We start from the raw sequence: 57671 nt of genomic DNA, 5'->3' as shown, positions 1-57671 counted from the left end.
TCTCCTAATCCCCAGTCAATTTTATCTTCCTCAATCATTTTTCCACGTCCTTCAATTAAACGAGAAACTTTTTTGATTAATTTTTTACCTTCTGGAACTGTAGAAACAGCTTTTGCAATTTCTTTTAATTTTACTTCGTCGTAAGAAGTATTTGCTTGTTCAAAAACTTTTGCATCATCAGCTATTTCAAATCCTTCCCACTCTTCTGGCATGAAAGGGAAAATGTGATTACGCTCAATTTCTTTAGAAGCTTCAAAATTCGTTTCTAATAAAGCTTTAAATTCCGCTTCTTTTTGTTTAACGATTTCTTCACCAATTACACCTTCTTTTAATAATTTATCCTTGTAAATTTCACGAGGATTTGGGTGTTTAGCGATTAAGTTATATAATTTAGGTTGAGTGAATTTTGGTTCATCACCTTCGTTATGTCCATATTTACGGTATCCTAATAAATCGATGAATACATCAGAACCGAATTCTGCACGATAATCTGCTGCAAAACGGAAAGCGTGAACTACCGCTTCTACATCATCAGAATTTACATGCATTACAGGAGACAATGTTACTTTTGCAACATCTGTACAATATGTAGATGTACGCGCATCTAAATAGTTTGTTGTAAACCCAATTTGGTTATTTACCACAACGTGTACTGTTCCACCTGTTTTGTATCCGTCTAATCCTGCCATTTGAACAACCTCGTAAACGATTCCTTGTCCAGCTACAGCAGCATCACCATGAATTAAGATTGGAATAATTTTAGAATAATCATCTTTGTAATCTTCCTCAACTTTTGCACGTGTAATCCCCTCTACAACTGCATCTACAGTCTCTAAGTGAGATGGGTTTGGTGCTAAATTGATTCGGATATCTTTTCCATTCAATGCTTTGATTTGATTTGATGATCCCATGTGATATTTAACATCACCAGCCATTAAATCCGTATCAAAAGCTTTTCCTTCGAATTCTGAAAAGATTTGAGAATATGATTTTCCAAAAATGTTAGCCAAAACATTCAAACGTCCACGGTGAGCCATCCCTACGATAACCTCTTGTACGCCGTGATCTGCAGAACGATTAATCAATGTATCCAAAGCAGGAATCAAAGATTCATTTCCTTCTACCGAGAAACGTTTTTGTCCAACATATTTCGTGTGCATAAAGTTTTCAAAAGCAGTTGCTTCATTCAACTTTTCTAAAACACGTTCTTTCTCCTCCTTAGATAATTTTGGTTGATTCAAGTTTTGGTTTAACCAATTCTGAATCCAATTAATTCTTTGAGGTTCTCTTACATACATATACTCGATTCCGATAGATTCGCAGTACATGTTTTCTAAGTGTCCAATGATTTCACGTAAAGTGATTGGTCCACCGATACCTAAAATTTCACCAGCGTTGAATGTCAAATCTAAATCAGCATCAGATAAACCAAAGTTTTTGATGTCTAAAGTAGGTTCAAAAGTTCTACGCGCTCTAACTGGGTTAGTCTTAGTAAACAAATGTCCACGAGAACGGTAAGCATCAATCAAATTGATTACTTTAAATTCTTTCTGTACGTTGTCTGGAACTTGAGATACTACTGCAGGATTAACTACTGCTTGCGTTGTTTGACTAGCTTTGTTAGGAGCTGTTTGTGTTGCTGGTGCAAATAATGGCTCTCCATCATATGTTGCATTCGCAAAGTCATACCCTTGGAAAAAAGCTTTCCAACTTGGTTCAATACTATCCGGATATTGGACGTATTGATCATATAAGTCGCCTATAAACTCTAAATGAGCGGCATTTAAAAACGAAAAACGATCCATAAATTTTACTCTCTATGAGATTTAGCTACAAAAATAAACTATTTAAGGCTTTAAAAAAAATTACTTTCATCATATTTATCTTATCTCGCCATAAAAATATATTATAATCAAATAATCATTACATTTGATATAAATTTAAGAAAGATTTTACATTTAGATGAGAAATTTTCTAACAAAAAAAATAAACAAACGTTGGATTGGCTTCTTTATAATATTTGTGATTTTCGCTATTACAATATGGTCGAGTAATAAAATTGTACAAGAGCTAAAACGTGAAGAACACAAACGTGTAGAGAATTATGCGCGATCGTTAGAGTTGATAAGCTCATCCGAATTTTTAGATCCGAAAACGCAAGATTTTCTATTCAAATTAATTGAAGACAACAAATCGATCCCTGTTGCACTTGTAGACGAAAAAGGCATTATTGTAGACACCAAAAATATTGATGAATCCATCGTAAAAGATTCGGTTCAATTAAAAAAATATGTCAACAAAATGAAATCGTCGGAACAAACAATTGATGTTGAATTAATCGGAACTAAAAATTATGTTTATTTCAAAAATTCAAAACTTCTCAATCAATTACAATATTATCCACTCATCATTATTTTATTGATTTTACTGTTTTTTGGATTTTCGTACTGGTATTTCAAAACAGTTCGTGACACCGAAAAAAGTTATTTATGGGCTGGAATGGCAAAAGAAACGGCACATCAAATTGGTACACCACTTTCTTCGTTGATGGGTTGGGTCGAATTATTGAAATTGGAAGAAATCGATCAAACTTCAGTCATAGAAATTGAAAAAGATGTGGATCGGTTGAAACATATTGCCGAACGTTTCTCGAAAATTGGTTCAACTTCTGAACTCAAACAAACTGATATTATTTCAACTTCCAAACAAACAGTCGATTATATTTCGCAACGCATTTCGAAAGGAATTGAAGTAAATTTTGCTACCGATGTCGATGAATTTAACATCAATCTTAATTCTTCTTTATATAGTTGGGTTATCGAAAATTTGATGAAAAATGCGGCTGATGCCATGCAAAATAAAGGCGTTTTGGATATCGATATAAAAACGAAAGGTAAATTTGTCGAAATTTCTATTACCGATACAGGATCTGGAATTCCGACCAAATTGCAGAAAAAGATTTTTCAACCCGGCTTTACAACCAAAAAACGCGGTTGGGGATTGGGATTATCATTGGCCAAACGAATTATCGAAGATTATCACAAAGGAAAAATATTTGTTGCCAAATCATCCAAAGAAATCGGAACTGAGTTTAAGATTTTATTGAAAAAATAATCAGAAATATTACACAAAATCTTGATTATATAATGAGGTATACTTTTTGTAACTTTGTTATAACGACAACTGTTTTGTAAAATGAATAATTATGAATGCAACGACTATTGAACATGTGAATTCTAAATTGAAACAACTTCCTGAATCACTTTTGGAAGAAGTTGAGCGTTATATTGATTTTTTAACTTATAAACATAATCAAGAAACTGAATTTGAGTTAACGGAAGAACAAAAGGAAATTTTGGATAATCGACTTAACGAGCCAAAAGAAAATTTTTTGAATGCAAAAGATGTATTGAAAGAATTGCACGGAAAATATGATTTATAAGATTAGAATTTCTTCCGAAGCTGCCCAAGATATTGAACAAGCTATTTCTTATTATTCAAACTTTTCTACATCTGCTGCAAAATCATATTTAGCTGAATTGACAAAAGTTTTGGAAGCTTTGGAAATAAATCCTTTTTATCAAGTGAACTATAGAAATTTGCGTGCAAAACCTTTTAAATCTTTTCCTTATTTGGTTTTATTTGAAACTAATGAAGAAGAAAAAACTGTATTTATTTATGCAGTTTTTAATACACATAGAAATCCTACAAAATATCCAAAATAAAAAATGAGCTGAAAGTAAAACTTCAACTCATTTTTTAAATATCATTTTCTAATATCTAAATTCTAGTATCTCAGTACTAATTACTATTCTTTCACACCAATATAAATCTCAATTTCTGCATCAGCAGGATTTTGAGCTTTTTCGGTGTACAATTCGTAATCATATTTATACGTGCGATTTAGATTTGCATCATCATTCCAAATTTCTGTCCAAGTTTTCCCAACTGCTTCGTGCAATTCTCCTTTGGCAATATATTTTTTGAATGTTTGTGGCTCAAATTCACGACCAACCATACCTTCTGGAATTTCATCTAATGAAGAAACTTCTAAACCAATAATTGTCATATACTTTCCTGTAAAATCACTTTCGTAATCTGTGTAAACAGAATAAATATTAGAACTAATTGCATTTGGAATTTTAGCAATTATATTCTCATCGAAAAATTGATGCCACAATTTTCCTAAATCATCAATCGCTTGACTATCATTATTAGACGTTTGAGTCGTTATTCCTATAATTTTCAACTTATTCATTTTTAAGGTTTTTAAAATCCTAAAATCATTTTCGCAATCGAAAAGTAAATCAACAAACCAAAAATATCATTACTTGTTGTGATAAATGGACCTGTTGCAATCGCAGGATCAACACCATATTTATGCAACATAATTGGAATAAATGTCCCAATCAAACTTGCTAAAATCATCACAATAACTAAAGCTAATACAATGGTTGAGGAAATTTCGTAACTCGTACTCATTAAGAAATGTGTCGCCAATAAAAGCACAAAAGCTAATAATGTACTATTTAATAAAGCCAATAACATTTCTTTTCCTAATCTTTTCCAAATAGAACCCGAAATATTACTATTCGCCAAACCTTGCACAATAATAGCAGAAGATTGCACACCAACATTTCCTGCCATGGCAGCAACCAGCGGCGTAAAAAAGAATAATTGCGGATACAAATTCATCGCATCACTAAAACTTTGCGACACATTAACAGCTACAAAACTACCTACCAAAGCCAATAAAAGCCAGGGCAAACGAGCGCGAGTTAATTTTAAGATATTATCATCAGAATCGACATTTTGAGTAATCCCGGCTGCTAATTGATAATTTTCTTCAGCTTCTTCACGAATCACATCAATCACATCATCCACCGTAATTACACCAACCAAACGCATTAATTCGTCTACTACAGGCACTTCGTACAAATCATATTTTTCGATTACTTTCGCAACCTCCATATCTTTTGTATAGGTCTTTACATATTGAATCTTTTCATTGTAAACATCCGCCACTTTTGTATTCGCAGAAGTCGTCAACAAACGCTTCAAACTCAATGTTCCAAGTAATTTTTCATCTTCATCAACCACATAAATTGAGAAAACCTCTTCTAAATCCTCAGCTTGTTTTCGCATTTGTTTTACTGCTGTGATTACCGACCAGTCTTTGTTGACTTTTATCAACTCTTTTCCCATCAAACCTCCAGCTGTATCTTCGTCGTAGCGTAAAAGATCTACAATTTCGCGGGCGTGTTCTTGATCTTCTAATTGTGCAATTACCTCATCTTTCTTTTCATCAGAAAGTTCATTGATAACGTCAACTGCATCATCGGTATCCATCTCATTGATGACATCTTCGGCAATTTCTTTTGCAGTAAGCGTTTTCAGGAATTTGCGTCGATCATCTTCTTCTAATTCAAGAAGGATATCAGCAGAAATTTCATTATCGAGTAAATCAATTACAAAAGATTGTTCTTTGGTCGAAAGCTCATCAAACAATTCAGCAATATCGGCGGGGTGCAAATCTTGCAACATCTCCTTAACTGCTTTTGCATTTTGCTGATTAATACTTTCGTTTAAATCTTCAATAAAATCTTTTGTAATTTTTACCTCCATAATCTATTTCATTCTTTTCGTTAACTCAATAAAATCTTCGACAGATAATTGCTCTGCGCGCATGTTCAAAAACTCGTGATCGTTTAAATCTTCAGGAATACCCAAAGCCTTCAACGAATTACGAAGCGTTTTTCTTCTTTGTCCAAAACCAGCTTTTACCACTTGAAAAAATCGTTTTTGTTCGACTCCTTCTATTTCTGTTCGGTAGCGTTTCATAATAATAACGCCCGATTTCACTTTTGGTGGTGGTGTAAAAACGTGCTCTGGAACTGTGAACAAATACTCGCAATGATAATAAGCTTGCGCTAATACAGAAAGTATACCATAATCTTTTGTACCTTTTTTTGATGCAATACGTTCGGCAACTTCTTTCTGAAACATTCCACAAACTTCGGGAACAGTGTAACGCTCTTCTAAAGCTTTAAAAATAATTTGCGAAGATATATTATACGGAAAATTTCCTAAAATAGCAATTTGTTCATCAAACTTTGATGAAAAGTCCATTTTCAAGAAATCTTCGGAATGAATTTTAAATCCTGGGTAAAATGGTTGATAATATTCTTTTAAATATTCGACTGATTCTGTATCAATCTCCACAACCTCTATATTTTTCTTTGCTTGTAAAATATATTTTGTCAACACGCCCATTCCTGGACCAATTTCTAAGACACGATCATAACCTTCCCAAGTTAACCCTTCGGCGATGTCTCGTGCAATATTTTCATCATTCAAAAAATGCTGACCTAAATGTTTTTTAGCTTTTACTTTCAAAAATTCTAAATTTTAAGTTTTCTTTAACCAACTTACCGTAGAATATATACGGAATATCTTTCTTGCGAAATAAGTTTTTTTTATCTTAGCCCCAAAATTAACCCAAATGTCAAAAACGAACGATAAATTTGAGAAAAAAAGACTGCGATCTTCTAACATCACTGTTGTGATTAGTATTTCGCTTGTTTTATTTCTATTAGGTATTTTCGGCTTAATTGTCATTAATGCACAAAGTTACGCAGAACATCTAAAAAGAGAGTTAAAAATCGAGGCATATTTTAAAGATGTCGAAGATCCAAAATTAAAAGATAAGGAGCTTGATTTACAGAAATCTTATATCGATTCGTTGAAAGTGAAATATCCTTTTGTTGAAGCTACACAGTATATCAGCAAAGAGGATGCAGCTAAAATTGCGAAAAAAGATTTGGGTACGGATGGTAGTGATTTCTTCGAAGAAAGTATTTTCCCTGCATCAGTTCAAATCACATTGAACCCTGCATTAATACAATCTGTTGAACAAATTGATTCTATTAATAAGGTATTGGCTAAAAATCCTATTGTAGACGAAGTAAAAAGTGACAAAGAAGCGATGGTAACGATTTATCACAGCATCAACAAAATTACTTTCTGGATTATGATTTTTGCTGTTATTTTCTTAGTAATCGTTGTTGTATTAATCAACAACTCTATCCGTCTGAAAATTTACGCAAAACGTTTCAGCATCAAAACGATGCAATTAGTTGGTGCGCGTAGACGTTTTATTGTAAAACCTTTCTTGATAGAAGCCGCAGTTTTAGGTTTCTTAGCAGCATTTATTGCAGCTGTAGGATTAGGTTTCTTATGGTACATTTTAGCAACAAAAGTTGGCTTAGTACTTTGGAATCCAAGCTTCACTCCACTTATTATTATCTTAATTGGAATTGGAGTTGTTATTGCCGTTTTCAGTACATTGTTTGCTGCTTGGCGTTATTTAAGATTAAAAACTGATCAACTTTATTAATGAAATCAAATTCTATCGATACAACAAAAAAATCAGCATCTACAAATGATGCTGGTTTTACTTTTTTATTCGGAAAAAGAAATTACATTTTCATGGCAATTGGTGTTGCACTAATTGGTCTTGGATTTTTATTAATGACAGGACACGATGCCAACACAAGACCAGATGGAACGTGGGATGCAAATTATTGGAACGACGAAATCTATTCTTTTCGTAGAATTAGATTAGCGCCATTTTTAGTTGTCGTTGGTTTCATCGTCGAGATTTATGCCATTTTAATCAATCCGAATAAAGAAAAATAATGAATACTTTACAAGCAATTATAATTGCTATAATAGAAGGTCTTACCGAATATTTACCAATTTCTTCTACAGCACACATGGGATTCACAGCAGCTTTGATGGGAATGCCAGAAAGCGAATTCTTAAAAATGTTTCAAGTTTCGATACAATTTGGAGCAATTTTATCAATCGTAGTTTTATATTGGAAAAAATTCTTTGACTTCAAAAATTTCAATTTCAATTTTTATATCAAATTAGCTTGTGCGGTTGTTCCTGCACTTATTTTAGGAAAACTATTCGATGATAAAATCGAGGCTGTTTTAGGAAATCAAGTTGCTATTTCTGGAATGTTAGTTTTCGGAGGAATCATTTTATTATTTGTAGATAAATGGTTCAAAAATCCTAAAATTAATGATGAAAAAGACATCACATTAAAACAAGCAATTATCATTGGTTTTTGGCAATGTTTGGCGATGATGCCTGGAACTTCTCGTTCTGCCGCTTCTATTATTGGTGGTATGACACAAGGTTTATCGCGTAAAGCAGCTGCAGAATTTTCATTCTTTTTAGCGGTTCCGACAATGTTAGCGGTTACAGTTTATTCTATTTTTGTTAAAACTTGGGGAGAAGATACTGCAACACCAATGAAAGGTTATGAAATGATTTTACAAGATCAAAACCATATTATATTATTCTTAATTGGAAATGTTGTAGCATTTATTGTAGCATTAATCGCAGTGAAAACATTTATCGCAGTTTTAACAAAATATGGTTTCAAATTTTGGGGGTGGTACAGAATAATCATCGGAATTATTTTATTGATTTATTTCTCATATAATTCTCCAACACAAGCAGAAAAAGACAATGCCGCTTCAGTAGAAACTACAATGATTCAGCACAAATAAGATGAATGTAGAAAAAATACAAGAAGGTCACGTTTTTTTGATTGATAAACCACTTGATTGGACATCTTTTGATGTTGTGAACAAGATTCGTTGGAACATCAGAAAAGCATATAATTTAAAGAAAATAAAAGTTGGACACGCTGGGACTTTAGATCCTAAAGCTACTGGACTTTTATTGGTTTGTACAGGGAAATGGACAAAACGCATTGATGAATTTCAGGCGCAAGAAAAGACTTATACTGGTACAATTAAATTAGGTGTTACAACGCCTACCTATGATTTAGAATCGGAAGAAAATGAAACTTTTCCGACAAATCATATCACAGAAGAAATTATTCGCGAAGCAACAAAACAATTTGTTGGAGAAATTGAACAATTTCCGCCAATGCATTCAGCGGTAAAAGTAGATGGAAAACGTTTATATGAATTAGCTCGCGAAGGTCAAGAAATAGAACGTAAAGCACGTAAAATAACGATTCACGATTTTAAAATTACAAAAATAGATTTACCTTTTGTCGATTTTGAAGTGAATTGTAGCAAAGGAACCTACATTCGTTCTTTGGCTTTTGATTTTGGAAAAGCAGTCAATTCTGGTGGATATTTAACAGCACTTCGTCGTACAAAAATTGGCGAATTTGATGTCATCAATGCTGAAAATTTCGCTTTAGAAAAAAGCTATTTTGAAGAAGAAAATACAACAGAAGAAGTATAAAATCAGAAAAGCTTGAACAAATGTTCAAGCTTTTTTTAGTTATAAAGTGATTAATACTTTATTTATTTCATCGCTCACTAATTTTGGCTTTTGCATCACCATAATATGTGTTCCGCCTTCTATTTGTATTGCATCTTTGATATATTCAATCGGAAAAACAATATCTTTTGTACCATGAATATGTGTAATATTTTCTTCATGATAAGCTGTAGAATGTTCCCAGTTTACAATCTTATGAATCGACCAACTTAAATATTCTTTGTTTCGAAACTCAAAAATATCGTCAATATTATCTTTTTCTCGATCAGTATAATATAATTTTCGCATCATCATGTACGAAAATGTCCGATCCGAAGTTAAGAAACTCATCGGAATTATTTTATGTGCATTAATAGAAGCCGAGAATCGAAATAACTTCGGAAGCTCTGCCCTATTCTTCACTGTCGAAATCAGAAATGTATGTTTTGGATTAATAAAACGATTCATTTCCTGCACAATTATTCCACCAAAAGATAATCCCATCAAAAGAAAATCTTCTGTGGGATTTATTTTATCTAATAATCTTTCGGTATAATGAGCCAAAGTTTCATCTTTCTCTGGATCTAACCAAGGAATATAAACTTGCTCAAAATCTTGTTCCAAGCGTAGATTTCGAAAAGCATTTGCGTTTGCGCCTAATCCACTTACTTGATAAATTTTCATACCTTAATTTATAATATATCTTTTTTCTTTGAGTAATCTGTTGGACGAACTCCAATTACTTTTTGGAATGTATTACTAAATGTTGGTAAACTATTGTAACCAACCATTGTCGAAATTTCACTGATTGAATACGTATTATCAATTAACAATTGTAAAGCGCGTAACATTCTTAAAATAGTGAAATATTGAACAAATGTCATATTCAAATCTTTTTGGAATAATCGTGATAATGATCGTTCAGAGAAACCGAATTCGGCTGTAATTTTCTTCATTGTAATCGAAGAATCCATATTATCATCTAAGAATTGAACGATTTTTTTCAGACGTTCATCGTGTGGTAATGGAAGAGCTAATCGTAAACTACTTTTGCTTACTTTAGGTAATATTTCTTTAAAAGCTTGTGCGATTACATATTCGCTTCTGTTTTCTGGAACAATATCTCCTTTCCATTGGTTAGAAAATAATAAAAGCTCTAACAATAATCCATCAGCAGGATAGATTCCTACTTTTTTATAAAACGAATTATCACTTTCATTAATAGGGAAATATAAATTTCTCATAATCACCTCTGGTGTATTTGGGTGTATACTATGTTCCACATGAGGCGGTATCCACATATAGTGTCTTGCAGGTAAATAAAAGGTATCTTTTCCTATTTTTACATAAACTATTCCTCCCTCACAATAAAGAAATTGCGCTTTGTTATGTTTATGTTCTACCACGTATGCTTCCGAAATTTCCTTATGGTAACAGAAAATTGAGGTTGGTAATTTGTCAATTTCGGTTAAGTAATATCGTGTTTCGAACTTATTATCCAAATGTATATTCATAGTTTCTTTAATCTGCGAACTAATATAATAATTTATTTGATATGATGTATAATGTACACAAATAAAAATGTCCGAAATAGATAATTATTTGACTATTTTTAATATTAACTTTTTATTAATTAGTCCAATATTTGTAATTCCCCTCGTTCAGAAGGGAACAATTATTGAATAGTATTAGAAAGAAAAAGTTGCATTATGTTGGAAAGAATAAAATTAACTGACTTACAGTCAAAAGTAATGACAGCAGAGGAGTCTGCCAAATTTTTTGAAGATGGAATGACTGTTGGTTCTAGTGGTTTTACAAGAGGAGGCGATACAAAAGTTGTATTAAAAGCTGTTGCGGAGCGTGCCAAATCTGAAAATTTAAAAATCACTTTAGTAACAGGAGCTTCATTAGGACATGGTACAGACGCGGCTTTAGTAGAAAGTGGAGCATTAAAAAAACGTTTACCATTCCAAGTAGACACTGTAATGCGTAAAAATATAAATGCAGGTAATGTTTTATTTATCGATCAGCATTTAGGTGAAACAGCCGAACATATTTTAGATGGACAATTTAAAATTAATTTAGGTGTTTTAGAAGTTGCTGAAATTTTAGAAGATGGTTCTTTGGTACCTACAACTTCTATTGGTAATAATGCAGAAATTGCTGCAAATGCAGACAAATTAATCATCGAGATTAACACATCTATCCCTACAAATATCAAAGGTATTCACGATATTTATAGTGTAGAAGAATACGGAAAACGTACACCAATTAACATCACTTCTTGTGATACAAAAATTGGAACAGAAACAATAAAAGTAGATCCTTCTAAAATTGTTGGAATTGTTTTTCACGACATTCAAGATGCTCCTGGAGACATTCAACCAGCTGATGAAGCGACTGCTGCAATTGCTCAAAACATTGTAAAATTCTTCGAAAATGAAGTTGAAGAAGGTCGTCTTACAAAATCATTAATGCCATTACAATGTGGTATTGGTAAAGTTGCAAACGCTGTTTTAGGTGGTTTAGAACATTCTGATTTTGAAGATTTAGTAATGTACTCAGAAGTTTTACAAGATTCTACATTTGACTTAATTGATTCTGGAAAAATGAAGTTTGCTTCGGCATCTTCTATGACAGTTTCTCAAGAATGTTATGACCGTGTTATAGGAAACATCGACAATTATAAAGATAAAATTGTTTTACGTCCTCAATCTATTTCTAACTCTGCCGAAGTTATTCGTCGTTTAGGAATTATTGGAATCAATACATCTTTAGAGTGTGATATTTATGGTAACGTAAACTCAACTCATGTTTCTGGTACACACATGATGAATGGTATTGGAGGTTCTGGAGATTTTGCTCGTAATGCATTTATCTCAATCTTTGTTACTGCTTCTATCGCAAAAGGTGGAAATATTTCGTCTATCGTTCCGATGGTTTCTCATCACGATCACACAGAACATGATGTAGATATTATTGTTACAGAGCAAGGTTTAGCCGATTTAAGAGGTTTAGCACCACGCGAAAGAGCTATCGAAATTATCAACAACTGTGTTCATCCAGATTATAAAGGTGAATTATTATCTTATTTCGAAAGAGCTTGTGCAGAAAGAGGTGGTCAAACGCCACATATCTTAGAAGAAGCGTTCTCTTGGCACACAAGATTGAAACAAACAGGTTCTATGAAAAAAGAAGAATTATTAGTTTTGAATCATTAGAATAATAAATAATAAAACTATACTTTTTTTAAAGCATAATTCAGAATTTCTGGATTGTGCTTTTTTTGTGAAATAATGTAACTTTGTTAGAAGTCTAAGAAACATGAAAAAAATACTTTTAATAACACTACCATTGGCAACTTTTTTTGCGTGTCAATCTAATCAAAACGAAAATCAGAATTTAGAACAAATTGATAAAAAATCGGCTCGCGAAGTTGTTTTAACAACAGAAACAAAAGGCGATTCTGTTTTACATATTACCAAACAAAAAATTTGGTCAAACGATTTGATGATTGCAGAAAAAGTAGATACTTTGATTACGCACAAACAATATACACCTACCGATTCTACCAAAATTCCTATTTACGTAACCATTCAATAATCTATCATGAATAAAAAAGAAAAAAGAGCAAGTAAAGTTGTGACTTTAGTGTTAATTTCTTCGGTTCTTAGTTCGTGTATGAATCGTGAAGAAGCGCCTGTTACAAACAATGCGCAAAAGGTATATATGCGTGCAGATTCTACTGCGCCTTACACAGATGTCACGTCAAATTATTCGTCGCATTCTGGTGGTTCACATCACGGCGGAATGGGAAGTTCGTTGCTGTGGTTTATGGCTTTTCGTAGCTTAACTGGTGGCGGAATGGGCTATGCAAGTCAAGGTTTGCATCAACAATCTAATGTTGGAACAAATACTGCAAAAGCACAAGCGTACAAAAGTCAAACTGTTCGTGGTGGATTCGGAAAATCTGCTTCTTCTCGTTCAGTTTCATCTTAAACAAATTTTATGCAATTAAAAAGAATAAAAGCTGACGAAAACTGGCAAGGAAGGTTAGAAAATATCGGCTTTGGTTATCATACAGACGAAAATAAACAAACCTATTGGGTAGAAGATTATTATTATTCGATTTCAGAAAAAGAAGCGGATAAATTTTTTGAAGCGACAAACGAATTATGGGAAATGTGCTTGAATGCTGTCGAACATGTGATTCAAAATAATCGTTTGGACGAATTTAAAATTCCAAAATTTATCCAACCTTATTTGATTGATACATGGGAAAATGATGCGCCAAGTATTTATGGACGTTTTGATTTTGCTTATGATAATGATCAATTAAAAATGTTAGAATTCAATGCTGATACACCAACTTCTTTGTTCGAATGTGGTGTTGTACAATGGCTTTGGATGGAAAATTATTTTGGAGAAACGAAAGATCAATTCAATTCTGTTCATGATAAATTAATTGAAACATGGAAAATGTTAAAACCTTATTTGAAAGGTGAAACATTGCATTTTTCTTGCGTGAGAGAATCGTTAGAAGATTTGACGAATATCGAATATATCAGAGATTGTGCGATACAAGCCGGAATTAATACCAAATTAATTTACGTTGACGAAATCGGTTGGAATAATGTCAATTTTGTTGATTTAGAAGAAAAACCAATTACAGATATTTTCAAGCTTTATCCGTGGGAATGGATGATGAACGAGTTGTTTGCATACAACATCAAAAATGATGAAATCAACGCAAATTGGATAGAACCTGCTTGGAAAATGATTCTTTCGAACAAAGCTATTTTACCAATTTTATGGGAATTGTATCCAGATCATCCATTATTATTAGAAGCTTATACAGATTCACCAAAAGAGATGAAGAATTATGTCAAAAAACCATTGTTATCACGTGAAGGCGCAAATATAGAAGTTGTAAAAAACGGAACTATTTCGGAGCAAACTTCAGGAGAATATGGTGAAGAAGGTTTTATTTATCAAGCTTTGGCTAATTTACATCATGAAGAAACAGGTTATACCATTATCGGAAGTTGGATTATTGGGCAAGAATCGTGTGGAATTACGTTCCGCGAAAGTGACCAATTTATTACAACCGATAAAAGTCGTTTTGTTCCGCATATTATTGAGTAAAATATTTAAAACCAAAAAGTCTAATTCCACTTCGAATTAGACTTTTTTTAGTTTAAACAAAATCAAACAATTACCTTAAAAATTGTAAATAGTTTAAAAATTAATAGGTTTCATCATATTTTATTTATAAATTATAAAAAGATTTTATTAAAATGTTTTATCAATTAAAGGTTTAAGAAATAAAACGTTAGATAAATTTTTACGAATCAAAACCAACTAAATACAAACTAAAAAGTAGAAATATGGATTTTTTAGATGATTTGTTTAACTCTTCAACCCTTCCCACAGAGCGCGTTTCGCGTATGCTCGAAGAAGATTTGTTTTGGCAAATTATAGAAAATTCTTTGCTCAATGCCAATAATTTGCAAGATCAAGAAAAGGCTTTGGAGCAAGAATTAGAAGATCTAACTGCCGAGGATATTATTGGTTTTCAACTTCGATTAGAGTTCTATTCGTATTCGTTACATTCGCCTGAAATATGGTGTGCAGCTTGTATTATGAATGATGATACAGATCCAACACATTTCTATTATTTCAAAAATTGGATTATTTCGCAAGGACAAGAATTGTTTGAAAAGGCAATTTTGAATCCTGATAATTTAGCTGATTATTTTAACGAAGGCTTCAACGAAGATGATTTATATGAATTTGAAGATTTTCATTTAATCGCTGATGATGTTTTCTATGAAAAATTCGAACACAAGATTATTGACTTTGTAAACAAAGAATGTTTTAAATTTTATACAGAAAAATCTCCAAAACCTGAGTTTGATTGGGATGATGAAAATTTAACCAATTTGCAAATCATTTGTCCAAGATTATTCAAAGTTTTTATCGAAGATTATTCTCCAGATGATGACGAAATGGAGGATGATTTTGATGATGAAGACGAGTTTTTATAATGATAATATTTAATACCCATTTTATTCCTTCAAGGGAAGATAGTGCTCTAAGGAAAATTGTCACATTAATTTCAGTAGTTGCCTATTTCTTTTTTATATTAATTGGATATAGCGCATTCAATTATTTTTTAATTTCTGGACATATTATAGTTCAACTTTATTTTATAATTAGTAATAGTAAAGAGTCTTATGAGTTTAATAACAACAAACTTATTTATACTAATTTAGTATATAAGAAAGCGATAGATTTCACAAGCTATAGTATTACAAACGGTGAATATAAAGATTCTTATAAAAAGAAATCTAATGGACAATTAATTCAATTGTATGCTGATAATAAAATAGTTTGTCGTATTAAAGAAGTTCATAATAAATATGTGTTTGATGAGAGATTCTATCTTATTTAAAAACTAATTATCCTGAAATAAAAAAGAATGAAGATTTTGAAATAAGTTTTGTAGAAAAAGAATATATTATAATTACATCATTGATTTTCTCCTCTTTAATAATATTTATTTTATCTTTTAGCATAGAAAATTATCAGCCTGATAAAATACAAGAATACAAAACCATTAAAGGTCATATGGCTTATCAGCCAGAAATAGATTTTAGTGGAAAAAGGAAAAATCGAAAAGAATATTTAATCTTTAAATTAAAAGAATATCCTCAAATAAATTTCAATTTACAATATGAAAATTTCAATAAAATTAATGGATATGAATTTGTTAAAACAAATCATCAAAATAATTTGATTGAATTCGAAATTTTTAAAGAGGATAATGATTACAAAATCAAAAAACTGGCACAACCTTATTTTTATTCTCATTTAAATAATAAGAAAATAATATCAATACAAGCTTTAAAATATCAAAATAAAGAGTTAATACAAATCGATTTTTCAAATAAATTTCAAGGGCGATTTGATTTATTACTAATGTGTTTAGGAGTATTATTGATTGTATTGATTACATATAATATTTATTGCATAACAAGAATTTTAAAATAAAAAAAGGAACTCAAATTTGAGTTCCTTTACTATTTTGATTAAGAATATTCTTATCCTAAAACTTTTGCAACTGTAGCTCCAATATCAGCAGGAGATGCAACAACGTGGATTCCACATTCTTCCATAATTGCCATTTTAGCTTGTGCTGTATCATCAGCTCCACCAACGATAGCTCCAGCGTGTCCCATTGTACGACCTTTTGGTGCAGTTTGTCCTGCAATAAATCCTACAACTGGTTTAGTTCCATTTACTTTAATCCAACGAGCAGCCTCAGCTTCTAATTGTCCACCAATTTCACCAATCATTACGATACACTCAGTTTCTGGGTCATTCATAAATAATTCAACAGCTTCTTTCGTTGTAGTTCCAATAATTGGGTCTCCTCCAATTCCGATTGCTGTAGAAATTCCGTAACCAGCTTTTACAACTTGGTCAGCAGCTTCGTAAGTTAAAGTTCCTGATTTAGAAACGATACCAACTTTACCTTTTTTGAAAATGAAACCTGGCATAATACCAACTTTTGCTTCCTCAGAAGTGATAACACCAGGACAGTTAGGCCCGATTAATGTTACATCTCTTTGATCAACATACGCTTGTACTTTTACCATATCTTCTACTGGAATACCTTCTGTAATACAGATAATTACTTTGATACCTGCTTCTGCAGCTTCCATTACAGCGTCAGCAGCGAATGCTGGTGGAACGAAAATAATAGAAACGTCTGCTCCTGCTTGATCAACAGCATCTTTTACTGTGTTAAAAATTGGTAACCCTAAGTGAGTTTGTCCTCCTTTCCCTGGAGTTACACCACCTACTACTTGTGTTCCATATTCAATCATTTGCTCAGCATGAAAAGTTCCTTCTTTCCCTGTGAAACCTTGAACGATTATTTTTGAATCTTTGTTTACTAATACAGACATTGTGATTTTTAATTTACACAAATATAAAAGGAGTTTTGCATTTTAAAAAATATTCAATGTAAAAAATACACTAAATCTTTATTGGAACAGGACAAAAAAGGATAAGATATTTATCATAAAAAAAGCCGACCAAACGGTCGGCTATAAAATATTTTCTATAGATAATTTTATTTTCTCTTGTAATCGCGAACCATTATCTCTGTGACAGCCATTTTTTTATACAATCCTCGAGCCTCTTCAGCTGGATAACCAAAATATGTTTTTCCTCCTTCCAGAGATTTACTAACTCCTGCTTGTGCTAATAATACCGCTTTTGTACCGATTGTTACACCACTTGTAATCCCAACTTGTCCCCAAATAGAAACTTCGTCTTCTACATTTACACAACCAGCAATTCCAACTTGCGAAGCAATCAAACATTTTTTACCAATAATTGTATCGTGACCAATCTGAATTAAATTATCCATTATTGTTCCTTCACCAATAATTGTAGAAGCAGAAACTCCTCTATCTATCGTACAATTCGCACCAATTTCTACATTATTTTCGATGATAACATTTCCGACAGATTTTAAACGATCAAAACCTGTTTCACGGTTTTTGTAGTAAAATGCATCAGCTCCTAAAACTGTTCCCGAACGAATAATTACATTATCTCCGATAATTGCATAATCATTGATTGAAACATTAGAATGAATCACACAATTTTTTCCAATTTTGACATGATTTCCTATAAATGCGCCTGGCTGAATAATTGTTCCTTCACCTATTTCTGCAGAATCAGAAATTTGTTTTGTAGCAGCTTCAAACGCCATAAAATGTTGTCCAATTTTGACAAAATCACGGAAAGGATCATCAGAAATCAACAAAGCTTTTCCTTCTGGACAATCAACTTCTTTGTTAATCAAAACAATTGTTGCATTCGATTGTAGCGCTTTATCATAATATTTTGGATGATCAACAAAAACAATATCTCCCGCTTCTACACGGTGAATTTCATTGATTCCTTCTACTGGAAAATTTTCGTCTCCAATAAATTTCGCATCGATAATTGATGCTATATCTTTTAATTGATGTGTTTGTGGAAATTTCATCTTTCTCTCCTTTTAAAAAGTCTACAAATATAAAAATAAAAAAGCTGTCAAAAAATGACAGCTTTAATGATTTATGAATTGAATTTCATTATTTTTTCTTGAAAACCATTGTTTTAACATCATTTGCAAACAAAACTAATTTTCCGTCTACAATTTCGTATTTATTTACATTATTAAAACGCTCTCCAAAAGCATCAGAATCTACACCTTGACAAGCCATACGCGTTGTTGCGATGTTTTTTACTGTCAATGAATTGCCTACTGCTACATAAGCTCCTGTCAAATTATTACATCCATCATTACCTGAAACCTTGTTATTTTGGAATGTTAATGTAGGTTTTTGATTTGGGAAACGATCGTCTACTGATTTTGCACTTCTATCTTTACCAATAAATTCTTCTAATTCCCAAGAACCTGCTAAAGTACCAGGACGAACAAAAGTCATGATGACAATATCTCCTTGAATTAATAATAATTTATTATCTGAAATAGAGTATTTTAATTTTCCGTTTAATTTTGAACTGAAATTAGAATCTTCTACATTTTGACAAGCTTTCATCGTAGACATCATATTACCAAATGTAATTTCATTTCCAGAAATTGTAACTCCTCCATTCAAAGTGTTACAACCATCCGAAGCATTTAACATACTATTCGAAATAAAATTAAGGTAAGGAGTTCCCATTGGATAAGCTTCTGCAATAGAACCTGCCTTCATAAAATTGATTTGGCTCAACTCCCATTTTCCTAAAATAGAGTTGTTATTTGTGTTTTCAGTATTACCTATCACGTTATTAACAGTAGAACAAGATGTTAAGAATCCTGTTGCTAAAATTGCTGAAAAAGATATTTTTAAAATTATTGATTTCATAAAATTTAATTTCAAGTTTCAGTCTAATAAACGAATATCATACCAAATCTCAAAAATGTTAAAATACATTTCTACAAAGGTTTTGAAAAGATGAAGCCAAGTAAAGAATTTGTTTTAATTTTGAGAATTAATTTGTTTACATAATTCTCAAAAAATAATTCAATTTGATTTCTCAAAGAACGATAGATATAATTTTCGAAACAGCTCGTGTAGAAGAAGTTGTTGGTGATTTTGTTACCTTAAAACGTGCAGGTTCTAGCTTAAAAGGACTCTCGCCTTTTGGTAATGAAAAGACACCTTCTTTTGTTGTTTCGCCTGCCAAACAAATCTGGAAAGATTTTTCTTCTGGAAGAGGTGGAAATGTTGTGACTTTTTTGATGGAAGTTGAACAATTTACTTATCCAGAAGCGTTGCGATGGCTGGCAAAACGTTATAACATCGAGATTGAAGAAGATGGTGAATATACTTTTGAGCAACAACAAGAAGAAAAAGACCGAGAAAGTTTATATATCTTGACTGATTTTGCGAAGAAATTCTTCACTAATCAATTGCATAATTCGGAAGAAGGAAATTTAATTGGTCTGAGTTATTTCCGTGAACGTGGTTTCACCAAAGAAACTATCGATAAATTTGAACTTGGTTATTCGCCAAAACAATGGGATGCTTTTGCTGAATATGCTTTAAAAAATGGTTATTCGAAAGAATTAATTGAAGAAGCTGGTTTAGCAACTTTCAAAGAAGATAATAAGAAATATGATAAGTTTCGCGAACGTGTTATGTTTCCTATTTATAGTTTTTCTGGTAGAACATTAGGTTTTGGTGGACGAATTTTGCGAAATGATGCCAAAGCTGCTAAATATTTAAACTCTCCCGAAAATAAAATTTATCATAAAAGTAAAACGCTTTACGGATTATTTCAGGCAAAGCAACACATTACAAAAGCCGATCAATGTTTTTTGGTTGAAGGTTATACAGATGTTTTGTCTCTGCATCAAGCTGGAATACAAAATGTGGTGGCGAGTTCTGGAACAGCACTTACAAATGAGCAAATTCGTTTGATAAAACGTTTGACAGAGAACATCATTGTGATGTACGATGGCGATAATGCTGGTATCAAAGCTTCTTTCCGCGGAATTGATATGATTTTGGAACAAGAAATGAATGTCAAAATTCTATTGTTACCAGAGGGCGAAGATCCGGATTCGTTTGCGAAAAAACATTCGACAACAGAAATCGAAGCGTATATAAAAGAAAATGCCTCCGATTTCATTCGTTTTAAGGCAAATGTTTTGTTGGAAGATGCGAAGAATGATCCTATCAAAAAAGCGGAATTAATTAGAGAAATTGTCAAATCGATTTCACTTATTCCGAATATTATCAAGCAGGAGGTTTACATTGCAGAAACTTCTAAAATTATGGAAATTCGAGAAGAAGTTTTGTTCAAAGAATTGGCTCAATTGCAAAATTCTGGCGATAAATCGACTTCTTCGTCTTCTCATATTACCGATAATGCGCGAACTAAAAAACCTGCTATTTCGGTTGTTCCGTCTACAAAAGAAGTCATCAATGTTCAGCAAACTGTAGAAAATGAAATCATTAAGTTGATTATGCAATTTGGTGATTTAGAAGTTGATTTGAAGAACGAGAACAACGAGCTATATAAAACAACAGTTAACCAAGAAATCATTTCTCAATTTGATGAAAACGAGTTAAGTTTGAGTAATCCACTTTATCAATCTATTTTAGAAGAAGTGAAAGTTGGTTTGGGAAATGATGAATTGCGAACAGGAACTTATTTTTCTCGATTAACCAATCCAGAAATTGTACAGCTTGCTTCGGAAATGATGTTAGAAAAACATAGTTTAAGCGAAAACTGGACAGTAAAGCAAGGCATCAACATTAAGAAAAAAGAAGAATTTGTGCACAAAGATTTATTTGATGTTTTACTTCGCTTCAAAATTATTTACATAGATAATGTGATTAAAGAATTGATGCATCAAACAAAAAATCCTGAATTATCAATCGAAGAAACGAGTCAAATTCTTCAACAAATTATGCATTTTACTGGATTAAAAAATATCTTAAATCAACATCTTAATCGCGTCATTTAATTTAACATTTACTGATTAAAATCACAACTCACTGACTAATAAATATTTACATAAAAATTACAAATAGTTCTTAAAAATTTTAATAAGTGACTATATTTTTAACTTATTGTTAACAATTCTTTATAAAGCTACTAAACATAGACATTTAGGTCTCTTTTATTTTCTGAAAATCATTAGAAAAAACTATGCATGTACAAACAAAATCTATTATGCTTATTTTAGATAAAGATTCAGAAAGAACTAAAGAATGACAAAGAATATTTTAACATTATTAGTAATGCTGATGATTATCCCAATGGCTCAAGCTAAAGGAAAATCAAACTTTTCAATAGAAAATCCGTTACCAGTTACTATAACTAAAAATTTGAAACTTAATATAATCAATAAATTTTCAGATTTTAATAAAACAGATAACACTGCGATTTCGGAAATTGTTGAAAAAGCTGGAAAAAAAGTAAGTGGAATTGTATCATGGTATGCTGATAAATTTCACGGTAAAAAAACTTCTAGTGGCGAGTTATATAACAAAAATAACTTAACTGCAGCCCACAAAACTTTACCATTCGGTACAAAAGTCAAAGTAACCAATACAAATAACGGAAAATCTGTTGTTGTAAAAATAAACGATAGAGGACCACATACAAAATCTCGTTTATTGGATTTGAGTAAAGCAGCGTTTACTTCTATAGGTTCTATTAATTCGGGAACATTAAACGTAGAAATGGAAGTTGTAGAGTAAAACAATTTTTAGATATTAAAAAAGAAAAGGATTGAACAATGTTCAATCCTTTTCTTTTTTAATCATTATGATGTTTATGATGCCCTTTCTTTTTATAATAATTCCCATTATTTTTCTTTTGTTGACCTGGTGCATATCGTTTTGCAGATTTATAACCGTGTACTTTTTTGTGTTGACCTGGTGGTAAGCTACGATGGTCATCATATCTTACTTCGTACTTCGGATATTTCTTATACTTCTTTTTGTGTTTATGCTGATGCTCTAATCCATATATAGTTGAGAACCATCACACGATACCAAAAATAAAGCAGCGAGGGCAAAAAACGCAATCAAGTTAATTTTTTTTAATACTATTAGTTTCATAATCATATTCATTATATTCACTTTGGGATAATACAATAACCTTACCAAAAAAGACTTTACAATATTTTAATGAATATACTGATTGGAATAGTATTTGAGAATCAATAATTAAACTATTAAAATTATGAAAGAAAAAATCCAATACCGCTACAAAACAACGAACGAAGCTTTAGACGAACTAAAAGAAAATGGTTTTACTATTGACTATAATATCGAAAAAAATCAATTAAAACAAGCCCCTGAAATCTTTGATATCGTATGCATTTATCGTTACGAAGGAATGTCTGATCCTGATGACGAATCTTCTGTTTATGGTATAATCAATAATCAAAACGGAGACAAAGGTGTTTACGTGGTTGGAAATCTATCAACAGATGACGATGTCGATCATTTCTTGGTTGATTTGGAAATAAAACGTAGAACAATTCAAGAATAAGAATATTACAATTATTAATCAAATAAAAAAGCTCGATGCAAATGCATCGAGCTTTTTAGATTTTATAACATCTTTCTAATTAGAAAGGATATTCATAAATTTTTGATTCGTGGAAGTAAGGGTGACCTTTTGCTTCTAAGTTTAATTTAGAAACTGCATTCATAACTACGAATGTAAATAATCCTCCGATTCCAACTAATGCTCCAATTTCCATTAAACCAAAGTTGTGGAATGGTCCAACAGCTGCTGGCATAATTTGGTTGTAGAAATCCCAGTAGTGTCCAAAGATGATAACGAATCCCATCGCGAAAACGATTTGATAACGACGTTTCATGCTTGAAGAAATTAAAATCAAGAATGGAGCTACTAAGTTAATGATCAACATCCAAAAATATAATGGGTATTGCGCCATACGTTGTTGGAAGTATTGAGCTTCCTCAGGAATATTGGCGTACCATTGTAACATGAATTGACAGAACCATAAGTATGACCACAATAATGAGAAACCAAACATGTATTTTGTTAAATCATGTAAGTGATTATCATTGAATAATGGTAAAGCGTTCTTTCTTTTTAAGTAGATAGAAATAATTGCCATAATAGAAACCGCAGAAACTAAGTATGAAACCATTCCGTACCACATAAATAATGAAGAGAACCAGTGTGGATCTAAAGACATCACGAAATCCCAAGCAAATGCTGCAGAACAAATTGCGAAAATCACTAAGTAAATTACTGATTTTTTGTACAATTGAGCGTACACTTTTAAGTCTCCGTTTGTCTCATCTAATTTACGTGTTGCGTTTTTAATTACTGGTAACATTAAAGATAATACTACTAAGTAAATAACACAACGTACTAACCAGAAGTTAGGGCTTAACCAAAGTTGAGCTTTGTTCGCCATGAAGATATCATACTTCTCGCTATCAGGATTTATTAAATCAGCATCCATCCAGTGGAATAAGTGATTCATATGAAAATAAGATCCTAAAACGATGATAGCTACAAGTACAGAACCAACTGGTAAAAATGACGCGATAGCCTCCATAACACGAGATACTACCATAGACCAACCAGCGTTAGCTACGAATTGAATACATAAGAAAAACAAAGCAGATGCTGCAATACCAAACGATAAATAAGCTGGTACATAGAAAGCAGCCCAAGGTCTGTTTTTCAATAAATTTGTCAAATGCTCCATGTGTCCAGCATGATCTGTATTCATAGATGCATAAGAATCTGAAATGTAGTCACCAAAAAATTGAGTTGGGTGAGCTTCAATCAAACCGTTAATATATTCAGTTGAATTAGCAACATCTTGTTGATGTAAGAAAAATCCTATCCCGTAAAGTACAACACCTATAACAGCTAAGATAAGTGATGCATTTTTTAATCTTGGGGAAAATGTATATTGCATAATAATTAACTTATTTTATTATTTATTAGTTGCTGTTTCAGTTTCTGTTGTAGGTTTTGCTTCAGCAGTTGCTTCTCCGGCTGGAGCAGCGGCAGCTGTCGTAGCACCTTTCAAACTCATTACATATTCAGCAACTCTCCAACGGTCTGCAGGAGTCAATTGAGATGCGTAAGAACCCATCGCATTTTTTCCGTACATAATTACATGATAAACAGAACCTACTGTAACATCTCTTTCGCTATAATTAGGAACACCTGAATAAGCTTTAGATTTTACAATTGAACCTTGTCCATCACCAGCTTCACCGTGACAAACTGCACAATTTTGTCCAAACAATAACTTACCTCTTTCTAAGTCTGCAGCTTTGTTAGCCGCATTCAAAGGAGAAACAGTTACTGCTTTTGCTTGTGCATAACCAGCGTTATTGTTTTTGAAAGTCCATGGTAAAATATCACCATCTGTTCTTGCAACAGCACCTTCTACAGATTCTAATGCAGACATATTATGATTTTTACTTAATACAGGAACTTCAGAGTTTTCTTCGTCATGAGGGTAACCAAAAGTTGCCTTTTCATAAGGATCATATGCCGTAGGATAATACATATCTGGCATATATACGATACTTGCGTGACGTTTTTTATCAGAACAAGAAGTGATAATAATACTTCCTAATCCTATAAGTAATGCTATCTTTTTCATTATGCTTCTTGTACTAAATTGTTAACACTTGGTTCTACGACTACATCACCTTTTACAGTTACTTCTTCAGCACCAGTTTCTACAAATACATTTTTGATTTTCTCAACATCAGCTGTTCTGATTTCGATTAAGAATTTATCATCTGTTGTACGTGGATCTGGGTTTTTAGCTTTAGCACCTGGGTACATTTTGTTACGCACTAAGTATGTTAATGACATAAAGTGCGCTGCACAGAATACTGTCAACTCGAACATAATAGGAACGAAAGCTGGCATATTCTCACCCCAAGAAAAAGATGGTTTCCCTCCAATATCTTGAGCCCAGTCATGGTTCATAATAAACCATGTCATCAAAGATGCTAACGTTGTACCAAATGCACCGTAGAAGAAAGCAAGGTCAGAAATACGAGTTTTCTTTAATCCTAAGGCTTTATCTAAACCGTGTACAGGGAAAGGTGTATATACTTCATCTATCGTAATACCTTGTTTACGAATAGATTTTACTGCTTTTAATAAATCATCATCGTCTCCGTAAAGACCATAAACGATTTTAGTGTTCGTGATGCTCATCTTCAGTATGATGTTTTTTATAGCTTTCGCCTGATGATTTCAAAATAGTTTTTAATTCAGATTGTGAAATAACTGGGAATGTACGTGCGTACAATAAGTATAACACAGAAAAGAATCCCATAGTACCTAAGAAGATACCTACGTCTACCCATGAAGGCATAAACATTGTCCAGCTCGATGGTAAATAGTCACGAGATAAGTTGATAACGATAATATCAAAACGCTCGAACCACATACCGATGTTAACTACGATAGAGATAACGAATGTCCAGAAGAAGTTTCTTCTGATTGGACGAATCCATAATAATCCTGGTACTAAAACGTTACAGATAATTAACGCCCAGAATGCCCACCAATAAGGTCCTGTTGCTGCTCCTGGAGAGAAGTATGTAAAGTCTTCGTAACGAGATCCTGAATACCAAGCGATCCATAACTCTGTTAAGTATGCTACTGCAACCATACCACCTGTTACAACGATTACAATGTTCATGTACTCGATGTGTTTACGTGTGATATAATCTTCGTAGTGTAAAACTTTACGCATTACACTTAATAATGTTTGTACCATCGCGAAACCAGAGAAAATAGCTCCAGCAACGAAATATGGAGGATATACTGTTGAGTGCCATCCTTTGATTACCGACGTTGCGAAGTCAAAAGATACAATCGTGTGTACCGAGAATACTAACGGTGTACATAAACCAGCTAATACCAAAGATAACTCTTCGAAACGTTGCCAGTGTTTTGCTCCACCACCCCATCCGAATGATAAGATTCCGTAGATTTTCTTAGCGAATGGTTTTGTTGCACGGTCACGTACCATAGCGAAGTCAGGAATTAATCCCATCAACCAGAAAACTGTTGATACAGAGAAATACGTAGAAATCGCGAATACGTCCCATAATAATGGTGAGTTAAAGTTAGGCCATAAAGATCCAAATTGGTTAGGAATTGGGAATACCCAGTACATTAACCATGGACGACCCATGTGAATTACAGGGAATAACGCTGCCTGTACAACGGCGAAGATTGTCATGGCTTCCGCAGAACGGTTAACCGACATTCTCCATTTTTGACGGAATAATAATAAAACGGCTGAGATTAACGTACCAGCGTGACCGATACCTACCCACCATACGAAGTTGGTGATATCCCAACCCCAGTTAATCGTTCTATTCAATCCCCATACACCAATACCAGTTCCTACTGTATAAGCAATTGCTCCAACACCAAAGATGAATGCAACCATTGCTATACTGAAACATGTCCACCACAATTTACTTGCTGGCGTCTCAATTGGACGAGCAATGTCTACTGTGATATCGTGGTAGGTTTTATGTCCTAAAATAAGGGGTTCTCTTACCTGTGATTCGTAATGTGACATATTTGTTTACCTTATTAATTCTTTACTAATTTAATTAAGCTTGTTCTTTTCTGTTTCTAACTTTTACTTGATAGATAACGTTTGGTTTTGTACCAATTTCTTCTAATAAAACATAAGAACGTTTATCTTTCGATGCTGCTCTTACTTCAGATTTATCATCATTGATATCACCAAATTTCATCGCACCTGTTCCACAAGCAGCAGCACAAGCAGCAGCAGCCATAAACTCTTCGTCTTTAACTACTCTGTTCTCTTTCTTAGCTTTTAAGATTGCAGCTTGAGTTTGTTGGATACAGAATGAACATTTCTCAATTACTCCTCGTGTACGTACAACAACATCTGGGTTAAGTACCATACGACCTAAATCATTGTTCATGTGGAAGTCGTATTTATCATTGTTCGCCCAGTTAAACCAGTTGAAACGACGTACTTTATAAGGACAGTTATTTGCACAATAACGAGTACCAACACAACGGTTATAAGCCATCATGTTTTGACCTTGACGACCATGAGATGTTGCACCTACTGGACACACAGTCTCACAAGGAGCGTGGTTACAGTGTTGACACATTAATGGTTGGAAAATCACATCTGGATTTTCAGCCTCTGGCTTAATTAAACGTGTATATTGTTGTGGCTCGTTATCTGGATCTAATTCTAACGCTACTTTCTGAGTTAAACGTCCATTAGGATCGTTATAAGTTACATCAGAGTAGTAACGGTCGATTCTTAACCAATACATATCTCTCGACATACGCATTTGCTCTTTACCAACAGTTGGCACGTTGTTTTCTGCTTGACAAGCAATTACACACGCTCCACATCCTGTACAAGAGTTCATATCAATTGTTAAATTGAAGTGAGGCCCTGTAGAACGATCAAAACTAGCCCATAAATCTACTTCACCTACTGGAGAATCTCCTCTCCATGTTGGCATCTTCGCAACTGGATTCCATTCTTGACGATCTGTGTTGATGAAATCTGCTAAAGAAACTTCTCTTGCGATTTCGTAACGTCCCATCAATGTTGGTTGTTGTTGCATGTTAGCAAATTCGTGTTTATCTGAACGAGAAGATTTTTCGATCTTAACGTTAGATGCACCTACATTACCAGTGTATAATGCGAAAGCGTTAACCCCTACATTATTTGCAACTTTACCAGCTTTTGTACGACCGTAACCGAAAGCTAAACCTACAGTTCCGATTGCTTGACCTGGTTGGATGAATACTGGAACATTTTCTAAAACTACTCCATTAACAGTTAAGTTTACATACTCACCGTCAAATTGCATTCTTCCGTTTGTAACGTTGTAGTTATCTTGAATTTTGATTCCTAATTTTTCCGCATCATTTGGATTAACTGTTAAATAGTTATCCCAAGAGTTACGTGTAATTGGATCTGGTAATTCTTGTAACCAAGGATTGTTTGCTTGTGTACCATCTCCTAAACCAGCTTTAGAATAGAATTGAATCTCCCATTCTGTCGCTTTACCAGCAGCTAATTTTGTAGCAGCAGCTGCAGCAACACCAGTGTTAGCAGTAAATGTAGAAGTTTCAGTCGCTTCATTATAACCATTGTATAATGCTTTGTTGAAATCTACACCTAATTTTGGTAAAATAGCTGATTCCCAGTTTTGTTTTACATATAAGTAATATGGAGAAACTTTTTGTCTAGTTGCAGAAACCGCCATCACCATAATTGGATCATTTGGATCTTCTACTTCTGTTACTTTAGTTACTCCTGTCATCCATGCGATTAATGAATCTTGGAATTGACGAGAATCAAATACACGTGGAATTGTTGGTTGTTGTAATGAATAAACACCTGTTAATGGGTTGAAATCATTCCAAGACTCTAAACCGTGAGTAACTGGAGCAATAACGTCCATTACTGATGCAGTTTCGTCTAATTTTTCAACTAAACCAACTTTAAGTCCAATGTTTTTGAAAGCTGCTTCAATTTCTTTTGCATTTTTAGCATTGTAAATTGGATTTGTTTGGAAGTTTAATAAAACTCCAACTTGTCCAGCTTTAGCTTCTGCAACAAATTGATTAAATACAGCGTCGTTAGACTCTTTTAATAAAACAGCTTTATCAGAAACTGCAGCTGATCCTAACAATTGGTTAATTGCGTATGCAATTGCGTATGCTTCTTTCGAACCATCAGCCATAACAACCGCTTTAGAACCTTTTGCTGTTAATTCAGCAGCAATAGCTAATGCTTCTTTAGATGAAGCTGAACCACCTGCTAATTTATTATAAACTTCAGCCAATACTTTTTCAGTATCAGTTGGTTTTAATGGATAACGTGTATCAGCATTTGCTCCTGTTAAAGATAAAACAGATTCTACTTGGATGTGACGCATCATTTTTGCTCCTGGTTTACGAGCAATACCATAATCACCTTCCATTCCACCACCATTATAATCACCTAAGAAATCTGCGTTGAAAGAAACAACTAATTCAGCATTCTTAAGATCGTAGAATGGCAATTCTCTTTTTCCATAAACTTCTTGCGCTGCGTCTAATGCATTCGTAGAAGAAATTGCATCATAAACAACGTGTTGAGTTGTTGGATATTTTGTTGCAAACTCAGCAATCAACTTTTTAGTTGTTGGTGAAGGTAAAGATGAAGTTAAAATAACTACTTTTTTCCCTCCTACTGATGCTAATGCTTTTGTTACACGGGCATCAAGCTCTTTCCAAGATGTTGCTTTGAAGTTTTCACCTGCGTTTGTTAAAGGTGATTTTATTTTATCAGAATCGTATAATGATAATACAGATGCCTGAACACGTGCATTTGTAGAACCATAATATTTTGCGCCTTTGTTTGCATCAATTCTAATAGGACGACCTTCTCTTGTACGTACTAATACGTTCGCGTAATCGTATCCATCAAAAATTGTAGATGCATAATAAGTAGGTACACCAGGCATAATGTTTTCTGGTTTCACTACATAAGGAACAGATTTTACGATTGGAGCTTCACAGGCTGCTAAAGTAACAGCAGCTGTACTGAACCCTAAAATCTTCAAAAAGTCACGTCGTGAAGTTTGACTATTCTCCATGGCGTTATCATTCCCTAAGAAATTATCTACAGGAATTTCTTCTGCAAATTCGTTGGTAGTTAACTTTTCATTTAATGTATTGTCAGTTAACTCCTCAAAACTTTTCCAGTAATTTTTCTTCGAAGCCATTTATACTCCTCTCTTTTTTATATTAATAATGACATTTACCACACTCTAAACCTCCGATAGCATCAACTGTAATCTTAGTTGCGTCACCGTACTGTTTTTTCAGTTTTTCGTGTAGTTCTGCGTAATATTCTTTGTTATACTCGTTGTCCATATCTACCTCAGTAGTTCTGTGACACTCGATACACCATCCCATTGTGAAATCATTCGCCATTTTCACTTCGTTCATTTCATCAACACGTCCGTGACATGCAAAACAAACTTGGTCTCCTGATCCAATGTTCAATTCTTTAGCATTTGGAATAGTTCCATCTTTAATCGCTTTCTTAATCGCTTTCTCTCCAGCTACAACGTGTTGTGCGTGGCTAAAGAATACGAAATCTGGCATATTGTGGATACGTACCCATTCGATTGGTTTTTGTGGACCATCGTATTTGTTCGTTTCTGGATTCCATCCAATCGCTTTATACATTTTTTGGATTTCTCCTGTATAGAAATTCTTAACTGCTTCCTCATCAGCGAATTTACCAGAAGTGATTAATTCTTCTTCGAAGTAATCTCCTTTGTATTCTTTGATTGTTTTGTGACAGTTCATACATACGTTTGGTGAAGGAATTCCAGACACTTTACCGTATTTAGCAGAACTGTGACAGTACTGACAGTCAATCCCCTGAACACCTGCGTGTACTTTGTGAGAGAAATAAATTGGTTGTTCCGGTTCATAACCTTTATCAACACCAATTCCCATTAATCCCCAATAAACATTATACAATGCAAAGAATGCTAATACAGCAATTGCAACTGTTCCAACTTTTTGGTATTTCTGAAAGAATTCAGCAAAAGAAAAAGCTACTCTTTCAGTTTCTGCATTTAATTCCTCTGTAGCTGTCGCTTTAACTAATGCATTAACGCGAACCAAGATCCACAATAATAATACCGCTAAAACAACAAAACCTACTGCAATTACTCCTGAATTAGCTCCACCTCCTTGTGCAGCCTCAGCAGCTTTTTTCGCAGCGGCTTCTTTCTTTTTCGCAGCTTTAGCTTCTTCAAAAGCCTTAACTCCTGCATCAGGATCAGCTGTATATGCTAAAATATTATCAATATCACCTTCTGATAAGTTAGGGAAAGCTAACATTTCAGTGTTATTGTAATCAGCATAAATTTTGTTTGCATACGCATCTCCTGATTCACGCAAAGCTTTGTTGTCCTTAATCCAAGCGTGTAACCACTCTTTTCCAAGTCCAGCTTCTTCTTGTACGCGTTTCTCAACATTACGTAATTCCGGCCCAATTAATTTACCATCAATCTGGTGACATGCAGTACAGTTGGCTTCGAATAATTCGTAACCTTTACCTGCATCTTGGGCATTTGCTAGGGAGAACGTCGATAGTATTATCGCGCAGCTCCATAAACGTATTCTTTTTAGAAATCTTGCCTTCATTTACTTAAATAATCTCAGTTCGTTGTTTCTTTTAACTCGTTTTTATTTGAACACTTAACTAACAGCAAAAATAGCTTCAATACTTAATAAAATCATAAAGTTTACATACTGAACTTTGTCATTGAGCTTAATTTAAAACGTTTCTAAATTAATTGTTAAAAAATATCACTGTATAAATATTATCTATTTGATTTGATAGAAAAGATTTAGAACAAGAAAAATTGCTATTTAACATAATTTAAAAAAAATAATCATTATTATTTTTATTATAATCAGCCAATCAATTTTATAGTTTTATCATCATTAATTAGTATTCACAAAAAAAATTGGAACAATATTCGTTGTAAGAAAATAAAAGTCTATAAAATTTAATAACTTAATTCTAAAAAGTATATTTGCACAAATTAATTTCATCCTATGAAAAAATTTATCTTTTTATTCCTTATTACTTTTTCTTCTTGCGTTTTTGCTCAAGATAAAATTGATACCGTTCAAATTATCAACAATGGTACATTGAATATGGAAATTGATAGCCGAATAAATACTGTATTAAAAGCAAAAGAAGACGCTGTTTGTAGTTATACCACTACTGTAAAGAAACCGACAGAGAAAAAACCAGTTATACAATCTAATGATCCTTGCGCAGGCACACCACAAGTGAATGGTTTCAAAATTCAGATTTATTATTCGAAAGATAGAAAAGATGCAGAGAAGGTAAGAAATGAATTTGCGCGTTCCTATCCAGACTTATCATCACAAACAGCTTATTTTTCACCAGATTATCGCGTTTTAGTTGGAGATTATTTTACAAGAGCTTCAGCTACGAAAGATATTCGTCGTTTGAAATCAAAATATAATAGTGCATTTTCTATTCCGTTCAAGGTTTTATGTAGAAAAGCAAAATAATATTATTTTATAAAAAGGAAAATGTATCCTTATCACAACAAAATAAAACAACGAATAAAGAATGGTGAATTAATTTCGTTTGAATTTGTAGAAAAATATAAAAATATTTCTCCATGTTTAGTTTTATTTTTCAAAACAGAACCTTTTATACGACCTATTCGCGAGCATCGTTTTTCTGAATATAGACAATTACTAAAAATAGAAAACGATTAACTTCTTTTACAGATTTAAAATTTATTCGAAAACATAAAAAAAGCGTTATCAATAATCTTGGTAACGCTTTTTTATTTTTTAATGGTAATATTTAGTAGTCGATTCATAAGTTAAAATTTAGTTTTTGAGAATAACTCCTCTTCCTTCTATTTCTAACTGAATTAAAATCGATGCTAAATTAGTTTGTACAAATCCTAAATTACCTGCAACTAAAACACCTTTTTCTCCAGTCGAAATTTTCTCGATTCCATAAACACTCGATTCATCTTCGGGGCTCGAATTCCCTTCATAACGATAGATGTAAATAATTCTAAAATCGTGCGGATGATCAATCAAATCACTTTCTAATAAATTAAAATCTTCTTGATATCCTTTTTCAGCAAGTTTACGTAACGCAACACTTGACGTTTCATAATTAAATTGCCTTCTTTCAAACATAAAATTTACTTTTACTTGGTTAATACTTATAAATCTAATCAATTAATAAACAGAAAGTTGTTAAACATTCGTTAAGTATTTAAGTGCATAAAAAAATTAACATACTTAATGACTTATTGTATTCAAAATAAGTTCTTATTTTTGACAAAAAGATACAATGATTTTAGAAAAATTAAACCAAAACGAAGCTAATTTTGCTGATGTTATTGCGCATATTGAAGAAAATTATCTTTATACAGCTTCTGCTTTTGTAAATGGAAATCAGGAAAATGCTGTGGATCAAAATCAAGGAAGTGCGAAGGTTTTTGCTTTTGCAAAATTGAATAATTTCTCTGAAGATGATACCTTAAAATTATTTGCAGAACATTATCAAGCTGTATTAGATTCGCCAGAAGGAACTGATCACAATAATATTCGTCAATTTATGCAAAACGGATGGAAAGGTGTGACATTTGAAAACGAAGTGTTGACAAAAAAATAAACTCAAAAAAAAAACGTCTTACAAAATGTAAGACGTTTTTAATTCAACTAAAAAGGAGCCATAAAACTAATCGTATAATGATCGATGGTTTTTCCCTTCAAATCTTTTAATTCTAAAATAACTGGAACTTTGTAAGATTTCAGTTCTCTTTTAGGAATTTTAATATCTATTAAACCTTGCTTTAATTTTCCTTCATCTATTTGTATATATTGATTTGGTTCTACTAACAAAACAGTTTTTCCACCTTTAAAACCATTTACATTTACAACTAATTTGTACGTTTCATTCGTTTTATTCATCAAACTATATTGCATCGTATTAATAATATAATCACCTTCTACAACATAATCTTTTCCTGGAACTTGTAAAAATTTTACCTCGACATCACTTCTATTCGACATAAAAATCGTCATAGCAGAAATCATCGCAACCAAAACTAACGTAAACGTGACTAATCTTGCAGTTATTTTGAATGATTTTCCTTGTTCAATATTTTCTTCGGAAGCATATTTTATTAATCCTGTTGGCAAATTAATCTTCGTCATAATATCATCGCAAGCATCCATACAAGCTGTACAATTGATACATTCTAACTGAGAACCATTTCTGATATCGATTCCCGTAGGACAAACCGCCACACATTGACCACAATCGATACAATCTCCTTTTCCTGCAGCAACACGATCTTCACCTTTTCTGAATTTTGAACGTCCATTTGTGCTTTCACCACGTTTAAAATCATACGAAACTTGAATCGTTTTTTTGTCAATCAAAACACCTTGAAATCTTCCGTAAGGACATACCAACGTACAAACCTGCTCACGAAACCAAGCGAAAACAAAATAGAAAAAAATACTAAAAATAAATGTTCCCAATAATAAACCTCCATGCTCTGATGGACCTTCGGTAATTACTTTGATCAATTCATCCATTCCGATGATATATGCCAAAAATATATTCGAAAAGAAAAACGAAATAATGTAAAATATCGTCCACTTTCCTCCTCTTTTCAAAATTTTTTCTTCGTTCCAATCTTGTTTATCCAAACGAATTTGTTTGCTTCTATCACCTTCTATCCAATACTCAATTTTACGAAAAACACTTTCCATAAAAATTGTTTGCGGACATAACCATCCACAAAACAATCGTCCATAAACAGTCGTAAATAATATAATAAAAACCACACTTACAATCATCCCGAAAGCAAGTAAGAAAAAATCTGTTGTAAAAAATGGATAACCAAAAAGAATGAAATTCGTATTGAACACATCAAATTTGAAAATAGGATTTCCATTTGGTAATTTTATAAAGGGTAACCCAACTAATAAAAGCAATAGAACTGAGGAAACAATTGTTCGATAATTAGTGTATCTCCCAGAAGGTTTCTTCGCATACACCCATTTTCGAGTTCCTTTTTTATCCATTGTTGCGACTTCTGTTCTGAATTGCTCATTCTCTTTTTCAAAACCAAGTTGCGTTGAATCTTGTTTTATATCACTCATATACCTTCTACTTAATATCTATGCAAATTTACCGTTACAATCAGGTTAGAGCTTGGCACTATTTATGGTATTTATGGTAATATTTACGGATTGATATAAATCATTAATTTATAAATATTTACCAAATAAAAACATAAACCACCTATTATGAAAAACTTACTAAAGCTACTAGTATTTTCTATTTGTATTTGTATTTGTATTTGTACTTTTTTACAAAAAATATACACAATAAAAATGTGACTCAGTTCGCAATTTATCCAAGATGTGAAGAAAAAACAGATAATTACGTAGAATGTTTTAACATGAAATTGAGTCATGATGTTGAAGAAAGATTATCCAAAATAAAACCTGCTTTAGTAGACGGAAATCCTGTAAAAGTTAGTTTTAATATTCCAGTAAAATACAATTTAAAGTAACTACGAATAATATTGTTTTCTAAATTGTTCTGGCGTAAACTCTGTGTATTTTTTGAAGAATTTCACAAAATATGATGCATCTTGAAAATTGAGTAAATACGCAATTTCTGTCACAGAAATTTCTTTGTTTACCAACAAACGTTTTGCTTCTAAAACAATGCGACTTCTTATTAATTCACCTGCCGAAGTAGCTAACACATCTTTGCAAAGTGCATTCAAATGATTAGGAGTAATGTACAACAATTCGGCATATTCTTTTGGTAATTTTTTGCTCTTGAAATTTTGCTCGATAAGCGTCTGAAAATTATCCAACAACACCGATTGATAATCGCTTGTTTTGATATTTACGCCTTCCAAACTTCGTTCAATATCAATAAATAAATTCATCAAATGGAAACCAATTTTTAAATTCGAGAATTGATTATTTTTTTGATTTTCATTTATCATTTCTTCAAAATAACTTGCAATTTTTTCTTGTAAATCTGGCGAAATTTCAACCACATGATCTTTCACCAAAATAGATTATAAAAATCTAAATTTCTGTAAAATGGAAGAATTAATCCCAATCCAATCAAAAAAATTATCGAAAAAATTCACTACAAACCCATCATATTTTTCCTTAAAATACCATTGGTGTACTTGTCCAGGTTTCATAAAATACATTGTTCCAGATTTAGCCTCAAACTTTTCAAAATCGATCAAATGTTCACCACTACCTTCTGTAAAATAGACCAAATGGTAATAATTATGACTGTGAACTTCCTGCAAATGAGGATTACTATCAACATAACCTCTAAAATGATCGATGGAAAACAACTCATTGCTATTTTTTTCGGTATTCAGATTACAGATATCGTATGTTGGGAAAAGTTTTTTGGTCATTTTGAAACAAATTATCAAGTGTAAAAATAAAGAATATTTAAAAGGAAAAGTTTAACTTTAAACAATAGAACATCAAAAATGGAATTTAAAGAGAAAAAAATTGTCTTACTTTCTTTGGATGGAGGCGGAATTAGAGGAATTATATCTTGTGTCATTTTAAAATACATCGAAGATAAATTAAAGAAAATTCATGACGAAAATGCCAAAATAGGCGATTATGTCGATTTTATTGCAGGTACAAGTACTGGCGCTTTAATCGCTTCTTTGTTATTATCTCCTTCTACCGAAAATCCAAAAAGAGCAAAACACTCGATCACAGATGCACTGAATATTTATTTAGGTGAAGGGAAAAATATCTTCTCAAAAACATTTTGGACAATTCTCAATAATCCGTTGAGTGTGCTAAAAGATAATTTACCAACACTTGTATTGGAAGAGCAATTAAAAATCGTTTTTGGAGATACAGAGTTAAAAGATTTGATTCGTCCTTGCGCGATAGTTTCTTATGATACTGAGCATCAAAAACCAAAAATTTTCAATTCGATTGATGGAATCTCTCCTTTCCGAAATTTCTATGTAAAAGATATTTGCCGTGCTTCATCAGCTGCGCCAACTTATTTTGAACCTGCAAAAATAAAATCATTCGCTGATCAAGAATTTAGTTGCATTGATGGTGGTGTTTTTGCAAACAATCCAACTTTTGTTGGCTTTATCGAAACGCAAAAAATAAATTTTAATAAATATTTCAAAGATGAATTAAAATATAATGGAACAGCACCTTTACAAGAATTTATTATCATTTCTCTCGGAAATGGTTCACGTGCAAAATCATATAAACACGAACATTTAACAGGAATTTCAAAATCGAAATGGGTAGATCCTTTGGTAGACATTTTTATTTCGACTGGCGTTGATATGGTCGATCAGGAAATGAGAAGCATGTTCGCTTTATTGAAGCCAAAATATCAACAAAATTATTATCGATTTAATCCTGAAATTCCAGAATCTGCATTGGATTTAGGAAATGTTTCCAACAGCAACATTAAAACATTATTGGACGTTGCCAATGATTATGTCGCAAAACACAAAGAACATTTGGATGAAGTCGTTCAAAAATTAATTTTCAATCAAATTGAAATCTCATAAAAAAAGGCTTTGAGTAAAATTTCAAAGCCTTTTGTAATTTCTATTTATTTCGAACATAAACAAATATTTCTTGTTCTCTATTCAATCCTCTATTATCCACAATACTTTCTAAACACGCATGACAATCTGTTACAATTCCCTCTCCATTGTAATTCGTGTAACTCCCATTCTCTAGCGCAACAACATGTGGTTTCAACAAATCTGCATTCAGTTTTTTGCGTTCTCCAATCAAGGTGTACACATATTCACGTCCAGTTTCGTCAGTAAAATTATCTACTTTATAAATTTGATCCAATTCTCTTTCGTGATCAATTATAACAAATAAGTAGTCTTTGTGGCTATCTTTTTCAAAAAAAATTCTTCTCATAGCTTCAATTGTTTGACTCAAATTTAATAAAAGAATATTGGTTTTACCAATGAAAATTAAAAAGTTTTAAGAGAATTTTAAAATATTATCAATTTCAAAACAGATAATATTTTACTTTTACATTAGCCAAAACACAAAAATGAAAACTCTTCTAAAAATCTTGACTTTAGGATTAATTTGCCTTATTTGTCAACCAATTTTTGCGCAAAAAAACGCGAAATTAAAACATGACTTCGAAAAAATTATCCTTTCAAAACATTCATTTCCTTTTAATGGAGTTGTGATTGTTTCCAAAAATGGTAAAACGATGTATGAAAAAGTACATTTCTGGTATTATCCTTGTAGGAAATTTGTATCTTGAATCCAACTAAAACGAATAAAATCTAACCAATTGGAATTCAATACAAAAAAAATACTCAAATATTTCTCTCTTACGCTTTTATCAATAATTTTATTGCTGACCATTGCAATTTTTAGTTTACAGTTTCCTGCTGTACAAAATTTTGTAAAAAATAAATTAGTTAATTACCTCGAAAATAAAATACATACAAAAGTTCAATTAGATCGTATTTATATCGATTTTCCAAACAGTTTGGTCATGGAAAATCTTTTTTTACAAGGACAAGATGTCGACACACTTTTATCGGTCAAAAAATTTGACGTTGGTTTAGATATTTGGCAATTGACCAAAAGTAAAGCCGATATAAAATCTATTGATTTAAATGGTGTTCACGCGAATGTTATTCGTAAACCAGATGGAAAATTCAATTTCAATTATATTATCAATGCTTTTGCAACAGACGAAAAAGACGAAAGTCCTTCAAAGCCATTTATCATTTCGTTAGATAAAATAAAACTGAATGATATTAATGTTTCCTTCAATGATCAGCAAGCGGCAAATAACATCAAAGTTTATCTAAATTCATTTGATACGCGTGTCAAAAAATTCGATTTAGAGCAAAATTCGTATGGAATTGGCGATTTCAATTTGGATGGTTTAAAACTAAAATTGAAACAAGATATTGTAAAAGAAGTTGCGAAAAAAGTAGAAGAAAAAGTAGATTCTTTGAATGATCAAAAGCCAATGAAAATTGAATTGAACGGAATTAATTTAACCAATTTTGAAGTAGATTATGGTGATGATATTTCTGGAATGTTTGCTAAAGTCAAATTCAAAGATTTCAAAACGCGTGTTAAAAAACTTGATTTACAACAAAATTCTTATGCGGTTGATGATATTTTAGTGAATGGTTTGTTGGTTGATTTTGATCAAAAAATGGTTAATAAAATCAAAGAAAATAATGTTGATAAAATTGATCCAAAATCTAAGCAAAACCCTCTTCAAATTGCATTAAACAAAATTAATTTGAATGATATAAAAGTCAATTATGGTGATGAAAACTCTAAGACTTTTGCCAAAATTAACTTAAACGAATTCGAAACGTAAATCAATAAACTTGATCTTGAAAATTCAATTTTCGACATCGAAAATATTTTGTTGAAAGACGCTGATATCGAAGCGAATTTATTCCTTTCTTCGAACAATTCTACTTCCACTTCATCTACTTCTTCAACCCCAATGAATTTGGTTTTGAACGAAACGAAATTTGAAAATGTAAAAGTAAAATACAACAATACTGCAGAACGTCGAACAGCACAAGGAATGGATTTTAATCATTTGGATTTTTCTAAATTAAATCTTGATTTGCGCGATTTCGAAATGAAAAATAGCACATTTGCTGGACAAGTAAAAAGTGCAGAAATAAAGGAATCAAGAGGTTTGAATATTCAGAAATTGACAACAAATTTCTTGTACGCAGATACACAAGCGTATCTGAAAAACCTTTATTTACAAACACCAAGAACTATTCTTCGTGACGAAGTTATTTTGCACTACAATACAATTAATGAGTTAACTTCTCATCCAGAAAATGTTCTAGTCAATGCGAATATCAAAAACTCAAAAATTGGTTTTGCAGATATTCTAAATCTTGCACCAACGCTTAGAAATACAATGCCTTTCGATAAATATCCAAACGCCATTCTAAGTGTTAACACCAATGTAAAAGGAAAAGTAAACGATTTATTGATTAATAATTTACAAGTTTCTGGTTTAGATGATTTGCAACTTTCGGCTTCTGGAAGAGTGAAAAATGCGATGAATCCGAAGAATTTATTTTATGATTTAAACATCAAAAACTTTTCGACATCATCAAAAACGATTTATAATTTAGTTCCGAAAAATACTATTCCAAATAACATTAGAATTCCTTCAAAGCTTTCTGTCAAAGGAAAAGCGAAAGGAACAACCGAAATTATCAATACACAATTGGCAATAAATTCTACGTTGGGAAATGCTAAAATTGATGCAATTGTGAACATGCTGAGAAAGGATGCTGAGAAATATAATGTCAAAGCAGATCTACAAAATTTGGATATTGGAACACTTGTTAGCAACAAGGATTTAGGTAAAATAACAGGAAAAATTAATGCTGTTGGAACAAGTTTCAATCCAGAAAAAATGGTTACAAAACTTTCGGGAACCGTTTCATCCGCTTATTACAATAAATATACTTATCAAAATATTGCGCTCGACGCAAAAGTGAATCGTGGTGCGTTTGATGCGCATGTTTTCTCAAAAGATCCAAATGCGAATCTTAATTTAACTGCTTCTGGTGTGTACAAAAAGGATTTATCAGATGTAAAATTGAACGGAAATATTGTCAAATTAGATGTTCAAAAGCTTGGTTTTTACAATGAACCAATGATTGTTGCAGGAGAAATTGATGCCAATTTTGCTGATTTAAACCCAGATTATTTAAATGGTTCTTTATACCTGAAAAACTTTGCATTATCCAATACAAAAGATGTTTTTCCAATGCAAGAAGTGAGCTTGATTGCGACTTCAACTGCTGATTCGAATCAAATTAGTTTGACTTCACAATTGGCCGATTTGGATATGAAGGGAAAGTTTAAATTGACGCAAATTTTCGGTTCATTAACTTCAACAATTAACCAATATTATGAATTTCAGAAACCAAATAAAGACGAAAAAATAGAACCTCATCAATTCTTTACTTTGAATGCAAAAATTAAAGATGATGAGTTGATTCGAAGATTTGTTCCAGATTTGAAAAACTTCGAAACCATAACATTTGATGCAACTTATAATGCAGATTCAAAACAGATTAATGTAGATGGAAAAATTCCGAATTTAACGTACGGAACAAATACAATTAACAACGGAATTTTAAAACTATCCAACCAAAATGAAGCCTTGTTGTATTCGTTGAATGTGGATGCGTTAAAAAGCGAAAGTTTTCAATTACAAAAAATTGATTTGAATGGTGATATTACAAATAATGTCATCAATTATAACGTTTCGACAAAGGATGTGAAAGATGCGACGCAATTTTTGGTGGCTGGAAATCTAAAAACGCTAAACGATATCGCGGAAATTAGTCTTAATCCGAATGGATTGGTCTTAAACTACGATCAATGGCAAGTTGGTGAAGGAAATTTAATTCAGTTGAGAAAAGATGGAATTGTGGCGAATAATTTCAGTTTGATGAACAATGGAAGTCAAATTTTATTACAATCTGAATCGGAAAAAGGAACAAGTCCGCTGAATATTACCATCAAAGATTTCAAAATTGAAACCATTGCAGAAATCATTAAAAAAGATGATTTACCTGCCGAAGGAATAATCAATGGAACAGCTCAAATTAGAGATTTAAACAAAGAAATGACCTTCAATGCTGATTTGACCGTTTCAGATTTAAAAGCTTTCGGAAATCCTATTGGAAATATTATAGCAAAAGTACAAAACACTTCTCCAACCATGATTAACGCTGATATTACCTTAGATGGAAACAGCAACAACATGAAGATTTTTGGAGATTATAATACCAAAGAAAGTGCGTTTGATTTAGCTTTAGATATCAATCGATTAGAAATGAAATCAGTGCAAGGATTTACAATGAATCGAATCAAAGATACAGAAGGTTATATTTCTGGAAATCTAAAAATCGTTGGAACAATGGATAAACCGAGCATTTTAGGTCAGGTGAAATTTAATCAAGTAGGTTTAACGATTGCTGAAACAGGAAGTAATTTCAGAAAAATTGATGACGCGATTGATTTCACGAACAAAGGAATTGAGTTCAATCGATTCAAAATTAATGACAATGATGGTAATTCATTAACGATAAGAGGAGAAATTTTAACGGAAACGTATCGTGACTTCGCCTTCAATTTAACAGCAAATGGACGAGATTTCAATGTCGTAAATTCAGAAAAATCGAACGACGCCATCATGTACGGAAAGTTAGCTGTTAATGCAAACTTAACGATAAAAGGTGACTTAGATTTACCGAAAGTAAACGGAAGCTTAACCGTGACTGATGATACGAATTTCACATTTGTTTTACCACAATCTTCACCTTCTTTACAAGAGCGCGAAGGAATTGTCGAATTTATCGATCAAGATCAAGTGGCGCTTCAAGAAACGATTAAAACAGATGAATTAATAGCCGAATCTAAAATAAAAGGGTTAGATGTAAGTGTCAATATTGAAATTAGTAAAGAAGCTAAAACATCTATTATCATCGACAAAGCAAACGGAGATTTTGTTGAAATACAAGGTGAAGCAGAATTAACAGGCGGAATGGATCCTTCAGGAAAAATGACGTTGGTTGGCGTTTATCAAGTAGAAAAAGGTGCGTACGAACTTTCGGTAAGCTTGTTAAAACGTCGTTTTGATATTCAAAAAGGAAGTACCATTACATGGACTGGTGAGCCAACTACAGCCAATTTAGACATTACGGCGATATACAAAACAAAAGTTGCTCCCATTGATTTAATCGAACAACAAATTTCGGGCTATTCTTCTTCTGAAATGAACATGTACAAACAACGAATTCCGTTCAATACCGAGTTAATTTTGAAAGGTGAACTATTAAAGCCTGATATTAAATTCAATATTTCAATGGATAAAGACAATCCGTCCATTGCAACTGCGGTGATAGAAAATACACAATCGAAATTGGATCAGTTGAAAAATGATGAAGCCGAAATGAACAAACAAGTTTTTGCGCTATTATTATTGAATCGTTTTATTGGCGAGAATCCGTTCGAAAGTAAAACAAGTGTATCTGCAGAAACAATGGCGTTACAAAGTGTGAGTAATATTCTATCTCAGCAATTGAATAATTTAGCGGATGATTTAATCCAAGGAATTGACATCGATTTGGGATTAGATACGCAAGACGATTATTCTTCAGGATCTAAAAACACACGTACTGATCTGAATGTTGCCGTGAGCAAACGATTACTAAACGACCGATTGAAAGTTTCGGTTGGAAGTAATTTTGGATTAGATGGTGATGCACGAGAAAATGAAAACATGACTAATATTGCGGGTGATATCACAATTGATTATAGCTTATCTCGTGATGGTCGATACATGTTGAGAGCTTATCGAAAAGATGAATACCAAGTTGCATTACAAGGACAAATTGTAGAAACAGGTGTTGGATTTATCATCACATTAGATTACGATAAATTCAAAGAAATTTTCGAGAAAAGAAGAAAAAATAGAACGAACAGAGCAAATAGAAATACACAAAATCAAGAAGTGAAACCATGAAAAAATCAGTTTTAACCTATATCAAATTTATAACTTGTTCAATTTCTATTTTAGGTATTTCTTCTTGTAGCAATACACGTTTTCTGAAAGAAGGTGAAATGCTTTACACGGGCTCTAAATTAACAATAGAAGGCGACTCGTTAAGCAAAGCCGACAAAGCTGAACTAAAAGATAATCTCGAAAAAAATATCATTCCAAAACCTAATTCAAGTTTTTTTGGACTTCGTCCGCGTTTGTACATTTACAACATCACCAGCGAACCTAAAAAGCAAAAAGGACTGAAATATTGGTTAAAATATAAAGTGGGTGAAAAACCTGTTTTATTGGGAGATGTAGACATCGAATTCAATAAAAAAATTCTGGTCAATTATTCAGAAAACAAAGGATTTTTCAATGCCAAAGCACAAGATGATACAATAAGTAAAAACAAAAAAGCAGAAGTACATTATGTTTTAAAACCACATAAACGTTATTACATCAACCAAATTAATTTCCCAAAAGACACCACTTTAGCGGTCAACAAAGAAATTAAAAAAACACAAGCTAACACTTTACTAAAAGATAAACAGCCTTTTGATTTAGATGTTATAAAAGCCGAACGAGAACGAATAGATGCGCGACTAAAAGAAAATGGATTCTATTATTTTCATCCCGATAACATTATTGTACAAGCGGATAGTACGGTTACCAATAAGCAAGATGTCGAACTTTTTGTAAAATTAAAAGATAAGACACCAGAGCAAGCCAAACAACAGTATAGTATAGATAAAGTAATTGTTTTTCCTGATTATAACATTCGTGATGCTCGAAAAGGAATCTACAATATGCCCATGAACAACGACTCCTTAGCGAAATATGAGCAAAATGGATTTTACATGGTCGATTCTAAAAACAGTTTCAAACCAAAAGTTTTTGACCGTGCGTTATATTTTAAAACGGGAGATATTTACAACCGAGCAGATCATAATTTAACCCTAAATCGATTAATTAATTTGGGTGTATTCAAATTTGTGAAAAATGATTTCGTGATCTCTGATTCTATTAATAATAAATTTGATGTGTATTATACCTTAACACCACGCGAATTCCAATCATTGAGATTAGAAGTTTTAGGACGAACAAATTCGGCGAATTACGGCGGTGGTGAATTAAACTTGAACTGGACTCATCGAAATATATTTAAAGGAGCAGAACAGCTTAAAATGGCTTTATATGGTGCTTTTGATATGCAATTAGGAGGGCAAAAAGATGCCAACAACATTTTTAGAGCTGGTTTTAATACGCAACTTTCGATTCCAAGAATTGTAGCACCTTTCAAATTTCATTCATCGAGTGCATTTGTACCAAGAACAAATATTGAAATTGGATACGAATATCAAAACAGATCAAAATTATATACCTTACATAATTTCAATACGTCATTTGGATATGTTTGGAAAGAAAATGCTCAAAAAGAACACAATTTAAAAGTTTTTAGTGCGACTTTATTGTTTCCAGAAAAAGTAACAGACGAATACAATAGCAAGATTTACGATTCAATTGGAAATATCATCAACCCAAGTTTAAAACGTGTAGTGGACAAACAATTAATCTTTGGACCACAATATTCATACACGTATACAACCACGATGTTACCACGAAAAAGCACATTTTACTACCGTGGATCTGTCGATTTAGCGGGAAATTTAACTGGTTTGATTACAGGTGCAAATGTAAAAAAAGACAAGGAAAAAAAGATTTTCAAAATTCCATTTAGTCAATACGCAAAAATGGAACACGACTTCCGTTTTTATCATAAATTTTCAGATAAATCATCAATTGCCACACGATTTATTGGTGGCATCGCTTATTCGTACGGAAATTCAGAATTTGTTCCCTACTCGAAACAATTCTTTGTCGGAGGAAGCAACAGTATTCGTGCATTTAGAGCGCGAACATTAGGACCAGGAAGTTATGATCCACGCAATCAAAATGCCAATTTCTTTTATGATCAATCGGGTGATATTAAATTAGAAGTAAATGCAGAATTTAGACAAAAGTTATTCAGTTTTCTTAATCTCGCCTTGTTTGTTGATGCTGGAAACATTTGGTTAATCAACGAAGATGAAACACGTCCTGGTGCAAAATTCTCAAAAGATTTTATGAACGAAATAGCCGTTGGAGCTGGTTTAGGATTACGTCTTGATTTTAATATTTTAGTATTAAGATTAGATTTAGCAACACCGCTTCGAGTGCCTTATTACGAAAAGAATGACCGTTGGACTTTTGATAAAATAGATTTTGGAGACAAAGCATGGCGAAAAGATAATTTAATTTTGAATATTGCCATTGGATATCCGTTCTAAGCAAAGCGTAAAGCAAAAATAAAAAAAATGAGCGTCACAATGGACGCTCATTTTTTTTATTTAATCATATATTTATTTCAAATCAAAACGATCTGCGTTCATTACTTTATTCCAAGCAGCAACGAAATCGTTGATAAATTTATCTTGAGCATCTTCTTGAGCATACACCTCAGCTACAGCTCTTAATTCAGAATTTGATCCGAATACTAAGTCTGCACGAGTTCCTGTCCATTTAGGTGCTCCTGTTTTACGATCAGATCCCATGTAGATTTCTTTCGTTTCATCAGTCGCTTTCCAAACAGTACCCATATCCAATAAATTCACAAAGAAATCATTTGTCAATTCACCTGGACGATCTGTAAAAACACCATGTTTAGAACCGTCATAATTTGCATTCATTGCACGCATTCCACCAACTAAAACAGTTAATTCTGGTGCAGTCAAGGTCAACAATTGTGCTTTATCAATCACCAATTCTTCTGTCGAAACAGATTTTCTTGTATTTTTTCGGTAATTTCTCACACCATCTGCAAGTGGTTCTAAATATGCTACAGATTCTACTTCGGTTTGTTCTTGAGTTGCATCTCCGCGACCAGCTGTAAACGGAACAGTAATTGTTTTTCCTGCGTCTTTTGCTGCTTTTTCAATCGCTGCATTTCCTCCTAAGACAATTAAATCCGCAATCGAAACTTGTTTTGAAGAATTCGCTGAATTAAATTCTTGTTGAATATTTTCTAAAACTGTTAAGACTTTATTCAATTGAATTGGATTATTCCCTTCCCAATTTTTCATTGGTTCCAAACGAATACGCGCACCATTTGCTCCTCCACGTTTATCCGATCCACGGAAAGACGAAGCCGAAGCCCAAGCTGTAGAAACTAATTCTGAAACAGATAATCCTGAAGCTAAAATTTTAGATTTCAAATCAGCGATATCAACCTCATCAATTAATTCATGTGTAACAGCTGGAATTGGATCTTGCCAAGTGAACACTTCTTTCGGAACATCTGCACCTAAATAACGAGAAAGTGGTCCCATATCACGGTGTGTCAACTTGAACCATGCCTTACGGAAAGCATCTTCAAATTCTTCTGGATGTTGCAAGAAACGACGTCCAATTTTTTCGTAAGCTGGATCTGTACGTAACGCAATATCAGAAGTCAACATCGTTGGTCTTATTTTTTTTGAAGAATCATGTGCATGTGGAATAATTTCGCCTACATCTTTTGCTACCCATTGATGAGCACCTGCAGGAGATTTCGTTAATTCCCATTCAAAACCGAACAAATAGCTTAAGAATAAATTCGACCATTCTGTTGGTTTACTTGTCCAAGTTACTTCAAGACCAGATGTAATGGTATCACCTGCATTTCCTGTCCCGTACAAGTTTTTCCAACCTAATCCTTGCATTTCCAAACCTGCAGCTTCTGGCTCTGGTCCAACATGATCTGCAGAAGCAGCACCATGTGTTTTTCCGAATGTATGCCCACCAGCAATTAAAGCCAATGTTTCTTCATCATTCATTGCCATACGCGCAAACGTATCACGAATATCGCGTGCAGAAGCTAATGGATCTGGATTACCATCTGGTCCTTCTGGATTCACGTAAATTAATCCCATTTGTACAGCAGCCAAAGGATTTTCTAAATCGCGATCACCAGAATAACGGCTATTTGCACCACCACTCTCTTCTAACCAAATTTTTTCAGAACCCCAATATACATCCATATTCGGCTCCCAAACATCAGCACGACCTCCAGCAAAACCTAACGTTTTGAATCCCATCGACTCTAATGCTACATTTCCTGTTAAGATAATTAAATCTGCCCACGAAATTTTATTACCATATTTTTGTTTGATTGGCCAAATTAAACGACGCGCTTTGTCCAGCGAAACGTTGTCTGGCCATGAGTTAAGCGGCGCAAAACGTTGTTGTCCTTCACCTGCTCCACCACGACCATCTTGCACACGGTATGTACCTGCACTATGCCACGCCATACGAATGAAAAATGGACCATAATGTCCAAAATCTGCTGGCCACCAATCTTGAGAATCAGTCATCAAAGCTTTTAAATCAGCTTTAACCGCTTCTAAATCTAATTTTTTAAATTCTTCTGCATAATTAAAATCTTCCCCCATTGGGTTCGATTTGTTTGAATGTTGACGTAAAATATCAACTTTTAATTGATTTGGCCACCAATGTTGATTTTGTGTTCCTTCTCCTGCAACTGGTTTTGACATTGTACCATTGTGAAAAGGGCATTTTGAAATATCACCTCCTTGATTCTCCATGAATACTTTTTTTTTATGTTTAATACTTTTGTTTTGTAAATATCATAAATATAGCAATTTGTCTTATCAATTAAAAATCAAATTGTTTTATCAATCAATCAATTTATTTTATATAGAATGTAAATTAAATAGTTATTAATTATATTATAAAAATTGATTCGTTTATTTTTAATGAGTAAAGAGATTTCGAGAATCCTCTAGCTTTTAAGTTTATATCTGTATCAAGATAAAACTACATTTCACATAATATCAATGCATAGAAATTTTCAATCTTAACTTCAATATATCTTAACATCGTAAAATTATTATAGTCAAAAAAATGTTTATACATTTGTAACAATGAAATTTATAATTCTCATAATTGCATTATATGTTAATGTTCTATCATTTGTGCCATGTCAAGACACAAATACTAATAGAACGCAAGTTTCTATGGTGCATAGTGAGAAAGATAATTCAGATCATAAAGATCAATGTAGTCCTTTGTGCGTTTGTAATTGTTGTCAAATTACAATTTCATCAATGAAATTTACACGATTACTAAAAACTCCTAAAGTTTTTGAACCAAATACTTCCAAGAAAATACAATTCAAAAAGAATACAATTCAAAACCAATTGTATGCCGATATCTGGCAACCTCCTAAAATAAATATTGCTTAACGAGACGATTTCTTTTTTCGTCTACACATTGATTTCAATTGATATAAAATTGAAGTCAACACTTTTCTGTGCTCATTTATTTTGATAATAAGTGGGTAATGTTAATACAATTAATCAAATTATCTGTGTTAGATAAAATCATAAAATTTAGTATCCAAAACAAAATTGTTATTGGAATTATGACTGTATTGTGGATTATCTGGGGCGTATGGAGCGCAACAAAATTGCCAATAGATGCGGTACCCGATATTACCAACAATCAAGTCCAAATTATTACGGTCAGCCCTACTCTAGCTGGTCAAGAAGTAGAACAATTGGTCACTTTTCCAATTGAGCAAAGTATTGCGAATATTCCTGATATCGAAGAAACAAGAAGTATTTCTCGTTTTGGTTTATCTGTGATTACGGTAGTGTTTAAAGAAGATGTAGATATTTATTTTGCGCGTCAATTAGTCAACGAAAAATTAAAAGAAGCACAAGAAGACATTCCGCAAGGTGTTGGTATTCCTGAATTATCACCTGTGAGTACTGGTCTTGGCGAAGTCTATCAATATATTTTACATCCTAAAAAAGGAAGTGAAAAAAAATACAATTCAAAACAATTGCGCGAAATGCAAGATTGGATTGTTCGCAGACAATTAAACGGAACACCAGGTGTTGCTGAGATCAATAGTTTTGGTGGAGAATTAAAAGAATACGAAGTTGCTTTAGATCCGAATAGGTTACGCGCAATGGGAATTAGTGTATCAGATATTTTTGATGCCTTAGAAAAAAATAATCAAAACACAGGAGGAGCTTACATCGATAAGAAGCCAAATGCTTACTTTATTCGAGGAATTGGTATGGTAACTTCTCTAGATGATGTAAAATTAATTCCTGTAAAAAATGCGACGGGAACTGTTCCTATTTTTATAAAAGATGTAGCTGATGTAAGGCTAGGACATGCCATACGATATGGAGCAATGACCTACAATGGTGAAGTAGATGCGGTTGGTGGTGTTGTAATGATGTTAAAAGGAGCCAATTCGAACGAAGTGGTTAACCTAATTAAAGAAAAAATACCTACAATTCAAAAATCATTACCAGATGATATCGTCATCGAACCTTTCCTTGATCGAACGAATTTAGTCAATCGTGCAATTAAAACAGTAGAAAAAAATCTGATCGAAGGTGCTTTGATTGTCATTTTTGTATTGGTTATTTTTCTTGGTAACCTAAGAGCTGGTTTAATCGTTGCTTCAGCAATTCCGTTATCCTTATTATTTGCATTAGGAATGATGAATATTTTTGGTGTAAGTGCGAATTTAATGAGTTTAGGAGCGATTGATTTTGGATTGATAGTCGATGGAGCCGTTATTATTGTAGAAGCGACTTTACATCATCTTGGACTTAGAAAATCAACGCATCGATTAACCCAAAAAGAAATGGATGAAGAGGTTTTTCTTTCAGCTTCAAAAATTAGAAATTCAGCCGCTTTCGGGGAAATTATCATACTTATTGTCTACATTCCTATTCTTACATTGGTTGGTGTAGAAGGAAAAATGTTTACACCAATGGCTAAAACAGTTGGTTTTGCAATTCTAGGTGCATTGATTCTTTCGTTAACGTACATCCCAATGATGAGTGCTTTATTTTTATCAAAAAAGCCTACTCTCAAAGCTTCTTTTTCAGATAAAATGATGGTGAAAATCCATAAAGTTTATGAACCATTATTAGAAAAAGCAATCCGAATCAAATATTGGTTAGTTGGTATTACTGTTGTAATTTTTGCAGTATCAATTATTCAATTCAGGAATATGGGAGGAGAATTTATTCCACAATTACAAGAAGGTGATTTTGCTTTTCACTGTATTTTACCACAAGGAAGTTCCTTAACCCAAAGTTTAGAAACATCCATGCAAGCTTCTCGTATTTTAAAAGAATTTGATGAAGTTAAAATGGTCGTTGGCAAAACAGGTTCTGCTGAGGTTCCCACAGATCCTATGCCTCCTGAAGCAACAGATATGATTATCGTTCTAAAACCAAAGGACGAATGGAAAAGAAAAATTTCTTATGAAGAATTAGGTGATGAAATGATGGAAAAACTAGAGGTTATTCCTGGAGTTTTCTTTGAAAAAAATCAACCAATTCAAATGCGTTTTAATGAGTTGATGACAGGAATTCGACAAGATGTAGCAGTCAAAATTTTTGGCGAGAATTTAGATTCTCTCTCTTATTATGCAGATAAAACCTCAAAAGCAATTCAATCTGTTGAAGGTGTTACAGCACCCCAAGTAGAACGCGTAAGTGGTTTACCTCAGATTAATGTTGAATATGACCGAATCCGAATGGCAAATTACGGATTGAATATTCAAGAGGTGAATGATATGTTAAGTACAGCTTTTGCAGGAAAAACAGCAGGTCAAGTTTTTGAGAACGAAAGACGCTTTGATTTAGTTGTTCGTTTGGATAGTGTGCATCGAAAAAGCATAGATGACATTAACAATTTAATGATTCCGACAAATTCTGGCAATCAAATCCCGTTATCTCAAGTTGCCAATGTAAGTTATAAATTGGGTGCTTCACAAATTAGTCGCGAAGAAGGAAAACGAAGAATTGTAATTGGTTTCAACGTAAAAGATCGCGACGTAGAATCGGTTGTAAAAGATATTCAGACAAAATTAGACAAAGAAATCAAATTGCCTTCAGGCTATTATTTCACCTATGGAGGGCAGTTCGAAAATCTACAAGCAGCTAGTCAACGTTTAATGATTGCAGTACCAATCTCCTTATTATTAATTTTTATGTTGTTGTATTTTACATTTCATTCATTCAAACAAGCTGCATTAATTTTTACAGCAATTCCAATGAGTGCAATCGGAGGTATTTTTGCATTAATTATTCGCGATATGCCATTTAGTATTAGTGCCGGAATTGGTTTTATTGCATTATTTGGTGTCGCTGTTTTAAACGGAATTGTTTTAATTGGAACATTCAACCAATTAGAAAAAGAAGGGGAGAAAAACATTCTAAAACGAATAATGGAAGGAACCAATATCCGATTACGACCAGTATTAATGACAGCGACAGTTGCATCGTTAGGATTTTTACCAATGGCAATTTCCACAGGCGCAGGTGCCGAGGTTCAAAAACCTTTAGCAACAGTTGTCATTGGAGGATTAATCACAGCTACTTTTTTAACCTTATTTGTATTACCAATGTTATATTTAATATTCAATTCAAAACTTTCGAAAATAAAATTGAATTCAAAAAATACACTTCCATTTCTTGTAATCGGAATGTTTTTAATGGGACAATCTATTCAAGCGCAAACTCGTTCAATTAATATTCAAGAAGCACAACAAATTGCAATTGAAAATAATCCATTAATCAAAGCAAATGAACGAAGTATTTCATCAAGTGAAGCTTTAAAAGGAACCGCAAATGAATTACCAAAATTAAATGTGGAAGCACAACTTGGGCAATATGCGAGTCCAAAATTTGATTATGGTTTATCCATTTCTCAAAGTATTCCATTTCCAACGATTTTTAAACATCGAAAGGCAGTTTTAGAATCAGAAGTAAATAGCAAGAAGATACAAAAAGAAGTAACAACAAACGAATTGTTGAAACAAGTGAGAACCTATTTCTATCAGATCGAATATTTAGAATATAACCATAATCAACTCGAACAATTAAATAAACTTTATGTAGAATTTATTCGAATTGCTTCGGTTCGATTTAATGCAGGTGATATTAAGAAAATAGAAATAAATACGGCAGAAACACAACAAGGAGAAATCAATTTGTTGCTGAAACAAAACAAAGTGTATTTAGCAAATGCGTACAAAAATCTTAACGTATTATTGAATACCGAAGAAGATTTTACAATTACCAAAGAGACGAATTATATTCCATTAAAATTGAGTGGAATTTTAGACGGTTCTACAATTGAGCATCATCCTACTCTAAAAGCTTTTTACCAACAGATGGAAATTACAGAACGAAACAAAGATGTCTTAAAAGCCGAAGGTTTACCAGAATTCTCACTTGGTGTAAACAGTTTATCGATGATTGGAATGCACGAAAAAAATGGAGTTGAAAGGTATTACAATGGTCTTGATCGTTTTACTTCAGTAAACCTTGGTGTAGCAATTCCCTTAACGTTTGGTGCTACAAAGGCAAAAATCAAAGCATTGGAATATGATAAACAAGCCATTCAAGAAACAGCCAATTTTCAAAAACAACAGCTAAAGATTCAACTTGATAATTCGATTAATCAATATCAGCAAGATTGGGAACAATATGAATATTACGTAAACCAAGCCATTCCAAATGCAGAAAAAATTGTAAAGGCAGCTCAATTGGGTTACAAAACTGGTGAAATCTCGTATGTCGAATATCTTTTTGCATTGCAAACCGCAACGGATATTCAATTAAAATATCTTGAATCGATACAACAAGTCAATCAAACTGTTGTCAATATTAATTCTATCATCAATCAATAAAATGAAAACAATAAAGATTATTATCTATAGCGTGTTAGCCATATTATTTCTAAGTAATTGTACCAAAGAAACAAAAACGGCACAACCTACAGAAGAAAAAGAAGCTGAGCACGAAGAAGCTCCACAAACAATTGCTACGCTAACAGAAGAACAAATGAAGGCTGTTGGTGTAAAACTGGGAACAATTGAAGTAAAGGAGTTAACAGCTATGATTAAAGCAAATGGAATTTTAAACGTTCCGAATAGCAATATGGCAAGTGTTGCATCCATGTTTGGTGGAGTAATACAAACCTTACCCATTCAGGAAGGTTCATATGTCAAAAAAGGACAAGTAATTGCGACAATTTCAAATCCAGAATTTATTCTAACACAAGAGCAATATTTAACTGTTTTGAGTCGAATTACCTATGCAGAGCAAGAATTTAGACGACAAAAAGAATTGTTTGATAACGATGCTGGTGCAAAAAAGAATCTTCAGAACTCTTCTGCTGAATTGAAAACATTACGTTCTCAAAAAGCATCTTTGTCTCGTCAACTGCAAATGATGGGAATTAATCCTTCTAAAGTAAGCAATGCAAATTTGAAAAATGGAATGGTAATTACAGCACCAATTAGTGGAACAGTAAGTAAAATTATTGCGCAAATAGGGAGTTATGTAGATGTCTCGTCTCCTGTCGCTGAAATCATTGATAACAGTTCTATTCACTTAGATTTACAAGTTTTCGAGAAAGATTTACCTAAAATGAAAGTTGGTCAAGTTATTCAATTTGAATTAACAAATAATCCAGGAAACAGTTACGAAGCAGTCGTTTACAGCATTGGTTCTTCTTTCGAAAATGAAAGTAAAACCATAGCAGTACATAGCAAAGTACGAGGAAATAAAAGTGGATTAATAAATGGAATGAATATTACAGGAGCCGTAAGCTTAAGTAATTCCTCTACACCTGCTGTTCCGAATGAAGCAATTGTAGAAGCAGATGGTAAATTTTACATCTTTGTCAAAACAAACAAAAAAGTAGAAGAGCATACAGACGAAGAAAGTAAAGATCCGAACGAAAAGAACAAAGAACATAAAAATGAAAAATCGATAAACTTTGAAAAAATCGAAGTTGTAAAAGGTTCTTCAGATATGGGTTACACAGCTATTACAACCGTAAATGAAGTTGATCCAAACGCGCAAATTGTTGTAAAAGGATCCTTCTTTGTGAATGCTAAATTAAGTAATTCCGGAGATCACGGACACTAAAACAATTCAAATAAATTGAGTTGTTCCCCTAACTAACTTCCAATAAAAAGTCCGATAAACAATATGTTTATTGGACTTTTTAGTAGTTGTAATAAATAAGTAACTATTTAATTCGTAATTCAAAAATCTCAAATACTTTTTAATAATTCGTTATCATCGTCTAATTCTTCGATACAACGTTTTACAAACGTCACTCAGACTGACGATACTGAGAAGCTGAAATAAATTCAACTTGACGAATCGTTGTCATTTAAAAAAATATTTGAAATAAAGAATTTGAGATTAAGAGGAGGAGCCACGGTGTGGCTCAGGTGATACTTATTTCTTACTTTCATTTTTTTATTCATAGCTTATCTATTTTAATTATCGGTATTCATATACCCTTCGGGGAAGCTCATCCAAAAAACATTTGAAATTAAAAATTTGATATTAAGAGGAGGAGCCATGGTATGGCTCAGGTAATTCAACTAACTAAATTATCTCCATAAAGTTGGCAACTCGCTCCACTCAGACACTCCAACTTTTTTTATTCCAATGATTTAGAGTTAAATTGCATTTCGATTCTAAATCGTCGCATTTTTCTAATCCTTTTTTCTAATTCAGATTCGTTATCACTTTTATCAACGGATTTTAGAGTCGACTAACGATTTGCAGACGAGCTTCAATCCATTGAAACAAGCGTAAAAAAGAATACCTTTTTAAGTTTCATTCAAACATTTTCTTAACGTGTGTGTTTTAATACCGTTTTCGTCATTCTTTTCCAATATTCAAATTCGCTTTTAGTATGGTCACTGAGGTTTTAGAAGGAAAAAATCAAACATGCGAAGGGAATAGATCGTAAAAATGTGGCTTCGTGAACCTCAGCCACCAAGAAAAACCTGTTCCTAGGCTCTCGAAGGGAAAAGATCAAACTATCAAGAAGAAAAGGTTTTCAGTATGGTTAAAATTTAGTTTATATCCATTTGTTATACGTCTTAATTAAAATTCGTCAGTTCGAGTGATTTTTCGAAATAATAATGAAGAAAAATTGTATCGAGAATAGAATTTTATCTTCAAAAAATTCAGCCACCAAAAGATCGTTCCCTGAGTTCTAAAAAGGAAAATATCGTAAAAGTGTGACTTCGAGAACCTCAGCCACAAAGAAATAATCGTACCCTAAAAGGTATAATACTTACGTTTAAATAAATATTATACCTTTTTGGGTATAAAATAAAAATTATGACTATATTTATACCTCAAAGGGTATAATATGAATCAATCAATTGCAGAATTTATCAAACAAAAAAGAAAAAGATTAAAACTTACACAACCTGAATTGGCTGAGAGAGCTGGAGTTGGTTTAAGATTTATTCGTGAACTAGAACAAGGAAAACCTTCTGTAAGGTTAGATAAAGTTAATCAAGTTTTAGCTTTATTTGGTTCTGAAGTTGGTGTAATTGATAAAATTGAGCAATGAGAAAAGGTTTAGTCTATTATAAAAATCAATTTGCAGGAACAATTTCTGAAAATGAAAATGGTTATATTTTTAAATACGATCAAGAATATTTGAATAATTTGGAATCGAAACCAATTAGTTTAACGCTTCCAAAACAACAAGATTCTTATGAAAGTAAAATTTTATTTCCTTTTTTTGATGGATTAATACCAGAAGGTTGGCTTTTGAATATTGCAGTAAAAAATTGGAAATTAAATTCTAAAGATCGTTTTGGTTTATTATTAACCCTTTGCAAAGATTGTATTGGAGCTGTTTCTATCATTTCAAATAATGAAGAATTATGATAAAATGCCTTAGTTGTTACAAAGAATTAGCAGAAAATGAAATTGATTTTCATTCTAAATGTTCTAAAAAAATATTTGGTTCAATAAATCCTCCTTCAATTGATTTTGACAGCAAACAATTAGAAGAATTAGCAAAAGAGTTGATTGTAAAAAGTGTTGCAGTTACAGGTGTACAGCCAAAATTATCTTTAAATCTTATAAGCGATATAAATAAACAATCGAGATTTACAATTGTGGATCTTGAAGGAAATTATATTTTAAAACCTGCTTCAAAAGAATATATCGACTTACCCGAAAATGAAGACTTAACCATGCATTTAGCGGAATTGGTAAAAATAAAAACAGCAACACACACACTTATTCGGCTTAAATCAGGTGAATTGGCTTATTTAACAAAGCGATTTGATCGAAAAAATCAAGATAAAATTGCTGTTGAAGACTTTTGTCAATTGACTGAAAATTTAACGGAACATAAATATCGAGGATCAATAGAAAAAATCGGAAAATTAATCTATCAACTAACTAAAAATAGTGGATTTGAAGCTCAAAAATTATTTGAAATTGTTTTATTTAATTACTTGACTGCAAATGCTGATATGCATCTTAAAAACTATTCATTAATCGAAAATGATTTCAATGAATACGAATTATCTCCAGCTTACGATTTATTGAATACACTGTTATTAATTCCCGATGATAAGGAAGAATCTGCATTAACAATTAATGGTAAAAAAAATAGATTAAAAATAGAAGATTTCAATCAGTTAGCGAAAACATTAAAAATACCTAATAAATCAGTAGAATCTATTTACAAAAGATTCATCAAAATTAGACTAAAATGGATCGATTTTGTGGAGATTAGCTTCTTAAATAAAGATACTAAACAAGCGTATATTGAAACATTGAACACTAGATTTAATAAATTGTTTAGTTCTAATAATTAGAGCAAGTATGACTTCAAGAACCTCAGCCACCAAGAAAACACGTTCCATGAGGCACTCGAAGGGAAAAGAGTAAACACTCGAAAGGAAAAGATCGTAAAATGTGACTTCGAAAACCTCAGCCACCAAGAAAACCGTTCCCTGAGCATTCTAAATGCAGTATCTTTCTATAACTTTTTTATTCATAGCTTAATCTATTTTAATTATAGATATTCATTTGAAACAATTAATAACTCATGAATAAAAAATGAATGAATATAGTTTTTCAAAATCCTTTTTCTAATTCAAATTCGTTGTCACTTTTAACAACAAATTTTA

At 32.5% G+C, this 57671-nt stretch carries 50 protein-coding genes (1 of these 50 running past the window's edge); 29 read left to right on the top strand and 21 right to left on the bottom strand.

The features are described 5' to 3' along the window. Nucleotides 1-1805, bottom strand: partial view of a 2-oxoglutarate dehydrogenase E1 component gene (locus N5D46_RS07275; protein WP_280049587.1) — the 5' portion only. 985 nt of this gene lie to the left of the window's left edge; only the first 1805 of its 2790 coding nucleotides appear in the window; it begins with the start codon at nucleotides 1803-1805; the stop codon falls past the left edge of the window. 157 nt (nucleotides 1806-1962) lie between these two features. Here N5D46_RS07275 and N5D46_RS07270 point away from each other — a divergent pair, with 157 nt between their 5' ends. The 3 genes from N5D46_RS07270 (at nucleotide 1963) to N5D46_RS07260 (ending at nucleotide 3725) form a co-directional block, all read left to right on the top strand. Beyond that, nucleotides 1963-3114 (top strand): HAMP domain-containing sensor histidine kinase, encoded by a 1152-nt coding sequence (locus N5D46_RS07270; protein ID WP_280049586.1) that lies wholly within the window; start codon nucleotides 1963-1965, stop codon nucleotides 3112-3114. A gap of 91 nt (nucleotides 3115-3205) precedes the next feature. Next, nucleotides 3206-3442, top strand: coding sequence for a DUF2281 domain-containing protein (locus N5D46_RS07265; RefSeq protein ID WP_125349725.1), 237 nt, complete (start codon nucleotides 3206-3208; stop codon nucleotides 3440-3442). Further along, nucleotides 3432-3725: a type II toxin-antitoxin system RelE/ParE family toxin gene (locus tag N5D46_RS07260; RefSeq protein ID WP_280049584.1), complete on the top strand. Its 294-nt coding sequence runs from the start codon at nucleotides 3432-3434 to the stop codon at nucleotides 3723-3725. Before N5D46_RS07265 ends, N5D46_RS07260 begins: the two co-directional genes overlap by 11 nt. Before the next feature lie 83 nt (nucleotides 3726-3808). On the opposite strand, the gene N5D46_RS07255 is transcribed toward N5D46_RS07260, so the two are convergent. The 3 genes from N5D46_RS07255 to rsmA are packed head-to-tail and all read right to left on the bottom strand — an operon-like array spanning nucleotide 3809 to nucleotide 6396. After that, nucleotides 3809-4258, bottom strand: coding sequence for a GyrI-like domain-containing protein (locus N5D46_RS07255; RefSeq protein ID WP_219034286.1), 450 nt, complete (start codon nucleotides 4256-4258; stop codon nucleotides 3809-3811). An 11-nt stretch (nucleotides 4259-4269) separates the two neighbouring features. Then, on the bottom strand, nucleotides 4270-5625 hold the full coding sequence (mgtE, locus tag N5D46_RS07250; RefSeq protein ID WP_114999505.1) for a magnesium transporter: 1356 nt from the start codon (nucleotides 5623-5625) through the stop codon (nucleotides 4270-4272). Between the two features lie 3 nt (nucleotides 5626-5628). Further along, nucleotides 5629-6396: a 16S rRNA (adenine(1518)-N(6)/adenine(1519)-N(6))-dimethyltransferase RsmA gene (rsmA, locus tag N5D46_RS07245; protein ID WP_038332430.1), complete on the bottom strand. Its 768-nt coding sequence runs from the start codon at nucleotides 6394-6396 to the stop codon at nucleotides 5629-5631. A gap of 106 nt (nucleotides 6397-6502) precedes the next feature. On the opposite strand from rsmA, the gene N5D46_RS07240 reads away from it, so the two are divergent. Genes N5D46_RS07240 through truB form a run of 4 tightly spaced genes read left to right on the top strand, consistent with a single transcriptional unit; the run spans nucleotide 6503 to nucleotide 9294 of the window. Next, complete coding sequence (locus N5D46_RS07240; protein ID WP_221855311.1) at nucleotides 6503-7396, top strand: permease-like cell division protein FtsX; 894 nt, start codon at nucleotides 6503-6505, stop codon at nucleotides 7394-7396. Then, complete coding sequence (locus N5D46_RS07235; RefSeq protein ID WP_052217597.1) at nucleotides 7396-7698, top strand: DUF3098 domain-containing protein; 303 nt, start codon at nucleotides 7396-7398, stop codon at nucleotides 7696-7698. Before N5D46_RS07240 ends, N5D46_RS07235 begins: the two co-directional genes overlap by 1 nt. Continuing rightward, nucleotides 7698-8582, top strand: coding sequence for an undecaprenyl-diphosphate phosphatase (locus tag N5D46_RS07230; protein WP_125349727.1), 885 nt, complete (start codon nucleotides 7698-7700; stop codon nucleotides 8580-8582). Before N5D46_RS07235 ends, N5D46_RS07230 begins: the two co-directional genes overlap by 1 nt. 1 nt (nucleotide 8583) lies before the next feature. Further along, nucleotides 8584-9294 carry a tRNA pseudouridine(55) synthase TruB gene (gene truB / locus N5D46_RS07225; protein ID WP_125349728.1) on the top strand — a complete coding sequence of 237 codons (711 nt, stop codon included), beginning with the start codon at nucleotides 8584-8586 and terminating at the stop codon, nucleotides 9292-9294. A 39-nt stretch (nucleotides 9295-9333) separates the two neighbouring features. Here the strand turns inward: truB and N5D46_RS07220 are convergent, their stop codons facing one another. Together N5D46_RS07220 and N5D46_RS07215 are read right to left on the bottom strand one after the other, a co-directional pair. Then, nucleotides 9334-9996 (bottom strand): alpha/beta hydrolase, encoded by a 663-nt coding sequence (locus N5D46_RS07220; protein WP_114999497.1) that lies wholly within the window; start codon nucleotides 9994-9996, stop codon nucleotides 9334-9336. Between the two features lie 8 nt (nucleotides 9997-10004). Next, a complete protein-coding gene (locus N5D46_RS07215) occupies nucleotides 10005-10826 on the bottom strand; it encodes an AraC family transcriptional regulator (protein WP_180906175.1) in 822 nt (273 codons plus the stop codon). A gap of 195 nt (nucleotides 10827-11021) precedes the next feature. Here N5D46_RS07215 and N5D46_RS07210 point away from each other — a divergent pair, with 195 nt between their 5' ends. The 7 genes from N5D46_RS07210 to N5D46_RS07180 all read left to right on the top strand — a co-directional run bounded on the left by N5D46_RS07210 (nucleotide 11022) and on the right by N5D46_RS07180 (nucleotide 16365). Then, nucleotides 11022-12533 carry a succinate CoA transferase gene (locus N5D46_RS07210; protein WP_280049583.1) on the top strand — a complete coding sequence of 504 codons (1512 nt, stop codon included), beginning with the start codon at nucleotides 11022-11024 and terminating at the stop codon, nucleotides 12531-12533. Between the two features lie 103 nt (nucleotides 12534-12636). After that, nucleotides 12637-12915, top strand: coding sequence for a hypothetical protein (locus tag N5D46_RS07205; protein WP_280049581.1), 279 nt, complete (start codon nucleotides 12637-12639; stop codon nucleotides 12913-12915). 6 nt (nucleotides 12916-12921) lie between these two features. Continuing rightward, a complete protein-coding gene (locus N5D46_RS07200; RefSeq protein ID WP_114999494.1) occupies nucleotides 12922-13311 on the top strand; it encodes a hypothetical protein in 390 nt (129 codons plus the stop codon). 9 nt (nucleotides 13312-13320) lie between these two features. Then, a complete protein-coding gene (locus tag N5D46_RS07195; RefSeq protein ID WP_114999492.1) occupies nucleotides 13321-14457 on the top strand; it encodes a glutathionylspermidine synthase family protein in 1137 nt (378 codons plus the stop codon). A gap of 242 nt (nucleotides 14458-14699) precedes the next feature. Continuing rightward, a complete protein-coding gene (locus N5D46_RS07190; protein WP_114999488.1) occupies nucleotides 14700-15359 on the top strand; it encodes a DUF4240 domain-containing protein in 660 nt (219 codons plus the stop codon). Then, on the top strand, nucleotides 15359-15766 hold the full coding sequence (locus N5D46_RS07185) for a hypothetical protein (RefSeq protein WP_125349734.1): 408 nt from the start codon (nucleotides 15359-15361) through the stop codon (nucleotides 15764-15766). Before N5D46_RS07190 ends, N5D46_RS07185 begins: the two co-directional genes overlap by 1 nt. 176 nt (nucleotides 15767-15942) lie before the next feature. Next, a complete protein-coding gene (locus tag N5D46_RS07180) occupies nucleotides 15943-16365 on the top strand; it encodes a hypothetical protein (RefSeq protein ID WP_280049580.1) in 423 nt (140 codons plus the stop codon). Nucleotides 16366-16415: 50 nt separating this feature from the next. Here N5D46_RS07180 and sucD read toward each other — a convergent pair whose 3' ends face one another. The 3 genes from sucD to N5D46_RS07165 form a co-directional block, all read right to left on the bottom strand. Continuing rightward, a complete protein-coding gene (gene sucD, locus N5D46_RS07175; protein WP_280035736.1) occupies nucleotides 16416-17285 on the bottom strand; it encodes a succinate--CoA ligase subunit alpha in 870 nt (289 codons plus the stop codon). A 167-nt stretch (nucleotides 17286-17452) separates the two neighbouring features. Next, on the bottom strand, nucleotides 17453-18379 hold the full coding sequence (locus N5D46_RS07170) for a UDP-3-O-(3-hydroxymyristoyl)glucosamine N-acyltransferase (RefSeq protein ID WP_114999484.1): 927 nt from the start codon (nucleotides 18377-18379) through the stop codon (nucleotides 17453-17455). Between the two features lie 88 nt (nucleotides 18380-18467). Then, nucleotides 18468-19250, bottom strand: a complete 783-nt coding sequence (locus tag N5D46_RS07165) for an META domain-containing protein (protein WP_280049579.1) — start codon at nucleotides 19248-19250, stop codon at nucleotides 18468-18470. A gap of 164 nt (nucleotides 19251-19414) precedes the next feature. Here N5D46_RS07165 and dnaG point away from each other — a divergent pair, with 164 nt between their 5' ends. The 3 genes from dnaG (at nucleotide 19415) to N5D46_RS07150 (ending at nucleotide 22899) form a co-directional block, all read left to right on the top strand. After that, a complete protein-coding gene (dnaG, locus tag N5D46_RS07160) occupies nucleotides 19415-21361 on the top strand; it encodes a DNA primase (RefSeq protein ID WP_280035732.1) in 1947 nt (648 codons plus the stop codon). Nucleotides 21362-21608: 247 nt separating this feature from the next. After that, nucleotides 21609-22100, top strand: a complete 492-nt coding sequence (locus tag N5D46_RS07155; protein ID WP_280049577.1) for a septal ring lytic transglycosylase RlpA family protein — start codon at nucleotides 21609-21611, stop codon at nucleotides 22098-22100. A gap of 487 nt (nucleotides 22101-22587) precedes the next feature. Then, nucleotides 22588-22899 (top strand): hypothetical protein, encoded by a 312-nt coding sequence (locus N5D46_RS07150; RefSeq protein WP_114999479.1) that lies wholly within the window; start codon nucleotides 22588-22590, stop codon nucleotides 22897-22899. A gap of 79 nt (nucleotides 22900-22978) precedes the next feature. Here the strand turns inward: N5D46_RS07150 and N5D46_RS07145 are convergent, their stop codons facing one another. The 6 genes from N5D46_RS07145 to N5D46_RS07120 are packed head-to-tail and all read right to left on the bottom strand — an operon-like array spanning nucleotide 22979 to nucleotide 31605. Continuing rightward, on the bottom strand, nucleotides 22979-24316 hold the full coding sequence (locus N5D46_RS07145) for a hypothetical protein (protein WP_114999477.1): 1338 nt from the start codon (nucleotides 24314-24316) through the stop codon (nucleotides 22979-22981). A gap of 18 nt (nucleotides 24317-24334) precedes the next feature. Next, nucleotides 24335-25015, bottom strand: a complete 681-nt coding sequence (locus tag N5D46_RS07140; RefSeq protein ID WP_280049575.1) for a cytochrome c — start codon at nucleotides 25013-25015, stop codon at nucleotides 24335-24337. Beyond that, nucleotides 25015-25578, bottom strand: a complete 564-nt coding sequence (locus N5D46_RS07135; RefSeq protein WP_052217986.1) for a DUF3341 domain-containing protein — start codon at nucleotides 25576-25578, stop codon at nucleotides 25015-25017. The genes N5D46_RS07140 and N5D46_RS07135 overlap by 1 nt, the downstream gene beginning before the upstream one ends. Further along, nucleotides 25565-26968, bottom strand: a complete 1404-nt coding sequence (gene nrfD, locus N5D46_RS07130) for an NrfD/PsrC family molybdoenzyme membrane anchor subunit (RefSeq protein ID WP_038336919.1) — start codon at nucleotides 26966-26968, stop codon at nucleotides 25565-25567. Before nrfD ends, N5D46_RS07135 begins: the two co-directional genes overlap by 14 nt. A gap of 34 nt (nucleotides 26969-27002) precedes the next feature. Beyond that, complete coding sequence (locus tag N5D46_RS07125) at nucleotides 27003-30164, bottom strand: TAT-variant-translocated molybdopterin oxidoreductase (protein WP_114999473.1); 3162 nt, start codon at nucleotides 30162-30164, stop codon at nucleotides 27003-27005. Between the two features lie 22 nt (nucleotides 30165-30186). After that, nucleotides 30187-31605: a c-type cytochrome gene (locus N5D46_RS07120; RefSeq protein WP_280049573.1), complete on the bottom strand. Its 1419-nt coding sequence runs from the start codon at nucleotides 31603-31605 to the stop codon at nucleotides 30187-30189. Between the two features lie 417 nt (nucleotides 31606-32022). Here N5D46_RS07120 and N5D46_RS07115 point away from each other — a divergent pair, with 417 nt between their 5' ends. Next, a complete protein-coding gene (locus N5D46_RS07115; RefSeq protein ID WP_280049571.1) occupies nucleotides 32023-32511 on the top strand; it encodes an SPOR domain-containing protein in 489 nt (162 codons plus the stop codon). A 330-nt stretch (nucleotides 32512-32841) separates the two neighbouring features. Here the strand turns inward: N5D46_RS07115 and N5D46_RS07110 are convergent, their stop codons facing one another. After that, nucleotides 32842-33162 (bottom strand): hypothetical protein, encoded by a 321-nt coding sequence (locus tag N5D46_RS07110; protein ID WP_038336909.1) that lies wholly within the window; start codon nucleotides 33160-33162, stop codon nucleotides 32842-32844. 157 nt (nucleotides 33163-33319) lie between these two features. Here N5D46_RS07110 and N5D46_RS07105 point away from each other — a divergent pair, with 157 nt between their 5' ends. Next, the gene (locus tag N5D46_RS07105) at nucleotides 33320-33643 is read left to right on the top strand and encodes a HopJ type III effector protein (RefSeq protein ID WP_038336908.1); all 324 of its coding nucleotides are present in this window, start codon (nucleotides 33320-33322) and stop codon (nucleotides 33641-33643) included. Between the two features lie 47 nt (nucleotides 33644-33690). On the opposite strand, the gene ccoG is transcribed toward N5D46_RS07105, so the two are convergent. Continuing rightward, nucleotides 33691-35145 carry a cytochrome c oxidase accessory protein CcoG gene (gene ccoG / locus N5D46_RS07100; RefSeq protein WP_280049569.1) on the bottom strand — a complete coding sequence of 485 codons (1455 nt, stop codon included), beginning with the start codon at nucleotides 35143-35145 and terminating at the stop codon, nucleotides 33691-33693. Between the two features lie 236 nt (nucleotides 35146-35381). On the opposite strand from ccoG, the gene N5D46_RS07095 reads away from it, so the two are divergent. Continuing rightward, a complete protein-coding gene (locus tag N5D46_RS07095) occupies nucleotides 35382-35561 on the top strand; it encodes a hypothetical protein (protein WP_280049568.1) in 180 nt (59 codons plus the stop codon). Here N5D46_RS07095 and N5D46_RS07090 read toward each other — a convergent pair whose 3' ends face one another. After that, complete coding sequence (locus tag N5D46_RS07090; protein WP_280049567.1) at nucleotides 35562-36074, bottom strand: helix-turn-helix domain-containing protein; 513 nt, start codon at nucleotides 36072-36074, stop codon at nucleotides 35562-35564. A 9-nt stretch (nucleotides 36075-36083) separates the two neighbouring features. Continuing rightward, nucleotides 36084-36443 (bottom strand): AraC family ligand binding domain-containing protein, encoded by a 360-nt coding sequence (locus N5D46_RS07085; RefSeq protein ID WP_280049566.1) that lies wholly within the window; start codon nucleotides 36441-36443, stop codon nucleotides 36084-36086. A 78-nt stretch (nucleotides 36444-36521) separates the two neighbouring features. On the opposite strand from N5D46_RS07085, the gene N5D46_RS07080 reads away from it, so the two are divergent. After that, entirely contained in the window at nucleotides 36522-37589 is a 1068-nt protein-coding gene (locus N5D46_RS07080) for a patatin-like phospholipase family protein (RefSeq protein WP_038336901.1), read from the top strand. Between the two features lie 40 nt (nucleotides 37590-37629). Here the strand turns inward: N5D46_RS07080 and N5D46_RS07075 are convergent, their stop codons facing one another. Further along, nucleotides 37630-37956: a hypothetical protein gene (locus N5D46_RS07075; protein ID WP_125349744.1), complete on the bottom strand. Its 327-nt coding sequence runs from the start codon at nucleotides 37954-37956 to the stop codon at nucleotides 37630-37632. A gap of 391 nt (nucleotides 37957-38347) precedes the next feature. On the opposite strand from N5D46_RS07075, the gene N5D46_RS14780 reads away from it, so the two are divergent. Genes N5D46_RS14780 through N5D46_RS07065 form a run of 3 tightly spaced genes read left to right on the top strand, consistent with a single transcriptional unit; the run spans nucleotide 38348 to nucleotide 45948 of the window. Continuing rightward, entirely contained in the window at nucleotides 38348-39403 is a 1056-nt protein-coding gene (locus N5D46_RS14780) for an AsmA family protein (RefSeq protein WP_347881021.1), read from the top strand. A gap of 51 nt (nucleotides 39404-39454) precedes the next feature. Beyond that, the gene (locus tag N5D46_RS07070; protein WP_347881020.1) at nucleotides 39455-43603 is read left to right on the top strand and encodes a translocation/assembly module TamB domain-containing protein; all 4149 of its coding nucleotides are present in this window, start codon (nucleotides 39455-39457) and stop codon (nucleotides 43601-43603) included. Continuing rightward, nucleotides 43600-45948 (top strand): BamA/TamA family outer membrane protein, encoded by a 2349-nt coding sequence (locus N5D46_RS07065; RefSeq protein ID WP_280049564.1) that lies wholly within the window; start codon nucleotides 43600-43602, stop codon nucleotides 45946-45948. Before N5D46_RS07070 ends, N5D46_RS07065 begins: the two co-directional genes overlap by 4 nt. Nucleotides 45949-46020: 72 nt before the next feature. Here the strand turns inward: N5D46_RS07065 and katG are convergent, their stop codons facing one another. After that, on the bottom strand, nucleotides 46021-48240 hold the full coding sequence (gene katG, locus N5D46_RS07060; RefSeq protein ID WP_280049563.1) for a catalase/peroxidase HPI: 2220 nt from the start codon (nucleotides 48238-48240) through the stop codon (nucleotides 46021-46023). A gap of 785 nt (nucleotides 48241-49025) precedes the next feature. On the opposite strand from katG, the gene N5D46_RS07055 reads away from it, so the two are divergent. From N5D46_RS07055 to N5D46_RS07035, 5 genes are all read left to right on the top strand, one after another. Further along, complete coding sequence (locus tag N5D46_RS07055) at nucleotides 49026-53387, top strand: CusA/CzcA family heavy metal efflux RND transporter (protein ID WP_280049592.1); 4362 nt, start codon at nucleotides 49026-49028, stop codon at nucleotides 53385-53387. A gap of 1 nt (nucleotide 53388) precedes the next feature. Beyond that, the gene (locus N5D46_RS07050) at nucleotides 53389-54633 is read left to right on the top strand and encodes an efflux RND transporter periplasmic adaptor subunit (RefSeq protein ID WP_280049562.1); all 1245 of its coding nucleotides are present in this window, start codon (nucleotides 53389-53391) and stop codon (nucleotides 54631-54633) included. 1249 nt (nucleotides 54634-55882) lie between these two features. Continuing rightward, complete coding sequence (locus tag N5D46_RS07045; RefSeq protein WP_114999434.1) at nucleotides 55883-56089, top strand: helix-turn-helix transcriptional regulator; 207 nt, start codon at nucleotides 55883-55885, stop codon at nucleotides 56087-56089. Then, complete coding sequence (locus N5D46_RS07040; protein WP_221857121.1) at nucleotides 56086-56412, top strand: HipA N-terminal domain-containing protein; 327 nt, start codon at nucleotides 56086-56088, stop codon at nucleotides 56410-56412. Before N5D46_RS07045 ends, N5D46_RS07040 begins: the two co-directional genes overlap by 4 nt. Further along, on the top strand, nucleotides 56409-57356 hold the full coding sequence (locus N5D46_RS07035) for a HipA domain-containing protein (RefSeq protein WP_280049559.1): 948 nt from the start codon (nucleotides 56409-56411) through the stop codon (nucleotides 57354-57356). The genes N5D46_RS07040 and N5D46_RS07035 overlap by 4 nt, the downstream gene beginning before the upstream one ends. Nucleotides 57357-57671: the final 315 nt, after the last annotated feature.

Source organism: Empedobacter sp. GD03865 (genome assembly GCF_029840775.1).
Lineage (GTDB): Bacteria > Bacteroidota > Bacteroidia > Flavobacteriales > Weeksellaceae > Empedobacter > Empedobacter falsenii_B.
Note: the sequence above shows the minus strand (reverse complement) of the source record. Positions and strands in the feature narration are given on the sequence as shown.

Excerpts from the sequence above, each read along its gene's own strand:
- N5D46_RS07270 (WP_280049586.1), top strand. The coding sequence starts at position 1,963 with ATGAGAAATTTTCTAACAAAAAAAATAAACAAACGTTGGATTGGCTTC.
- N5D46_RS07265 (WP_125349725.1), top strand. The coding sequence starts at position 3,206 with ATGAATGCAACGACTATTGAACATGTGAATTCTAAATTGAAACAACTT.
- N5D46_RS07260 (WP_280049584.1), top strand. The coding sequence starts at position 3,432 with ATGATTTATAAGATTAGAATTTCTTCCGAAGCTGCCCAAGATATTGAA.
- N5D46_RS07255 (WP_219034286.1), bottom strand. The coding sequence starts at position 4,258 with ATGAATAAGTTGAAAATTATAGGAATAACGACTCAAACGTCTAATAAT.
- mgtE (WP_114999505.1), bottom strand. The coding sequence starts at position 5,625 with ATGGAGGTAAAAATTACAAAAGATTTTATTGAAGATTTAAACGAAAGT.
- N5D46_RS07240 (WP_221855311.1), top strand. The coding sequence starts at position 6,503 with ATGTCAAAAACGAACGATAAATTTGAGAAAAAAAGACTGCGATCTTCT.
- N5D46_RS07235 (WP_052217597.1), top strand. The coding sequence starts at position 7,396 with ATGAAATCAAATTCTATCGATACAACAAAAAAATCAGCATCTACAAAT.
- N5D46_RS07230 (WP_125349727.1), top strand. The coding sequence starts at position 7,698 with ATGAATACTTTACAAGCAATTATAATTGCTATAATAGAAGGTCTTACC.
- truB (WP_125349728.1), top strand. The coding sequence starts at position 8,584 with ATGAATGTAGAAAAAATACAAGAAGGTCACGTTTTTTTGATTGATAAA.
- N5D46_RS07220 (WP_114999497.1), bottom strand. The coding sequence starts at position 9,996 with ATGAAAATTTATCAAGTAAGTGGATTAGGCGCAAACGCAAATGCTTTT.
- N5D46_RS07215 (WP_180906175.1), bottom strand. The coding sequence starts at position 10,826 with ATGAATATACATTTGGATAATAAGTTCGAAACACGATATTACTTAACC.
- N5D46_RS07210 (WP_280049583.1), top strand. The coding sequence starts at position 11,022 with ATGTTGGAAAGAATAAAATTAACTGACTTACAGTCAAAAGTAATGACA.
- N5D46_RS07205 (WP_280049581.1), top strand. The coding sequence starts at position 12,637 with ATGAAAAAAATACTTTTAATAACACTACCATTGGCAACTTTTTTTGCG.
- N5D46_RS07200 (WP_114999494.1), top strand. The coding sequence starts at position 12,922 with ATGAATAAAAAAGAAAAAAGAGCAAGTAAAGTTGTGACTTTAGTGTTA.
- N5D46_RS07195 (WP_114999492.1), top strand. The coding sequence starts at position 13,321 with ATGCAATTAAAAAGAATAAAAGCTGACGAAAACTGGCAAGGAAGGTTA.
- N5D46_RS07190 (WP_114999488.1), top strand. The coding sequence starts at position 14,700 with ATGGATTTTTTAGATGATTTGTTTAACTCTTCAACCCTTCCCACAGAG.
- N5D46_RS07185 (WP_125349734.1), top strand. The coding sequence starts at position 15,359 with ATGATAATATTTAATACCCATTTTATTCCTTCAAGGGAAGATAGTGCT.
- N5D46_RS07180 (WP_280049580.1), top strand. The coding sequence starts at position 15,943 with ATGGCTTATCAGCCAGAAATAGATTTTAGTGGAAAAAGGAAAAATCGA.
- sucD (WP_280035736.1), bottom strand. The coding sequence starts at position 17,285 with ATGTCTGTATTAGTAAACAAAGATTCAAAAATAATCGTTCAAGGTTTC.
- N5D46_RS07170 (WP_114999484.1), bottom strand. The coding sequence starts at position 18,379 with ATGAAATTTCCACAAACACATCAATTAAAAGATATAGCATCAATTATC.
- N5D46_RS07165 (WP_280049579.1), bottom strand. The coding sequence starts at position 19,250 with ATGAAATCAATAATTTTAAAAATATCTTTTTCAGCAATTTTAGCAACA.
- N5D46_RS07155 (WP_280049577.1), top strand. The coding sequence starts at position 21,609 with ATGACAAAGAATATTTTAACATTATTAGTAATGCTGATGATTATCCCA.
- N5D46_RS07150 (WP_114999479.1), top strand. The coding sequence starts at position 22,588 with ATGAAAGAAAAAATCCAATACCGCTACAAAACAACGAACGAAGCTTTA.
- N5D46_RS07145 (WP_114999477.1), bottom strand. The coding sequence starts at position 24,316 with ATGCAATATACATTTTCCCCAAGATTAAAAAATGCATCACTTATCTTA.
- N5D46_RS07140 (WP_280049575.1), bottom strand. The coding sequence starts at position 25,015 with ATGAAAAAGATAGCATTACTTATAGGATTAGGAAGTATTATTATCACT.
- nrfD (WP_038336919.1), bottom strand. The coding sequence starts at position 26,968 with ATGTCACATTACGAATCACAGGTAAGAGAACCCCTTATTTTAGGACAT.
- N5D46_RS07125 (WP_114999473.1), bottom strand. The coding sequence starts at position 30,164 with ATGGCTTCGAAGAAAAATTACTGGAAAAGTTTTGAGGAGTTAACTGAC.
- N5D46_RS07120 (WP_280049573.1), bottom strand. The coding sequence starts at position 31,605 with ATGAAGGCAAGATTTCTAAAAAGAATACGTTTATGGAGCTGCGCGATA.
- N5D46_RS07115 (WP_280049571.1), top strand. The coding sequence starts at position 32,023 with ATGAAAAAATTTATCTTTTTATTCCTTATTACTTTTTCTTCTTGCGTT.
- N5D46_RS07110 (WP_038336909.1), bottom strand. The coding sequence starts at position 33,162 with ATGTTTGAAAGAAGGCAATTTAATTATGAAACGTCAAGTGTTGCGTTA.
- N5D46_RS07105 (WP_038336908.1), top strand. The coding sequence starts at position 33,320 with ATGATTTTAGAAAAATTAAACCAAAACGAAGCTAATTTTGCTGATGTT.
- ccoG (WP_280049569.1), bottom strand. The coding sequence starts at position 35,145 with ATGAGTGATATAAAACAAGATTCAACGCAACTTGGTTTTGAAAAAGAG.
- N5D46_RS07085 (WP_280049566.1), bottom strand. The coding sequence starts at position 36,443 with ATGACCAAAAAACTTTTCCCAACATACGATATCTGTAATCTGAATACC.
- N5D46_RS07080 (WP_038336901.1), top strand. The coding sequence starts at position 36,522 with ATGGAATTTAAAGAGAAAAAAATTGTCTTACTTTCTTTGGATGGAGGC.
- N5D46_RS07075 (WP_125349744.1), bottom strand. The coding sequence starts at position 37,956 with ATGAGAAGAATTTTTTTTGAAAAAGATAGCCACAAAGACTACTTATTT.
- N5D46_RS07065 (WP_280049564.1), top strand. The coding sequence starts at position 43,600 with ATGAAAAAATCAGTTTTAACCTATATCAAATTTATAACTTGTTCAATT.
- katG (WP_280049563.1), bottom strand. The coding sequence starts at position 48,240 with ATGGAGAATCAAGGAGGTGATATTTCAAAATGCCCTTTTCACAATGGT.
- N5D46_RS07050 (WP_280049562.1), top strand. The coding sequence starts at position 53,389 with ATGAAAACAATAAAGATTATTATCTATAGCGTGTTAGCCATATTATTT.
- N5D46_RS07045 (WP_114999434.1), top strand. The coding sequence starts at position 55,883 with ATGAATCAATCAATTGCAGAATTTATCAAACAAAAAAGAAAAAGATTA.
- N5D46_RS07040 (WP_221857121.1), top strand. The coding sequence starts at position 56,086 with ATGAGAAAAGGTTTAGTCTATTATAAAAATCAATTTGCAGGAACAATT.
- N5D46_RS07035 (WP_280049559.1), top strand. The coding sequence starts at position 56,409 with ATGATAAAATGCCTTAGTTGTTACAAAGAATTAGCAGAAAATGAAATT.